This is a genomic window from Neorhizobium tunisiense (genome assembly GCF_039631515.1).
Lineage (GTDB): Bacteria > Pseudomonadota > Alphaproteobacteria > Rhizobiales > Rhizobiaceae > Neorhizobium.
Genome location: NZ_JBDIUU010000008.1, coordinates 1 through 55,633, shown reverse-complemented (window position 1 = coordinate 55,633; position 55,633 = coordinate 1). Strand labels below are relative to the sequence as shown.

General features: G+C 60.0%; 58 protein-coding genes (1 of these 58 cut by a window edge). 24 read left to right on the top strand and 34 right to left on the bottom strand.

All coding sequences use genetic code 11. The features are described from left to right. Nucleotides 1-283: the end of a glycoside hydrolase family 16 protein gene (locus ABCW43_RS21740; protein ID WP_345928299.1), read on the top strand. The gene continues 647 nt to the left of window position 1, outside the view; only the last 283 of its 930 coding nucleotides appear in the window; the start codon falls outside the window, past its left edge; its stop codon occupies nt 281-283. On the opposite strand, the gene ABCW43_RS21735 is transcribed toward ABCW43_RS21740, so the two are convergent. Both ABCW43_RS21735 and ABCW43_RS21730 read right to left on the bottom strand, forming a co-directional pair. Continuing rightward, nucleotides 274-1,710: a hypothetical protein gene (locus tag ABCW43_RS21735; RefSeq protein WP_345928756.1), complete on the bottom strand. Its 1,437-nt coding sequence runs from the start codon at nt 1,708-1,710 to the stop codon at nt 274-276. The two genes, ABCW43_RS21740 and ABCW43_RS21735, sit on opposite strands and share 10 nt — an antisense overlap. A 28-nt stretch (nt 1,711-1,738) precedes the next feature. Then, nucleotides 1,739-2,836 (bottom strand): sterol desaturase family protein, encoded by a 1,098-nt coding sequence (locus ABCW43_RS21730; RefSeq protein WP_345928297.1) that lies wholly within the window; start codon nt 2,834-2,836, stop codon nt 1,739-1,741. Nucleotides 2,837-3,094: 258 nt separating this feature from the next. Between ABCW43_RS21730 and ABCW43_RS21725 the strand changes: the two genes are divergently transcribed. Further along, nucleotides 3,095-3,346 carry a hypothetical protein gene (locus ABCW43_RS21725; RefSeq protein WP_345928296.1) on the top strand — a complete coding sequence of 84 codons (252 nt, stop codon included), beginning with the start codon at nt 3,095-3,097 and terminating at the stop codon, nt 3,344-3,346. 139 nt (nt 3,347-3,485) lie between these two features. Here the strand turns inward: ABCW43_RS21725 and ABCW43_RS21720 are convergent, their stop codons facing one another. The 3 genes from ABCW43_RS21720 to ABCW43_RS21715 all read right to left on the bottom strand — a co-directional run bounded on the left by ABCW43_RS21720 (nt 3,486) and on the right by ABCW43_RS21715 (nt 5,510). Then, nucleotides 3,486-3,953, bottom strand: coding sequence for a hypothetical protein (locus ABCW43_RS21720; protein ID WP_345928295.1), 468 nt, complete (start codon nt 3,951-3,953; stop codon nt 3,486-3,488). Nucleotides 3,954-4,915: 962 nt separating this feature from the next. Next, a complete protein-coding gene (locus ABCW43_RS28865; protein WP_445738987.1) occupies nt 4,916-5,275 on the bottom strand; it encodes a DUF982 domain-containing protein in 360 nt (119 codons plus the stop codon). A gap of 34 nt (nt 5,276-5,309) precedes the next feature. Further along, nucleotides 5,310-5,510 carry a DUF982 domain-containing protein gene (locus ABCW43_RS21715; RefSeq protein WP_345928755.1) on the bottom strand — a complete coding sequence of 67 codons (201 nt, stop codon included), beginning with the start codon at nt 5,508-5,510 and terminating at the stop codon, nt 5,310-5,312. Nucleotides 5,511-6,077: 567 nt separating this feature from the next. Here ABCW43_RS21715 and ABCW43_RS21710 point away from each other — a divergent pair. The 4 genes from ABCW43_RS21710 (at nt 6,078) to ABCW43_RS21695 (ending at nt 8,874) form a co-directional block, all read left to right on the top strand. Next, nucleotides 6,078-6,494, top strand: a complete 417-nt coding sequence (locus ABCW43_RS21710; protein WP_345928293.1) for a hypothetical protein — start codon at nt 6,078-6,080, stop codon at nt 6,492-6,494. 352 nt (nt 6,495-6,846) lie between these two features. Further along, nucleotides 6,847-7,359 carry an invasion associated locus B family protein gene (locus ABCW43_RS21705; protein ID WP_345928291.1) on the top strand — a complete coding sequence of 171 codons (513 nt, stop codon included), beginning with the start codon at nt 6,847-6,849 and terminating at the stop codon, nt 7,357-7,359. Between the two features lie 251 nt (nt 7,360-7,610). Beyond that, nucleotides 7,611-7,913 (top strand): hypothetical protein, encoded by a 303-nt coding sequence (locus tag ABCW43_RS21700; protein WP_345928289.1) that lies wholly within the window; start codon nt 7,611-7,613, stop codon nt 7,911-7,913. 718 nt (nt 7,914-8,631) lie between these two features. Beyond that, nucleotides 8,632-8,874, top strand: a complete 243-nt coding sequence (locus ABCW43_RS21695) for a hypothetical protein (protein ID WP_345928287.1) — start codon at nt 8,632-8,634, stop codon at nt 8,872-8,874. A gap of 52 nt (nt 8,875-8,926) precedes the next feature. Here the strand turns inward: ABCW43_RS21695 and ABCW43_RS21690 are convergent, their stop codons facing one another. Then, nucleotides 8,927-9,268, bottom strand: a complete 342-nt coding sequence (locus ABCW43_RS21690) for a hypothetical protein (protein ID WP_345928285.1) — start codon at nt 9,266-9,268, stop codon at nt 8,927-8,929. Between the two features lie 116 nt (nt 9,269-9,384). Next, the gene (locus tag ABCW43_RS21685; protein ID WP_345928283.1) at nt 9,385-9,693 is read right to left on the bottom strand and encodes a hypothetical protein; all 309 of its coding nucleotides are present in this window, start codon (nt 9,691-9,693) and stop codon (nt 9,385-9,387) included. Between the two features lie 173 nt (nt 9,694-9,866). On the opposite strand from ABCW43_RS21685, the gene ABCW43_RS21680 reads away from it, so the two are divergent. After that, nucleotides 9,867-10,313: a MarR family winged helix-turn-helix transcriptional regulator gene (locus ABCW43_RS21680; RefSeq protein WP_345928281.1), complete on the top strand. Its 447-nt coding sequence runs from the start codon at nt 9,867-9,869 to the stop codon at nt 10,311-10,313. Between the two features lie 30 nt (nt 10,314-10,343). Here the strand turns inward: ABCW43_RS21680 and ABCW43_RS21675 are convergent, their stop codons facing one another. From ABCW43_RS21675 to ABCW43_RS21665, 3 genes are all read right to left on the bottom strand, one after another. Then, nucleotides 10,344-10,652 carry a hypothetical protein gene (locus ABCW43_RS21675; protein WP_345928279.1) on the bottom strand — a complete coding sequence of 103 codons (309 nt, stop codon included), beginning with the start codon at nt 10,650-10,652 and terminating at the stop codon, nt 10,344-10,346. A 317-nt stretch (nt 10,653-10,969) separates the two neighbouring features. Next, complete coding sequence (locus tag ABCW43_RS21670) at nt 10,970-13,018, bottom strand: TRAP transporter permease (protein ID WP_345928277.1); 2,049 nt, start codon at nt 13,016-13,018, stop codon at nt 10,970-10,972. A gap of 91 nt (nt 13,019-13,109) precedes the next feature. Continuing rightward, nucleotides 13,110-14,093: a TAXI family TRAP transporter solute-binding subunit gene (locus ABCW43_RS21665; RefSeq protein ID WP_345928275.1), complete on the bottom strand. Its 984-nt coding sequence runs from the start codon at nt 14,091-14,093 to the stop codon at nt 13,110-13,112. A gap of 552 nt (nt 14,094-14,645) precedes the next feature. Between ABCW43_RS21665 and mctS the strand changes: the two genes are divergently transcribed. The 5 genes from mctS (at nt 14,646) to ABCW43_RS21640 (ending at nt 20,155) form a co-directional block, all read left to right on the top strand. Then, nucleotides 14,646-16,028, top strand: a complete 1,383-nt coding sequence (mctS, locus tag ABCW43_RS21660; protein ID WP_345928273.1) for a two-component system sensor histidine kinase MctS — start codon at nt 14,646-14,648, stop codon at nt 16,026-16,028. Next, nucleotides 16,028-16,693, top strand: coding sequence for a two-component system response regulator MctR (mctR, locus tag ABCW43_RS21655; RefSeq protein ID WP_345928270.1), 666 nt, complete (start codon nt 16,028-16,030; stop codon nt 16,691-16,693). Before mctS ends, mctR begins: the two co-directional genes overlap by 1 nt. A 100-nt stretch (nt 16,694-16,793) precedes the next feature. Then, nucleotides 16,794-17,342, top strand: coding sequence for a TRAP transporter small permease subunit (locus tag ABCW43_RS21650; RefSeq protein WP_345928268.1), 549 nt, complete (start codon nt 16,794-16,796; stop codon nt 17,340-17,342). 14 nt (nt 17,343-17,356) lie between these two features. Continuing rightward, the gene (locus tag ABCW43_RS21645; RefSeq protein ID WP_345928266.1) at nt 17,357-18,961 is read left to right on the top strand and encodes a TRAP transporter large permease; all 1,605 of its coding nucleotides are present in this window, start codon (nt 17,357-17,359) and stop codon (nt 18,959-18,961) included. A gap of 78 nt (nt 18,962-19,039) precedes the next feature. Next, nucleotides 19,040-20,155, top strand: a complete 1,116-nt coding sequence (locus tag ABCW43_RS21640; RefSeq protein WP_345928264.1) for a TRAP transporter substrate-binding protein — start codon at nt 19,040-19,042, stop codon at nt 20,153-20,155. A 445-nt stretch (nt 20,156-20,600) separates the two neighbouring features. On the opposite strand, the gene tnpC is transcribed toward ABCW43_RS21640, so the two are convergent. The 10 genes from tnpC to ABCW43_RS21590 form a co-directional block, all read right to left on the bottom strand. Further along, on the bottom strand, nt 20,601-22,181 hold the full coding sequence (tnpC, locus tag ABCW43_RS21635; RefSeq protein ID WP_345928262.1) for an IS66 family transposase: 1,581 nt from the start codon (nt 22,179-22,181) through the stop codon (nt 20,601-20,603). 66 nt (nt 22,182-22,247) lie between these two features. Beyond that, nucleotides 22,248-22,595: an IS66 family insertion sequence element accessory protein TnpB gene (tnpB, locus tag ABCW43_RS21630; protein ID WP_113131355.1), complete on the bottom strand. Its 348-nt coding sequence runs from the start codon at nt 22,593-22,595 to the stop codon at nt 22,248-22,250. After that, entirely contained in the window at nt 22,592-22,990 is a 399-nt protein-coding gene (gene tnpA, locus ABCW43_RS21625) for an IS66-like element accessory protein TnpA (protein ID WP_345928260.1), read from the bottom strand. Before tnpA ends, tnpB begins: the two co-directional genes overlap by 4 nt. A gap of 479 nt (nt 22,991-23,469) precedes the next feature. Beyond that, the gene (locus ABCW43_RS21620; protein ID WP_345928258.1) at nt 23,470-24,702 is read right to left on the bottom strand and encodes a glycosyltransferase; all 1,233 of its coding nucleotides are present in this window, start codon (nt 24,700-24,702) and stop codon (nt 23,470-23,472) included. Further along, nucleotides 24,702-24,854: a hypothetical protein gene (locus ABCW43_RS21615; RefSeq protein WP_345928256.1), complete on the bottom strand. Its 153-nt coding sequence runs from the start codon at nt 24,852-24,854 to the stop codon at nt 24,702-24,704. The genes ABCW43_RS21620 and ABCW43_RS21615 overlap by 1 nt, the downstream gene beginning before the upstream one ends. Before the next feature lie 94 nt (nt 24,855-24,948). After that, a complete protein-coding gene (locus tag ABCW43_RS21610; protein WP_345928254.1) occupies nt 24,949-26,313 on the bottom strand; it encodes a chloride channel protein in 1,365 nt (454 codons plus the stop codon). A gap of 462 nt (nt 26,314-26,775) precedes the next feature. Beyond that, nucleotides 26,776-27,270, bottom strand: a complete 495-nt coding sequence (locus ABCW43_RS21605) for a DoxX family protein (protein ID WP_345928253.1) — start codon at nt 27,268-27,270, stop codon at nt 26,776-26,778. Continuing rightward, nucleotides 27,267-28,049, bottom strand: coding sequence for an HvfC/BufC N-terminal domain-containing protein (locus ABCW43_RS21600; protein ID WP_445738986.1), 783 nt, complete (start codon nt 28,047-28,049; stop codon nt 27,267-27,269). Before ABCW43_RS21600 ends, ABCW43_RS21605 begins: the two co-directional genes overlap by 4 nt. After that, on the bottom strand, nt 28,046-28,927 hold the full coding sequence (gene bufB / locus ABCW43_RS21595; RefSeq protein WP_345928251.1) for an MNIO family bufferin maturase: 882 nt from the start codon (nt 28,925-28,927) through the stop codon (nt 28,046-28,048). The genes ABCW43_RS21600 and bufB overlap by 4 nt, the downstream gene beginning before the upstream one ends. Nucleotides 28,928-28,993: 66 nt before the next feature. After that, nucleotides 28,994-29,281, bottom strand: coding sequence for a BufA1 family periplasmic bufferin-type metallophore (locus tag ABCW43_RS21590; protein ID WP_345928249.1), 288 nt, complete (start codon nt 29,279-29,281; stop codon nt 28,994-28,996). A gap of 154 nt (nt 29,282-29,435) precedes the next feature. Here ABCW43_RS21590 and ABCW43_RS21585 point away from each other — a divergent pair, with 154 nt between their 5' ends. Together ABCW43_RS21585 and ABCW43_RS21580 are read left to right on the top strand one after the other, a co-directional pair. Then, nucleotides 29,436-30,005, top strand: coding sequence for a sigma-70 family RNA polymerase sigma factor (locus tag ABCW43_RS21585; RefSeq protein WP_445738985.1), 570 nt, complete (start codon nt 29,436-29,438; stop codon nt 30,003-30,005). Further along, nucleotides 30,005-30,643 carry an NrsF family protein gene (locus ABCW43_RS21580; protein WP_345928245.1) on the top strand — a complete coding sequence of 213 codons (639 nt, stop codon included), beginning with the start codon at nt 30,005-30,007 and terminating at the stop codon, nt 30,641-30,643. The genes ABCW43_RS21585 and ABCW43_RS21580 overlap by 1 nt, the downstream gene beginning before the upstream one ends. A gap of 50 nt (nt 30,644-30,693) precedes the next feature. On the opposite strand, the gene ABCW43_RS21575 is transcribed toward ABCW43_RS21580, so the two are convergent. Continuing rightward, nucleotides 30,694-30,915 (bottom strand): GDCCVxC domain-containing (seleno)protein, encoded by a 222-nt coding sequence (locus ABCW43_RS21575; RefSeq protein ID WP_345928751.1) that lies wholly within the window; start codon nt 30,913-30,915, stop codon nt 30,694-30,696. 405 nt (nt 30,916-31,320) lie between these two features. Further along, complete coding sequence (locus tag ABCW43_RS21570) at nt 31,321-32,106, bottom strand: helix-turn-helix transcriptional regulator (RefSeq protein WP_345928243.1); 786 nt, start codon at nt 32,104-32,106, stop codon at nt 31,321-31,323. A gap of 95 nt (nt 32,107-32,201) precedes the next feature. Here ABCW43_RS21570 and ABCW43_RS21565 point away from each other — a divergent pair, with 95 nt between their 5' ends. Together ABCW43_RS21565 and ABCW43_RS21560 are read left to right on the top strand one after the other, a co-directional pair. After that, nucleotides 32,202-32,738 carry a peroxiredoxin-like family protein gene (locus ABCW43_RS21565; protein ID WP_345928241.1) on the top strand — a complete coding sequence of 179 codons (537 nt, stop codon included), beginning with the start codon at nt 32,202-32,204 and terminating at the stop codon, nt 32,736-32,738. 396 nt (nt 32,739-33,134) lie between these two features. Further along, a complete protein-coding gene (locus ABCW43_RS21560) occupies nt 33,135-34,115 on the top strand; it encodes a substrate-binding domain-containing protein (protein WP_345928239.1) in 981 nt (326 codons plus the stop codon). 78 nt (nt 34,116-34,193) lie between these two features. Here the strand turns inward: ABCW43_RS21560 and ABCW43_RS21555 are convergent, their stop codons facing one another. From ABCW43_RS21555 to ABCW43_RS21535, 5 genes are read right to left on the bottom strand one after another with little or no spacing between them, the layout of a single operon-like run. Then, nucleotides 34,194-35,459 (bottom strand): ABC transporter substrate-binding protein, encoded by a 1,266-nt coding sequence (locus tag ABCW43_RS21555; protein ID WP_345928237.1) that lies wholly within the window; start codon nt 35,457-35,459, stop codon nt 34,194-34,196. A gap of 24 nt (nt 35,460-35,483) precedes the next feature. Then, nucleotides 35,484-36,320: a carbohydrate ABC transporter permease gene (locus tag ABCW43_RS21550; RefSeq protein WP_345928235.1), complete on the bottom strand. Its 837-nt coding sequence runs from the start codon at nt 36,318-36,320 to the stop codon at nt 35,484-35,486. Continuing rightward, on the bottom strand, nt 36,317-37,249 hold the full coding sequence (locus tag ABCW43_RS21545; protein WP_345928233.1) for a carbohydrate ABC transporter permease: 933 nt from the start codon (nt 37,247-37,249) through the stop codon (nt 36,317-36,319). The genes ABCW43_RS21550 and ABCW43_RS21545 overlap by 4 nt, the downstream gene beginning before the upstream one ends. Continuing rightward, nucleotides 37,242-38,411: an ABC transporter ATP-binding protein gene (locus ABCW43_RS21540; RefSeq protein ID WP_345928231.1), complete on the bottom strand. Its 1,170-nt coding sequence runs from the start codon at nt 38,409-38,411 to the stop codon at nt 37,242-37,244. The genes ABCW43_RS21545 and ABCW43_RS21540 overlap by 8 nt, the downstream gene beginning before the upstream one ends. After that, the gene (locus ABCW43_RS21535) at nt 38,408-39,238 is read right to left on the bottom strand and encodes a metallophosphoesterase family protein (protein WP_345928229.1); all 831 of its coding nucleotides are present in this window, start codon (nt 39,236-39,238) and stop codon (nt 38,408-38,410) included. The genes ABCW43_RS21540 and ABCW43_RS21535 overlap by 4 nt, the downstream gene beginning before the upstream one ends. Before the next feature lie 328 nt (nt 39,239-39,566). Between ABCW43_RS21535 and ABCW43_RS21530 the strand changes: the two genes are divergently transcribed. Beyond that, nucleotides 39,567-39,860, top strand: a complete 294-nt coding sequence (locus ABCW43_RS21530) for a DUF982 domain-containing protein (protein ID WP_345928227.1) — start codon at nt 39,567-39,569, stop codon at nt 39,858-39,860. A 337-nt stretch (nt 39,861-40,197) separates the two neighbouring features. Here ABCW43_RS21530 and ABCW43_RS21525 read toward each other — a convergent pair whose 3' ends face one another. Beyond that, complete coding sequence (locus tag ABCW43_RS21525) at nt 40,198-41,271, bottom strand: ABC transporter ATP-binding protein (RefSeq protein WP_345928225.1); 1,074 nt, start codon at nt 41,269-41,271, stop codon at nt 40,198-40,200. 101 nt (nt 41,272-41,372) lie between these two features. Here ABCW43_RS21525 and ABCW43_RS21520 point away from each other — a divergent pair, with 101 nt between their 5' ends. The 7 genes from ABCW43_RS21520 to ABCW43_RS21490 all read left to right on the top strand — a co-directional run bounded on the left by ABCW43_RS21520 (nt 41,373) and on the right by ABCW43_RS21490 (nt 48,069). Next, nucleotides 41,373-42,050 (top strand): GntR family transcriptional regulator, encoded by a 678-nt coding sequence (locus ABCW43_RS21520; protein ID WP_345928224.1) that lies wholly within the window; start codon nt 41,373-41,375, stop codon nt 42,048-42,050. Then, entirely contained in the window at nt 42,047-43,030 is a 984-nt protein-coding gene (locus ABCW43_RS21515; protein ID WP_345928223.1) for an alpha/beta hydrolase, read from the top strand. Before ABCW43_RS21520 ends, ABCW43_RS21515 begins: the two co-directional genes overlap by 4 nt. Nucleotides 43,031-43,055: 25 nt before the next feature. Then, nucleotides 43,056-44,255, top strand: a complete 1,200-nt coding sequence (locus ABCW43_RS21510) for an ABC transporter substrate-binding protein (protein WP_345928222.1) — start codon at nt 43,056-43,058, stop codon at nt 44,253-44,255. Between the two features lie 66 nt (nt 44,256-44,321). After that, nucleotides 44,322-45,248, top strand: a complete 927-nt coding sequence (locus tag ABCW43_RS21505) for a carbohydrate ABC transporter permease (RefSeq protein WP_345928221.1) — start codon at nt 44,322-44,324, stop codon at nt 45,246-45,248. After that, complete coding sequence (locus ABCW43_RS21500) at nt 45,245-46,075, top strand: carbohydrate ABC transporter permease (protein WP_345928219.1); 831 nt, start codon at nt 45,245-45,247, stop codon at nt 46,073-46,075. Before ABCW43_RS21505 ends, ABCW43_RS21500 begins: the two co-directional genes overlap by 4 nt. Nucleotides 46,076-46,195: 120 nt before the next feature. Continuing rightward, complete coding sequence (locus tag ABCW43_RS21495; protein WP_345928217.1) at nt 46,196-47,077, top strand: sugar phosphate isomerase/epimerase family protein; 882 nt, start codon at nt 46,196-46,198, stop codon at nt 47,075-47,077. Further along, complete coding sequence (locus ABCW43_RS21490; protein ID WP_345928215.1) at nt 47,074-48,069, top strand: Gfo/Idh/MocA family protein; 996 nt, start codon at nt 47,074-47,076, stop codon at nt 48,067-48,069. Before ABCW43_RS21495 ends, ABCW43_RS21490 begins: the two co-directional genes overlap by 4 nt. Nucleotides 48,070-48,179: 110 nt before the next feature. Here ABCW43_RS21490 and ABCW43_RS21485 read toward each other — a convergent pair whose 3' ends face one another. From ABCW43_RS21485 to ABCW43_RS21460, 6 genes are all read right to left on the bottom strand, one after another. Further along, nucleotides 48,180-48,968 (bottom strand): aldose epimerase family protein, encoded by a 789-nt coding sequence (locus ABCW43_RS21485; RefSeq protein WP_345928214.1) that lies wholly within the window; start codon nt 48,966-48,968, stop codon nt 48,180-48,182. Nucleotides 48,969-49,044: 76 nt separating this feature from the next. Further along, the gene (locus ABCW43_RS21480) at nt 49,045-50,232 is read right to left on the bottom strand and encodes a galactarate dehydratase (protein WP_345928212.1); all 1,188 of its coding nucleotides are present in this window, start codon (nt 50,230-50,232) and stop codon (nt 49,045-49,047) included. 108 nt (nt 50,233-50,340) lie between these two features. After that, entirely contained in the window at nt 50,341-51,558 is a 1,218-nt protein-coding gene (locus ABCW43_RS21475) for a mandelate racemase/muconate lactonizing enzyme family protein (protein WP_345928211.1), read from the bottom strand. Then, complete coding sequence (locus ABCW43_RS21470) at nt 51,555-53,315, bottom strand: ABC transporter ATP-binding protein (RefSeq protein WP_345928209.1); 1,761 nt, start codon at nt 53,313-53,315, stop codon at nt 51,555-51,557. Before ABCW43_RS21470 ends, ABCW43_RS21475 begins: the two co-directional genes overlap by 4 nt. Before the next feature lie 7 nt (nt 53,316-53,322). Beyond that, complete coding sequence (locus ABCW43_RS21465) at nt 53,323-54,444, bottom strand: ABC transporter permease (protein WP_345926909.1); 1,122 nt, start codon at nt 54,442-54,444, stop codon at nt 53,323-53,325. A gap of 10 nt (nt 54,445-54,454) precedes the next feature. After that, complete coding sequence (locus tag ABCW43_RS21460) at nt 54,455-55,441, bottom strand: ABC transporter permease (RefSeq protein ID WP_345926907.1); 987 nt, start codon at nt 55,439-55,441, stop codon at nt 54,455-54,457. Between the last annotated feature and the right edge of the window lie 192 nt (nt 55,442-55,633).

Genomic DNA, 55,633 nt, shown 5'->3' with positions numbered 1-55,633 from the left:
GCCGACCCCGATCGATATGACAGCCGGTTACTGCCGATACGGGGTGCTCGTCACCGATACGGAATGCACGATCTATTTCGAACGACAGCCTATCATCGATACCAAGACTGGAATGCCGGCGATCTGGACGATCACCCGCTCCGCTGAACTCGACACCAATCAGGACGTGTTCTGGCCAGTCCTCACGCTTGCCCTGCGTTCGGATGTCCCCTATCCGCAACCGCTCTTACCCGCCGACACGATCACCCATATGCGGGTCGATTATTTCCGGGTTTACGCCTGACGGAAAGGCTTTGGGCGTGTCGTGAATTCATCTTCACCGGTATGTAACGGGGGCGAGGGAACCGCCATGGCTTCGTGCTCCGGTTCAGCGCTCGAAAGGCCAGCCAAGATGAAGAACACAAGGCCGAGATCGACTGTCGGCCCTGCAATCATGGCGCCGATCATCAGGCAGGCGCAGCCGTTGCGCGCGGCAAGGCGGACATCCGAGGTGACGGTACGGGGCGTCCCGCGCCGTTTGGAAAATGCCGAAATCGCAAAGAGCGTAAACATGATCGTTCCCGGTATCCCGACGTTCGAAAGCAGGGCGAACAGAAAGCTTGATGTGCGGGAGGTGCCGAGGCCAACGCCGAGACCATAGGAATCGAGAAAATTCTGGTACCCGTAGGTATTCCAGGAGCCGCGTTCGACCGCGGAAGGGGAGGTGGATTTGCTGAAGATAAGCAGGTCGAAATAGTTGTAGAGCTGTCGGAAGAGCTCGTCGTTGAGGGCTATCGCCAACGCGACGAGGCAAATCAGGGGCGGCGCGAACAGAACGATCGCCGAGCTGTTCCGGGTTCCAGACCGTCCGCCGCAGCGGAAGAAAGCTGTGATATACAGGATCAGGAAGCACAGCGGCAAAGCCAACAGTCCTGCCGAAGACGTGGACCGTATTACCAGCAGTGTCGTGACGAGAAAAAGTGCCCCGCTCCACCTCAGGTCGCGTCCGCAGAGCCACAGCGTGCCCGTAAATCCGACGGAGGCGAGACTGATGCCGGCGAATGCCGACGCCTCCGGCCATGAGCCGACGATACGTTTGACACCGGCTACGACGTCATCGTCGTGAAATGTGTATTGGGCGTTGCGGATATAAAGAAAGAGATCCTGCGCTCCCGTGCCATAGGTCACGAGGTCGAGGAGAGCAAAGAAGGCATTCGCTCCGGCGAACACCAGAACGCCGACGGTGATCGCCCGGAAGCCGGCAAGAGTGGATCCGATTGCCAGGATGAGTACATAGGCAAGAAGATCTGCGGAAACATAGACCGCCTGGGTAAAATTGCTGGAGACCGGCCCCAAAGGGACGGTGCCCCCGGTGGACGGATATTCGGTGACGCCGAGTGGAATGATGTCTGTCATGCGGGCGAGCAGGCGCGGCGCAAAAAAACCCAGCACCGTTCCGTAGATCAGCAGACAGGCCAACCAGAACCCTGGCCTCGGAAAGGACAGCGCCTTGACCGCGATGCCAAACTTGTTTCGGTAGGTCAGGACGCTAAGGGCAAGGAATGCGAGGAAGAGGTGCGCCGGCTGGATGTTTGCAGATCCCATCAGGATCGCGGCAGCAGCGCCGAAAACGGATAGGCCGATGAAAACGACGATGCTGGCATGGTAGCCCGCAAACAGACAGTAGATACCCAGAACGAACGTAAATATCCCGATCGGTTCCAAACTCATCCGCGATACCTGTTGCTGCCGGCACCCATCAGCCAATCGGCCCGGTATTTGATGCCACCGAAGGAGATGCCGTGCCGAGGGAAGTCGCAGTCGAGTTTCCCGCCTGGGCGCCTTGCTCGGTCCTTCTCTGCTTTTCGACGAAAGTCGGCGGATCTCGCTCGGCGCTTGGCTTGGCACCAACACCAGGGCGCACCAGCGTGACGATCGCCTTCCAGCTCCTCAGCATCGGGTCCAGATAGGCGCCCTTGATCGTATTGAATTTCTGCAACGAGGCATCGCTGTAGCCGGAGATACCGAATATCGCCTTCTCTCCTTTTTCGGGCTTGTAGCCGGTTCCAAACATCCAGTCGAAGATCGAAAGATTGGTTCCGAAATTCTTGTCCCAATGACGCTCGACCTTGCTGTGGTGAATCTGGTGCATGTGGGGGCTGATCAGGAAGTGGTCGAACCATCCGAGACTGATTGGAAGATGCGAATGCTTGAGGGGGTCGAGCGTCCAGAGGGTGAATATCTTGCTTGCAACGGCCCGTAGCGCAACGGCCTCTATCAGGCTGATGCCGAACAGGAACATGAATATCCCGGCAACCATGCCGGTGATCACGCCCGCTACCATGCCGCCATATACCAGCGGGAGGGAGTGGCCGCGCCTGGATGTCAGCGGATTGAGGAAATCGGCGGAATGGTGGACCTTGTGCAGTTCCCATAAGGCGGGCACCTTGTGTTCGAGGTAGTGCACCAGATAATCGGCGAACTCGGCGGCGATCAGCATCAGGATCGTGCATGAGACCGTGACCAGGTAATTTATGCCGAGCGGCGAAAAATCGGAAAAGACGGATCGCAGGCCAAAGTCGATCGCGCTGGAAATCAACGCGGTGGCCGCGAGGCCTGGAGCGACGAAGAGGAAGTCTGTCAACTTTCTCCAGACATAGATGATGACATCCATATGGAAACTTTTCGATGTGAGTACATTGAAAGGAACGCAGTGCTCGAACATCTCCCTGAGTGAAAAGTCCGAACTGTTACGCCATAGCGAGAAGAAGAAGGTCACCAAGCCCGCTCCAAAGAAGATTCCCCATGTAATGGCGAACTGCGGAAAATTGAGAAAATATGGCTGCAGATTTTCCATCTCGATCCCTTTCACTCGCTCCGTGGAGCCGAACTTGCTTCACGTCTGACGCATGGGGGACTGTGTATGGTCGATATGTATGACAACGCATGGAATGCAGCGACGGATGTGCTCGTCGCAAACTATCGTTAGGGCAAAACGTAAGGCCCGGTCGTCTTGTTGGACCGAGCCCCCGTATTCAAAGTATCGCAGTTAGATTTTACGGTTTTGAAACACCCTGGCAACCGGATCAAAAGGTTTAAGCCTTGCGACCTCCCGATGGCGTTTCGTCGGGAAAACGACCCGTCCGAGAACCCGCTGACGGCCGCTTGCGTCAAGCAGAAGGATAGGGCCTTCCGCAAGGCGGTACAACACGCGTTGCCCATCTCGCCGGGTCTCGACGAAGCCGCCTTGGCGAAAGTGCTTCAGATGGGCGGCGGTGAGGGGCATCGAAAGGCTCATCAGGCCCGCCAGACGCTCGACGAATCTGCCACGGGCTCCGGAGCGCAGCGGAAATCTTCCCAAGACTAAGCGCGCGCATTTTTTTCTGACCCATGGCCATGCGACATGTTCCGGCTAGCCGCAGGCCGATCGGCTCAGCGACTTCGTGGCCGCACAGGCAAGTTGCGCCGCGGCTGCGACATGCTCAACTGTCGCAGTATCAATCCGCTCAGTGCGGCTTAGGACTCGCAAACCGGGTGAGGGAAGTTTCGCCTGCCCAATTCAATTCTCGCGGGTCATAGCGGACAGTGCGGATCGCAAAGGAAAGAGGGTTTAGTCCGTAGCACGTCGAGAAGAAATCTCCCGGTGCGATGACTTCGTCACTCGTATGGGACGCCCTGTAGATGATCGAATTGCGTTGCCTGGCAACTAGGCTGAATGAGACAGCCTGAAGGGTCTTGTCCGCACGGTTGGTGATCCGGACCGAAACCGGCATCTCTGGATTCGGACACAACCTCGGGTCGGAGTTCGCTGAGATGGAGACAGACTGGTTCGAGGGCTCCTGCTCGCTTTTGCGATCCGTAGCGAGCCAAAATCCCACCCAGGCAACGGCGAGCAAAGCGACCACAACCGCGCCAGCTCTGCGCGAAAACAAGAAGGTTATCAAAACTATCGCGCCGCCGATCAGCCAACCCATCGCGGCCTCGGCACATTGTGGCTGATGATTGTCTTCATCGCTCCTACGTAGGTTTGGATCAGATGCAACGCAATGGAAGGAAGTGACGCATCTGAAGAAGGTTGTCGCGAAAGCGTGTTCAGTGGGCGACAAACACCTTCTGCGGGGAAATGCCCTCGTAACGTCATGAGAAGGTCGTGCGCCAGTTGGTTCCGATTGAGGAGATCTGCGCCGCAAGATCGTTTTGGTTCGCTACGGACGGGAGCTAATCTCGGGTAACAGCTCACGTACGCGGGACGTGTTGTTCAGCCGTTGGATGTGCGGAACGAGGACCAAGGTCCCAGAATGTCCGAGGGGCGTACCCTTAACCCTGGCTCTTCGTTCCACTTTGGCCCATCTCAAAATTGCCCGCTTCGGCGGATGTTTTCTTTTGGCGTGTTCACTTAGGCGCGATGGTTGAGGGCTCCTTCTTGGAATTAGGCCGACCTGATCGAGTGCAGGGTCGTCGGGCAGCTCAGCGAAAGTCACACCCTGTGCTGGGACAGTAAAGAACTGGGCCATAGAAGTCGTGAGATCTCAAGGGACTGTAGGCCATTGCAATAGAATGCTTTTAACCAGTGAACGTGGGTGGCTGGCGCCGGATGCGTACGGTTCCCCAAGGCGCTTTCCTCTTCCCTGTGCTTCCGTTCATCTCGAGGCGATATATGTTGCTTGCGCAGGTACGTCGCCATCTGCCTTCGTGGTAACCGGAACGGTTAACTAGGGAAATGTCTTGGTGCCCGACAACATCATGAGCAACTGACGCTCCCCTCTTATTCCATGTTGAAACAGATCGATCAGATCCCGTGCAATCCGGGTGGCTCCCGCGCTTCCCTTCTCCAAGCGCCGTCGCTCGCACAGTTGATCGAATACCTTTTGGAGCATTTCCAAATCCTCGGGATCGAGAATGGACGCTGACTGAGAATGATTCTGAAGCATCGTCTCTAGTCACTTGCAAAATCGAGAGCGGTTGAAAGGGGGGCCTCGATAGAAACGGTCGCCGCGGGTGCCTTTCCGAGTAGCTCGGAAACGCCAAGCTGATCGGCAGACCGTTCAGGTCGGTGATCGATTAACGCGCCCGCTTCGATCGCTGCAGCGACAAATGCCAACCGAGCCGCCTCGGGTTTTTCTCGGCCAGCTAGCACGGCATAGCAGGCGTCCATTGCTATAAGGCGGAAATTTCCGGTTCTCACTGGCCACCGATCGAAAAGCGCGACCAGCGCTTCGTCAACGCCTCCCACAGAGTGCACGACATTCTCATCGGTCCGATAGTAGACACACGGGCCCCACAGCGCGGTCTCCATTTTTTACCCCCTTGTCTTCAGATTTTGCTCCAGTTTATTGCGTGAGTTGCGCCTCCTTCAGTGCCAGACCGAAGCACGCTCTGGCGTCTTCGATCGACACGCGGCCATCCATGGCGGCGAGCATAGCCGTCTGGGCCTTGGCGAACTGCGAGCCCTTTACCTTGGGCCACCGCACGTCGTGACCAGTTCGCGAAGCCATGAAATCATATGCCTCGAACGGCCCGTGAATAGCCATCCCGCAGACGAAAACTGGAGGTTCCCAGATTATTGTTCTCATGAAGTGCCCCTTCCCGGAATGGAAAGGTAGTCAGATTTTTCGCGCGTGACAAAGCGGAAATGCGAAATCCACTCGGTCATTGGTTTAACGAGGGGCCTGACAAGCGATGTGAGCCGTCCGGAAGCCCATGAAAATTAGGCGAAAAGAAGCATCTCTCGCCACCCAATCACAATGACGTGTTCAAGCTCTGGCGTCGCCGAACAAAGATTTCTCAACTGATCAAGAGGAAAAAGCATCCATCGGACATTCCTCGGTAACAGATCCGGAGCATCTGGCAAGTTGATCTTTCACAAGGTGACCGTCATCCGCGTAGTCGCAAGCTGTATGACTGGCAGAAAATGGGCGAGAATCTTCATAATCCTACCTCATATACCGGATCGAGCTCTGGATTCACTTTTGGCTGCTTCAGGGCGGAGGAAGAGGTTGAAGTCGATGACGCGCGATCAAGACTTTGTGATCTCTGCCAAGGTTGCTCTGAAAGGTCATTTTTATATCATGTCATGATAAAGAAGTGAGGAGAAAGCTATGCAAGGTATCGGAGGTGGTGGTCGGTCTTCGTTTCGTCCGTCCAAAACCCTATGGCTTTGGTCGCTGGTCGGCGCATCGGTATTAACGATGATCGTTGGCTTCACATGGGGAGGCTGGACGACATCGGCGCGCGTGCGAGAGATGAACATGGTCGCAGCGCGGGATGCGCGGGCCGATCTGGTTGCCGGCATGTGCGTCCACGACTTCATAAGCGCGAGCGATGCCGAGCAAAACTTGCAGGCCCTCAAAGCCATCTCGTCTTGGGAACGTGAGAATTTCATCAAGGAGGGCGGGTGGACAAAAGTCCCCGGGATCGATGGCCCCGTCATCAATGCGGCAAATAGCTGCGCGGAACAGCTGATAGAACTGAAAGAGCTTCCGCAAACAGTCCCCTCGGGTGTGACGGACAGCTAGCCTTCGTCTGGATGTGATGAGATGTCCAGTCGAGCGAGGCCCGCCTGAAATGATTTCGGGCGGGCCAACAGGGATCTTCCTGGCCGCATTGTGCCCCGCAGACATATTTTGTTTGGTACGTGTATCAGTTCACAACTTTTCGAATGCTCGGACGTTCGCATGATTTTTGGCGAGCCCCGCCGGGGACTCCAAAGTGCTTCCACTTCATTCCAATGCCACAAGGTACGCTACGCGTCACGCCGTTTTTGGTTTGGTCCCGCGACAGTCCCACTGCGGCGCCCGACTATAAAGGAGCGGCTTGCGCGGCCAACTTGGCCCTAGCCTCCGTATTCAATCTAGCCATGGAGACGAGATGTCCCGCAAATCGTTCGCCCTCGCCGCTATTGCCCTTGCTGCAATGGGTCCGGCATTGGCTAATGCGCGGCCCGGTTCGGCGCCGACGATGGTCAAAACGTTTGGGGCTTGGGGTCTCTATTCGTATTCAACAGATGGTGCGAAACACTGCTATGCACTCTCCGCGCCACTGCGGGCTCAGCCGGCGAATGTTGACCACGGCAACAACTATATCCTGGTGGCCCCAGACCCGCGGGCCGGGAGCTACTATCCGCAAGCCGTCATGGGTTATGACATTCTCGGCGGCTCAGAGATAACGGTGTCTGTCGATGGCAGGAATTTTTCGCTGACGCCGAAAGGGAATTCCGCTTGGACGAAGAACGCGAGCGATGACGCTGCACTGGTTGAGGCGATGAAAGCTGGCAGCTCGATGACGGTGAGCGCGACCTCGAAACGAGGTACGCGGACGAATTATAGGTATGCACTTGCGGGCCTAACAGCTGCGCTTACGGCAGCGGCAAAATGCAGCTGAACTCAAGCGCGCCTGATTTCTGGTTTAGGGTCTGGTCTTTTTCTGGCGGCTCCCGATCACGCGGTAACGTCTCAGGGTGATCACTCGAAATGCTGGAAATCGAGCTCGCATGCCTCCCTCACGGTGCGATAACACTCCTGTGTCCGCCTCTGTCTTTTAATGTTTATCACGTCATGATATATTAAAGTGAGCGGTCAATAAAGAATCGCGGGTGGGCAGTTAACAATCAAAATAAGCCGGGGAGGGTGCAGATGAAGGATATTGCTGAAGTTGCAAAGTTGACGCTGCTGCTTGAGCGAATACTGAGGGAACGCGGGCTTCTGGATCAGGAACAGCTCAATGCCTCGGGGTTGCCGGTTGATCTGCAAAAGAGGATGGGCCGCCTCATCGAGAACGCATCCGAGTTGCAGGGCCTGTTGAGGATTGGCCACGCTGCTCGTCTTGGTGAAGCTCTTTCTCCGCCCGTCATCGAGGCCACCCGCGTCATGGTCCAGGAAGTATGCGAGGCATTGCTGGACCACGATAAGATTCAGATTGAAGGCACGGTGCATTAGTGGGGCGTATTTATGTCAACATCATCCCCCGCACGCACCTTCGTGCAGGCTAGTTTCCTTGCCGCTGTGTTTTCGACCGTAACTCTCTCATTTGCCGTTGGGGGAGAAACCTCGAACTGTGCCGACACCGCCAAGAGCGTGTTGGATCAGACCCCCGGCCAGGTTTTGTCGGTCACATCGGGGAAGGGTCGGTGCGTGGTTATTTTTCTCATGCACCGTGAAGGGCAACGGCCGAAGAGGGTGGTGCTAGATCTCACGAACGAGATGAGGGTCTACCCTGGCGTCAAGGCTAAGCACCCGGCCCTCGATCAGATCCGAGCAGTGAACGAATGAGGCATTTGCATCTTCATCAGGAGTGACGAAGCTTGTTGAACGCGGCCTTACAGTTTTACATTTCAAACAGTGTTGGTATGTGGACCGGGCGGATAGGCGGTGCGCCCCGGCCGGTTCTTGCCTTGATGCTGATATGGGCGGGCAGCGCGGAGGCTGCAGCGCCAAACCACCTGCAGATACCGCCTGCGCTGAAGGCCAAAGAGGCCACGTATATTACCGACGTGACAGGCAAACGCGTTCGAATTGTTGGTCCGCGCTTTTATCCAAACCCCGCGAAAAGCCTAACGTTTCCCGGTCGCGGCGCGAGGTTGCCGGACCGGCCACGCTAGCGAAAGTAGGTGCAGCCTGTTGAGGGGCAGGGCGAAAGGACAAGGAGGTGTAACTGATGAATCGACGCGAAGAAACCAGAGCGGCGGTCATAAACTATCTCCGATCTGTCCACGCGACGCCCGTCGCACCTGTCAACCTGCACCAGGTGACAGTCGCCCTAGCTAAGGCGAACTTCACGCAGGAGGAGATCGTAAGAGCGTTGTTTTGGCTGGAAACTGATCACGTCCTGGAGCTGATGCAAGGCAATCTTGTCCGTGTCATGCATTTCATGACAGTCGATGAAGATGCCTCGCTTTGACGAGATGGTGATTTAACGTCCTCCGGCCTCGCCTGACACGGTAGATCAGTTCCTAAATCTGTTCAATGACCATGACCTGCTCGATTTGCGCCAACCATCGCTTCCCTTTCTGGGTAATAAAGAAGAAGGTCGCAGGCTTGGTCCTTCGTATCCAGCGAAAAAGGCGGGTTGGCTGCCTTACGCTGTCAACAACACCGGCCGCGACAAGAGCTGCGACGGCATCGGCAATTGCGTCATCGGCACCTCTGACGTGAGCAGACAGCTCGGCCCAGGTAAACGGAGCGGTGCGGTAGATCTCTCCGCGGTGGAAAACTTGTAATCGGCGATCTCGATGTCCGCGGCCGATCACTCCAAGCAGTTGCCTCTCGACCTCGTTGAGTTCCGGAATTGCCACCGCAACCTCCTCTCTTGCCGGTCTCACATCGGGGTTTAACCCATCCGTTCTCATGGTTGAGGCAGGTCGGACATCATCGGGCAAAGTTAGCCGACTTGTCCCCGTCTCCGCCGGCGTTACCTGCAAGAAAGTGCAACAGAGTTTTTCCCACGCAGGTAACGCATCGTGTATCCAGTGGGTTGGTTCTCATGAAGCGCCACGGTCAAGGCCTTATTGCCAAATTGGACAGTGAACGATGCCGCTATTTCACCTGAGGCCAAATCGTTGATGGGCGCGATTGTTATAAGTCCGATGTTGACGTAGCGGTCGAATTCAGTGTCGGAGAGCCCGAACAGCGGGGCGATACAACTCACCTCAAGCCTGCCCGCCTTGAGTTCAGGCAGTGGTTCCACCCCGTATCCAGCTGAAACTCTTGCCACTTTCAAAAGCCCCCCCTTACTCTTGCCGTTAAGACGACCTATGATTCGCGCGCGCAACGGCGGACTTCGTGCCCGAGGCGGACCATGCCGAGTACATCCGCCGCGCGCACGCGAACCGTCCTCCCAACGCGGACACCCAAACAATATATCATGGCGTGATTCAATAAAAGGTTTTTTGGATGCCGGCTACAGAAGAAGTGGACTTCAAAAAGGAACTGCCCCCGGGGCTCTACGGCGCGCTCGCCGGGTTCCGGCTCGCAATGCGCCGTTTCCTGGCGCTCAGCGAAGCAGCACTCGCGGAGGCCGAGGTCACGTCTCAGCAATACCAGGCAATGCTGGTGATCAAGACGGCGGCGGGCGGGCGCATTATGATGAGAGAGCTGTCAGAGCAGATGTTGATGCACCCTCACGGTGCAGTACAGCTTGTCGACCGCCTCTCGTTGGCTGGTCTCGCAAACCGAATACCCTCCGAAAATGACAGGCGGAGTGTCTTGATCGGGTTAACGCCTAGGGGGGAGGGCCTCCTTGAGGAGCTCGCAAGAATCCATGTCGAAGGCTTGTTGGCCAATCAGCCGTTGCTGGTCGAGTCGCTGTCGAAACTGCGCGGTCTGGGTGAGATAGAATAGCGTCGGGCGCGAACTCGGAGATGGGTTTGGTCAGAAGGGCAGCATCTGATCCCTGACAACCGGGATATGGGCAGTGGCCAGCGTGAGGGGAGCAAGCCACAAGCCGGTGATGATACTCCCAAGCAGCCAGAAGATCGTGTCGAAGTTCACGCTCGAGCGTTGTTTCGGCCATCGATGGGCACCGGGACCTTGTGAGAGCTTCCAGGTCACCCCTGCAAAGAAGATGGCGCTGAGGAGGCTCCCGAAGATAGCCACAAAGTAGAAAATGATCGTCACGAGCCCTGCAGCAAACCTGACGCCAAAGGTCTCGCCGCTTTGGCTGAAGACAGCGACACTCATCGCCCCGACGAGTAGGCAGACAGTACCAAGGGCCACCACAGAACAAGCCAGCCAAAAGCATCCTCGATGCCTCGCGCGGCCGCTTTCAATGCGATCGCAACACGACCAGCCATATCCGTATCCTTTCCATGGTGGCGGTCACCGGCTCAGGCTTCCAGATCGGTCTACCGTACTCCATCTTATATCATAGAATGATGCATTTTAAGGAGGCGCGAGTTCAACTTTATGCGATGTTGATCGCAAACCCAGACCACCGGCAATTGCGATCACGTTGATGGTGACGCCGGCCCCGGAAGGTCATAGGATTCGGGCCGTGGCTAAGCGTGCGCACGGCTGACCACAGTGAGTTGCCGAACCAAGACAGGCACGACCAAAAACAGCCCCACCAGGGACGACACAAGTTCGGGGACCACCAACAGGATCGCGGCTAAAATCAGGAGTGTTCTTTCCCACCAGACGGTTCTGACAAGCAAGAAGCCGGAAAGGGCGGAGCCGAGGCATGTAATGCCCAAGACGCACCCGACGAAGGCGATCGTGAAGTTGCTCCAGGAGAAGTTGGCGGTCACGAGCAGAAGGGATGGCGAGAACACAAACACGAACGGTACGAGCACCTTTCCCAAACCCAGGCGAAATGCGGTGTTGCCTGTCTTGAAGGGATCGGCGCCGGCCATGCCGGCCGCAGCATAGGCCGCGAGCGCTACGGGAGGTGTGATGTCGGCAAGCACCCCGTAATAGAAGACGAAGAAATGCGCGACGATCGGCTCGACACCCAGCATGCCAAGTGTCGGGGCGGCAATCGTTGCCATGATAATGTAATTGGCAGTCGTTGGAATGCCGCAGCCCATCAGAATGCAGACCACACCGGTCATGATGAGGGTGAATAATAATGTCAGTGTCTGCGGCCCGAACCAGGCTTCTGGAACCATCGTACCGACCCAGGTGGCCATTTCCGCCGCCGTCGTGGTGACGATGTAGGAAATCTTGAAGCCGACGCCGGTCAATGTCACGACCCCCACGATAATGCCAACCGTTGCTGCGGCCGCGCCCACCGCGAGCGCATATTTTGCACCGTCCCGAAGGCCCTCGAGCACGTCCGTCACAGACATGCGCCGGCGCGGATTGATGAGGCCAACGGCGATGCAAAGCGTGATGCCCCAGAATGCAGCGAGGTAAGGCGTGTAGCCGGAGAGCAGGATGCCGATCAGCACGACGAGCGGGATCACCGTCGGCCAGTCGCGCTTCAAGGCTTCCTTCAGATCCGGCATTTCGTCGTCGGTCATGCCGCGAAGACCCTCCCGCTTCGCCTCGAAGTGAACCTGAACCAGAACACCGAAGAAATGCATGAAGGCCGGCACGATCGCCGCCAGGATGATCGTCGTGTAGGGGAGATTGAGGAACTCGATCATCAGGAATGCCGCGGCGCCCATGATCGGCGGGGTGATCTGGCCACCGGTGGACGATGCGGATTCGACGGCCGCTGCAAATGTACGCTTGTAGCCGAGCCGGATCATCGCCGGGATCGTCAGTGAACCGACAGTCACAGTATTGGCGACGGACGAGCCGGATATCATGCCGAACAGTGCCGATCCGAAAATCGATATCTTGGCCGGGCCGCCGGCGTAGCGACCAGCAACCCATGCCGCACAATCGAGAAAAAGCTGGCCGAGCCCGATACGTGTCGCAAACACCCCGAACAGTACGAAATGGAAGACGTAGGTCGCGACGACGCCGAGCGCGATGCCGTAGATGCCCTGGCTGGTCAGGTAGAGGTGATTGATCAACTGCGAGAAGGTCGCGCCGGGATGAACCAGAATTCCTGGCATGGACGGCCCGTACAGAGAGTAGACCATGAACAGGACAGCGATGATCGGCAAAGGCCAGCCCACCGAGCGGCGTGTTGCTTCGAGAAGGACCAGCACCAGCATGCCACCCAGCACGACATCCGTCGTAGTCGGGTTGCCAACACGAAAGGCGAGGTCATCGAGCGGAATGAACGGCACGTGCATGACAGCGATGACCGCACCGATCGTCAGCGCCCAATCGAAGAGCGAAATGCCGAGCGGCCGCAACACAGTCGACGGCACCGGCTCGCCATAACCGCGCTTTGAGAAAGGAAATACAAGAAATATCAAGCCAAGGACGAACGACAGGTGGATACCGCGATGCAGCACCTCCGACAGAAGGCCGAACCCGGCGGTGTAATAGTGAAAGAGGGACAACGCGATCAGCAGCGCCCCGACCAACCGCGCAGCAAGCGGTGCCAGCGGACGGAAGCGAATTTCGGCGTCGAACTGCTCTTCGAGCTCGCGCGCCCTTGCTTCGTCAAGCTCCATCGGAGAGGTCTTGCCGGCAGTGTCGTCGCTCATGTGGGAAATCCTTGGCATCGCTTCTAAACAGTTGATGCGGCGGCCTGCCTCAGCCTGCCACCGCATCACCAATCACACGCTCAGCGCCTGTCTATTTCAGGACGCCGGCTTCCTTGTAAAATTTCTCCGCGCCCGGATGGAGTGGAATGCCCAGGCTGGTCGTTGCATTTTGAAGAGTGATCATCTTTCCCTTCGCATGTCCAGCATCGAGCGCAGCGCGCGTTGCACCGTTCCACATGACTTTTGTGATCTTGTAGACCAGCTCGTCCGACTGCTTCGCGCTGGTGACCCATTGTGCCGCAACCGAGATCGTAGGCGTTTCGGCAACATCCTTGTAGGTGTTGGCCGGGACAGTATCCTTCGAAAAGAAGGTGTAGTCCTTGATCAGCTTGTCAACTTCCGGACCATTGATCGGGATGAGCGAGATGCCGCTGGAGGTGGCCAGTTCGGAGATGGCCCCGGTCGGATAACCACCAACAAAGAAGTAGGCATCCAGTCCCCCGTCACGCAGGCGGTCGCCGGCCGGGCCAGGCTTGAGGTGCTCGGCTTTGATATCGCTTTCCTTTAACCCGTAGGCACCGAGCACGATACGAGCGTCGACGATCGTCCCCGAGCCTGGTTCATCGATGGAAACGCGCTTGCCCTTAAGGTCTGCAACTGATTTGATGCCCGCATCCTTGCGCGCAACAAGATGGATCGTTTCCGGATACAGCGTGGCGATCAGGCGAAGGTCCTCGACTTTGCCCTTTCCTTCATAGAGGCCTGTACCACTGTGCGCCCAGTAAGCGACATCCGATTGGGTGAACCCGGATTCCATTGATCCGCCCTGGATCGCGTTGATGTTCGCCACGGATCCGTTCGACGCAACAGCTGTGGAAACGAGGCCGGCAACACCCTTGTCGCCGGCGCCTGAAATTGCGTTGGCGATCAATCCCCCGATTGGGTAGTAGGTTCCAGCAGTCCCGCCCGTACCGATCCTAAAAAAGGCCGGTACCTGCGCGCTTGCGAAGCTGGCACCGAGAGCGAGCACCCCCACAATGGCGCCGACCGACATGAAACGTTTGCTGATGTTCATCAATGTTCCCTTTCGCGTGTTTCGGTGAACATGATAAATGTGCCCAGCGGTTGTCAACCGAAAGTGACGCTGTCAGCAGGCGGCCAGGCTCGATCAACCTGGAGTTAGATTTCAAATGCCCGTCTCGCCTCAGGTCTGGTCGAGGAGCCAGACGCATCGACCACACCACGTCCACCACGGGTCGCCGTTGGTAGCGCCATGCATCAACGTTTCTGACGTTTGGTGGCGGCCGGAGCATCCACACGTCCCCGGCCGCGAAGGCGAAATGGCCGTAATCGGCAGTTGCAGTCGCTATGAACTATGGGGCAGGGAAAGACGGATGACTGGATCGATGGCGACAATGAGGGATTTCACTTGCGCGCAAGACAGTTACCGGAGCCCCGCAAGCTGTTGGTCTGGCGTCATGGAGAGGATGTGAGGCCGATGTCGCCGTTTTGCGTTGGTGCAAGCGGATGACCCTGATAATGCTTGGGAGCAAGCGTCGACGGCCAAATAATCTCCAATCGCCCGGCGTCCTGCATTCGACATCAATGCTTCGCCGGGGGGCCAACCTTGCACCTGCGTCATCAAATCGTGGCTTTGGCAATCGTACCACTCATCGTCGCGATCCTCACCGTCACGGCGTTTATCACCTGGCAATCCACAAGGCTTGCCCAGAGCAGTATCGACACGTTCGAGCGCAACATGCTGAAGGCGAAAGAAACCGAGCTTCTTAACCTTACGAATCTGGCGATTTCTGCAATTCAGGGAATTTATGCGGATGCCGGACAACAGGACGAGGCCGCCAAGGAAAGGGTCAGATCGATCCTGACCGCGCTGGACTACGGAACCGACGGTTATTTCTTCGTCTACGATTATGACGGCAACAATGTTGTCCATCCGCGCCAGACCTTCCGTCCAGGGCACAATTGGCTCGATCTCACCGATCCTGACGGAGACAAGGTGATCGCCAATCTCATTGCCAAGGCAAAGGAAGGCGGGGGATTGCATCAGTACAAGTGGCAAAAACCGTCAAGCGGCGAAATGGCCGATAAACTCTCGTTCGCTGTCGGTCTCGAGAAGTGGAAGTGGATGGTCGGCACGGGCGTATATCTTGATGATGTTTATGCGCAGACCGCCGCCGCGAATGCCGACACGCGGAGGAACATCAGGGGGACATTCACGATTGTCGCTCTGATTGCGGTACCGGCCGTCCTCCTGGTCTTCGCAACCTGCCTGTGGATCACCCTTCATGAGCGCCGCCTCGCCGATGACAAGCTCACCGCCCTTACCCAGCGGGTCATCGATGCTCAGGAAGAAGAGCGGGCAAGGCTTGCGCGGGAGCTGCATGACGGCATTTCACAGAGCCTTGTCGGCGTTCGATACGCAATCGACCTCGCCAGCCGAAAAGCGAAAGGTAACGCAGATGATGCGTCTGCCGCGATTGATCGTGGAGCCGAGGCTCTGACCCAGGCGATCAAGGAGGTAAGACGCCTTTCGCATGAATTGCGGCCAAGGGTGCTGGACGATCTGGGACTGACGCCGGCGCTGAAATCTCTGGCGCAGAATTTCGGCGAGAGGACCGGTATCGAGGTTAGCGTGGAGGCGGAAGGGCCCGACGCTTTGAAGGCCGGAGCAAATACCGCGCTTTACAGAATAGCACAGGAAGCTTTGACCAATATCGAAAGACACGCGGGCGCCACTCGGGTGACCGTTCGGCTTTGGCGGGAACGCCAACGCGTACGGATGAGCATTTCCGACAATGGGGGCGGTTTCGACGGGAGTTCAGCCGGCGTTCAGCCCAAGAGTGGCGGCTTGGGCCTGAGGAATATGCAGGAGCGCATGTCCCATTTTGGAGGCATATTACTGGTCAGATCCTCGGCGGATGGGACAACTTTGACCGCTATGCTTCCGAAATCCGCCAATCGACCGGAAGATAAACGGGTGGCGGCTTGATGATATCGGATCGGATCAGGGTCCTTCTCGTGGACAACCACCCGCTCGTACTCGAGGGGCTAAAGGCGCTGCTCGAAACCTACGGCCACATCGAAGTGGTGGCAACGGCCATTCAGGCCAGCACAGGCCTGGACGAGGCCCGGCGGACCTTGCCGCACGTCGTCCTGATGGATATCAACATGCCGCAATTGAACGGCATCGAGGCCATCGACCTATTCAAGGCGGCGGTTCCCGAGACCCGGATTCTGATGCTCTCCATGCATGAAAACCGGGAGTATATATCAGCATCGGTCTTGAGGGGGGCCGCAGGATATATCCTGAAGGATGTTCCGACGGAGGAGATCGTCGCTGCGATTGAAGCCGTCGCAGCCGGTGGCAGATATTTCTCGTCAGGGGTTTCCGAAGCGCTTCTTTCACGCAAGGGCACCGAGGGTTCCGACGGTCTGACAGCGCGGGAGCGGGACGTGCTGATCAAGATCGCCGCCGGAAGCAGCAATCGTGATATCGCGGATGTCCTGGCCATTTCAGCCGCGACTGTTGAAACTCACCGCAAGAACATAAAGAAAAAGCTCGGGATCGCGACGACGGCCGGACTGATCCGATATGTAATGGAAAATGGCTTGTCGCCGACTGACGTTTCCTCGGCTCTACCCACTTCTGGGTAGCCTCGTTCATTTCACCTCACCACGCTCTTGTTCGCTCCTCGCCGGCGACGTAGCACTGCCTCTTAGTTCCCGCGAAATCGGGACTATGGGAGGAAATTTCATGTCCATCTTGCTGTCGCTGTCGCGTTTCATAGACGCGGCGAACACGGTCATCGGTAAGGCGGTTTCGTGGCTCATACTGCTCGCCATAGTGATCAGTGCGGCGAACGCCACAACGCGAAAACTGTTCAATCTCAGCTCCAACGCATGGCTTGAGGCTCAGTGGTACCTGTTCTCGGCGGGGTTCCTGATTGCGGCCGGCTACACGCTTCTCAACAACGAACATGTTAAAGTCGACCTCGTCTACGGGCGTCTGTCGCGCAGATCTCAATTGTGGATCGAGATCCTCGGCACGCTGTTCTTTCTGTTCCCGTTCTGCCTCATCACGATCTACCTGTCATGGCCAAGGGTGACGTCAAAGTTCCTCAGTGGCGAGATTTCCAACAATACCGGAGGGCTGCTCCTCTGGCCTGTGTGGGCGATGGTTCCGCTCGGATTCGGCCTGCTGGCTCTGCAGGGGCTGTCCGAACTCATCAAGCGGATCGCAATTCTTCGCGGCGACATACCGGACGCGATCGCGTTGGCTGACGCTGAAGCACATACCCTCTAAGGCCGAGGCTCCAAATGTTTGCATTTTTCGCGGAAAACCTCGCGCCGATCATGTTTCTTTCACTGATCGTCGTGCTGTTGATAGGCTATCCGGTCGCCTTCGCACTGGCCTTTGTCGGTTTCGTTTTCGGCTTCATCGGTATCGAGATGGGGCTTCTACCCGTCAATCTGTTCGGCGCCATTCCCGACCGCATCTTCGGCCAGATGTCGAACGAGACGCTGCTGGCGATCCCGTTCTTCACCTTCATGGGTCTGATCCTGGAGCGAAGCGGCATGGCCGAGGAGTTGCTGGACACCATCGGTCAGCTATTCGGACCTGTCAGGGGTGGGCTTGCTTTTGCCGTCATCTTCGTCGGCGCGATCCTTGCCGCGACGACAGGGGTCGTTGCCGCCTCGGTCATTTCCATGGGACTGATCTCACTGCCGATCATGATGCGTTACGGGTACGACCGACGGGTTGCGGCCGGAACCATCGCGGCTTCCGGAACGCTGGCCCAGATTATTCCGCCAAGCCTCGTGCTGATCATCCTCGCGGACCAGCTTGGCCGCTCAGTCGGCGACATGTACAAAGGTGCGCTTATTCCGGGCCTGCTGCTTGTCGCAGCCTATGCGGGCTACATCATCCTGATGTCGTTCATTCGGCCACAGAGTGTCCCGGCTTTGCCGATCGAAGCACGCTCGCTGCGTGGTTGGAAGCTGCTGCAGAAGGTGATCATCTCGCTGGTTCCGCCGCTTGTCCTGATCTTCCTGGTGCTTGGCACGATCTTTATCGGTCTGGCGACGCCGACTGAAGGCGGCGCCATGGGAGCAGTAGGCTCCTTGGCGCTTGCTGCTATCAATCGCCGTCTCAATCTGGCGATGATCAAGTCCGCACTTTATGCGACGGTGAAGCTATCGTCGTTTGTGATTTTCATCCTGCTCGGGGCGCGCGTATTCTCGCTGACCTTCTATGGTGTTAACGGCCACATCTGGGTCGAGCACCTGATGACGTCGGTGCCAGGTGGCGAGATCGGCTTCCTGATTGTCGCCAATCTCCTGGTCTTCTTCCTGGCGTTTTTCCTCGACTACTTCGAGCTTGCCTTCATCATCATTCCCCTGTTGGCGCCGGTGGCCGACAGCCTCGGGATAGATTTGATCTGGTTCGGGGTCATGCTGGCGATCAACATGCAGACCTCGTTCATGCATCCGCCATTCGGGTTTTCCCTCTTCTACCTTCGCTCCGTTGCGCCCAGCCGCGCCTACAAAGACCGGGTCACCGGGGCAACGATCCAGCCCATAACGTCCGGCCAGATCTACATGGGCGCGCTGCCCTATCTCGCAATCCAGCTGGTGATGGTCATTGTCGTGATCGTCTTCCCGGGCTTGGTGACGCATTACAAATCGGGAGCGGTGGCCGTCGACCCGAACACAATTCAGATCAACGTTCCGATGCCTGGCGAGGGCGGAAACAGTCCGTTTGGAACGCCGACCCAGCCATTCGGGGCGCCGGAACCATCTAGCGGAGGTGCAGCCCCGCCAAGCTTTGGAGCTCCGGCACCGGGTGCCGAGCCTGCGCCGCCAAGCTTCGGTTCGCCTACACCCAGCTTCGGCGCTCCGCCCGCGAGCGGAACCAATCCCTGACGACGACCCGATTGACGTCGGCTTCTACGACCCTGGCCTTATGCTTGGCCAGGGAAACAACAACCGAGGAGGACTGATATGCCAAATGACGTAAGCCGCCGTGGCTTTTTGACCAAGGGGGCGATCGCCGGAGCTGCCACGGCAGCCGGTGCGACGCTTGCAGCGCCTGCCATTGCACAGGAAATGCCATCGATCCGTTGGCGCTTGACGTCGGGTTTCCCAAACAACCTCGACACCATCTATGGCGGCGCAGTCGTCATGTCCGAGGCGCTTTCGAAGATCACCAACGGAAAATTCCAGATCCAGGTGTTCCAGGCCGGCGAGATCGTACCCGGTGCTCAGGCGATCGATGCCGTCAAGGAAAACACTGTCGAACTCGCCCACACCTGCGGCTATTATTTTACCGGCAAGGATCCGACTTTCGCAATCGGCTCGACCATTCCGTTCGGCCTCAATGGACGCCAGCAGAACGCGTGGCTTTACCGCGGAGGCGGCAACCAGGCGTATAATGAATTCCTGTCGAACTACGGCGTGGTCGGTATTCCCGGCGGCGCAACGGGCGCTCAGATGGGCGGTTGGTTCCGCAAGGAGGTCAAGAGCGTCGCTGACCTCAAGGGTATCAAGATGCGGATCGCCGGGGTTGCTGGCGAAGTCATGTCCCGTCTTGGCGTCGTTCCACAACAGCTTCCAGGAGGCGACATCTATCCGGCTCTTGAGCGTGGCACGATTGACGCCGCCGAATGGATCGGCCCCTATGACGACGAAAAGCTCGGGTTCTATCAAATTGCCAAGAACTATTACTATCCTGCGTACTGGGAAGGCGGCCTGACGATCCACTTCTTCATCAACCAGGCACAGTATTCCGGCCTCCCGGACGCCTACAAGGCGGCGCTCGACACGGCGTGCAAGGCCGCCAATGTCAATATGCAGGCGCTCTACGACGTCAAGAATACCGCTGCGATCCGTTCCCTGGTGGGCAAGGGTGTACAGCTGCGTCCTCTGCCACGCGACGTCATGGATGCAGCTTACAAAGCGTCCTTTGAACTATATGCCGAATATTCGCAGAAACACCCGGCATGGGCAAAGATCTACCCTGGCTGGAAAAAGTTCCGTGACGAGAGCTTCGAGTGGTTCCGCGTCGCTGAGTATAGCTACGACAGCTACATGTATGCGGCTCAGGCAGCAGGCAAATGACCGAAGGGCGTGCCATGGTTATCCCAGTTCGGTAACCGCTGCGACGAAAGCCTGCGTCTGAGCTCCGCTGGGGCTTTTCGTGACCCCGGGATCGGAAGACCAACCAAAAAGGCCGCGTCAGTCTGGACGCGGCTTCTTTTGGATCCATGTCGCGGTCAGCCGTCGCGCACCATGTCGGGATATGACCTGGATCTAGGAACTCTTTGTTTGGTAGCCGACTTTGCTTCATTTGGCGTGACGCCACCAACTCAAGTCTGCTCGTGTAGCGGCTCTCATGCCTCACAGAGGTCATCGACTGACGCCGTTTGCTCTCGTGGAGAGTTGGCATCGGACTTGTGATCATATAAAACCGATCCGCTTGGCGTGCGCTGCGTGAGCCAGGAGTTTTCCCAAAATTACGGAGACTTGAACAACCTGAGCAGGATGGCGTAGCGTAAGCGTCCGGTCAGGCCATTTCTGACGGAGCTTGCAGGTTCCACGGCAGGAGTTCGTCGATCCGGTTGATGGGATGATCGGCGATGCGGGTGAGGACCTCCCGCATGTAGGCTTCCGGATCGAGGCCGTTGAGCTTTGCGGTCTCGATCAGCGACAGGATTGCAGCGGCGCGTTCGCCGCCCTTGTCTGATCCCGCAAACAGCCAGTTCTTGCGGCCGAGCGCAATCGGCCGGATGGCCCGTTCAGCCGCATTGTTGTCGATCTCGATGGTGCCGTCTTCAAGAAAGCGGCAAAGCGATTTCCAGCGGGAAAGTGCGTATCGGATCGCTTCCGCTGTCCCGGATTTTTGCGGCAGGCGTTTGAGGTTTTCATCCAGCCATAGCCGCAAGGCTTCGGCCTTGGGAGTGCTGCTATGTAGCCGCGCAGCTCTTCGCACGTCTGGTGGTTCACCACGAATGGCCTTTTCGATGTCGTAAAGTTCGCCAATCCGGCGCAGCGCTTCCTCCGCAATCGGCGCTCTTCCTGAAGTCGTCAGATCGAAGAACTTGCGTCTTGCATGCGCCCAGCAGGCGGCTTCCAGGATGGTCGGCGGGCCGCCTGGCTTGTGTGGCTCGTAGAGATCACGGAAGCCTGCATAACCGTCGGCATGCAGCACGCCGGAGAAAGTGGCCAGATGCTGCCTGGGATGCAGTCCCTTACGATCCGGACTGAAGAAGTAGCAGACTGCAGGTGGGATCGTGTCACCCCAGGGACGGCCGTCGCGAACATAAGTCCACAACCGCCCGGTCCTGGTCTTGCCCTTGCCTGGCACCAGAACCGGAACGGGCGTGTCGTCACCATGAAGTCGATGGCCAGCGAACACATGGTCCCGAAGCTTCGCCAGCAGCGGCTCCAGCAATGTGCTGGCCTTGCCGATCCAGTCGGCCATGGTCGAGCGGGAAAGATCGACGCCTTCCCGTGCATAAATCTCGGTTTGGCGATAAAGAGGCAGGTGATCGCAATATTTGGCGATCAGCACATGGGCGACCAGACCCGGTCCCGGCTTGCCGCGTTCGATGGGCAAAGACGGCATCTCCGCCTTGACCTGCGTATCGCAGCCCTTGCAGGTGAAGCGGGGCTGAACATGGCGCACGACACGGAACGAGGCCGGGACATAGTCGAGAACCTCGCTGACGCTTTCGCCTGCACGGATGAAGTCGGAGCCGCCACAGACCGGGCATGCGCAAGTTGCCTGGTGCGTTACGTCATGGCGTGGCAGATGATCGGGCAATGGCTGGCGGCCCGGCTTGGCCTTTGCCGGATCGGCAGTCGACGACGATGCCAGGACCCCAGAGACTGCCATGGCTTCCGCCTCGGCCGCCTCGATATCTTCCAGCGCCAGTTCGAGCTGTTCGATGGCGCGGTCCATCTTCTCGGAGGACGAGCCGAACCGCGCCCGCTTGAGAACCGCAAGCTGCGCCTTCAACTTGTCGGTCAGTGTGTCGCGGGATTGAAGCTTTCGAGCCTGTTCAGCCAGTTGATCTGCCTGCGCAGCGATAATGGCTCGCAATGCATAGATGTCATCCGGCAGGTTCGAATGGCCTTCTTCCATGCCAAAATCTATACCTGATTTGGCGTCAGAATACCACCTATCTGTCTGTAAAGATTGGCGTCTACTCTACGCAACCCGTGTCGGCGCAGATGTCCAGGCGGGTCGCCGCCAGTCGATGCCTTCCCACAACATCGACAACTGCGCTGCCGTCAGCCGGGCAGTGCCATCGGTCGCGGAAGGCCAGGGAAAACGGCCCTTCTCCAGGACCTTGTAGTAGAGGCAAAATCCCTGCCCATCCCAAAACAGCAGCTTGATGCGATCTCCACGACGGCCTCGAAACGCAAACACCGAGCCGGACGCGGGCTTCTGGCGGAGCGACGATTGCACCAGCGACATCAGGCCGTCGATCCCCTTGCGCATGTCCGTCACACCGCAGGCGAGATAGACGCGCACATTTGCGCCTGGCGCAATCATGCGTCTTCAACCGAGCGGATCAGCGCCTTCAGGACATCAGGCTCAATGTTGGCTTCCACTTTCAACACACGGCCGCCCTTGCAGCCGATCTCGATCCGTATGGGCCGTGCCGAGCGCTTTGAGGTAGGCTTGTCCACTGGTGCCGGACGCTCAGCCTCGTCGCTCGATGGCGTCGCGATCAATGCGACCGGCAGGAAAGAAACCACTGGCTCAGCCTGCTCCGCTGCAAACTTCCGTCGCCAGGTGTAAATCTGCTGGGGCTTGATATCGTGCCGCCGAGCGACGTCGGCGATCCTCGCATCCGGCTCCGCTGCCTCTTGCAGTATCGAAAGCTTCTCGTCGTCGGACCAATCACGCCGACGCTCGACGCCTGTCAAAATCTCAATGCGGCCCATGGTTCATCCCTGATGACGTCTCTAATGACGGAATTAGTGACGTAACTTCAGGTGTTCGTGGGAAATCTCAAAGGCAGCTTCACCGGACGCTTACGGCGTAGCTATGTCTTCGAACAAAAAAACAACGGTCTTCACTACGGGAAGAATAGACTCCGCACTTCGCGAATTCCTCCATAGTGAAGCATCCTTGCAGGATCGATCATTGCAGGTATCGCTGGATATTTCATACTGAAGTTTGCGCCCCGCCGGCAGGGGCGCCAGGATGCCGATGTGATTGAATAGCCAGAAACCTAAGGTGGGTTCAAGGCACTTGTCGGAGAGGGGAGATGAATGCTCCAAGCTACCGGTCGGCGTTCTGTTTCGCCCCAATGTTCGGCCTCTACCTGTCTCTCACCATTTTCATCACCTACTTGATGTCATGGGTGGTTGGAAGCGCGGCACTCAGAGCCGGCTTATCAAGATCGGGATCTGCTCGGGCGCTAACCTAAACGCTCGAGTAAACGAACTGCCGTCTCGGTTCCTGTTTCCTGCGCAACGAGGTTCCCTAGTGCCGTCGCTCGTGCCCGCATCTTTGGCTCATCCATGGCGGTGATCGCCTGAGCGAGGCGACCGGAAGTCAAATGCTTTCGTGAGAGCTTTGCCGGAGCAACGCCGATGTTATGCATTCGCAGAGCCCAAAATGGCTGGTCACCCATGAATGGGCAAATAGCCGCTGGGATACCCGCCCGTGCGCATGCCATGGTCGTCCCAGCGCCGCCATGGTGGAGCGCCATCGCCATGAGAGGCAGTACCTGATCATGAGGGACCTCATCCACTTGTAGAATAGTCGATGTTGGACGCCATGCGGAGAGCGCGCCCCCGCCGACTGCAAGTAGTCCCCGGCGGCCGGCTAGAGCCAGTCCTTTGACAACGATCTCCGTCAGTTGTTCTGGGTCTAGCCCGGGCATGCTACCGAAGCCCACATATACAGGGGCCTCACCACCCGCAATAAAAGCTTCCAAGGTATTTGGCATTTCCCACTCAGGGGTATCCAAAAACCAGGCCCCGGTAACGTGAACATCGCGCGGCCAGTCGGATGGCGCAGGAACGATATGCCTGCTGAACGCGTAGAGCGTCGTGGACGGGCGCAGTCGGCGGGCTGGCCGGCCAGGTAGCCTCAGGCAGCTCTCTCTCCAACTGGCTATAGTTCCGGCAAAGAGAAAGTCAGCGCCATTTATCACCAGGCTGTGGCTCAGCCGGTTGAGCGGTCCCAGGGTTGTCATCGGAAAGACGGGACTAGGAAAAGCGGAGGTCGGTGTCGAGATCGGCAAAGGGGAGCCAAGAACGGCTCTACATCCTATCCGTTCCGCGATGTGGAGCGACGCAAGTGACTTGGGGTGATAGATAATCAAGTCGGGCGCAAAATCTCGTGCGGCTTCCCATTCAGATCTTAACAACTCCTCCATGAGAGGCCTTACGTGCTTGAGCAATTTGAGCCCGGCAAGAAAGCCGCTGCCCTCGGCGATGACCTTTTTGCCCTCGCGCGTTTCGATCAAGTTCAACATCTCCGACGGGAGGCAGTGAAAGGGAACGGATCTGGCGACAGCAAGTGGGGCATATTGTGCCGGCCCCGCGACCTGGACGTCGTGACCCGCGGCCAGGAGCGCAAGTGAGAGAGCAATGAAAGGCTGTACGTCTCCTCTCGTGCCATATGTATGGATTGCAATCCTCATCACGCTCGTCCTTCATCCCTGATGGAGCCGAAGACTTCCACCCCGCCGCGAACTTTGCCGGCACGGCTGCGTTTCTCACCGGCCCCCTTGATCGGAATAATCGGAAGCGTTGTCCCTTGCATTGGTGTCCGCCCGAAACTGATAACGGTCACGAATATCTCCCTTGTGCCCTGATCTGTTTCGGGGCCGGTCTATCGAATAGGTGTGCGGCGCCTTGGCATCCGTGTGCGGTCATATGACAGACCATTACGGGCTAAGCGCGTCTGCCTCGCTCGAAACCTTTACCTCTGCCCGCCGCGCCCGTATGGCTGCCGCGATGAAGACGCGGGAAAGTCCGTGATACAGGGGTTCTCGGGAGAGAAGGCGTGATGTTACGTAGCCGATCATTGAAACGGCCATGATTGGGATTACGGCCTGGTGGGCGCCGGTCATCTCCAGAATGATCACGAAAGCAGTCATCGGTGCCTGCACGACACCAGAGAAATAGCCCGCCATTCCAAGAATTGCCGCAAGCGCGATGCTAGTTCCGAGGAGCGCACCAACGGTGCTGCCGAAACCGGCGCCGACCGCAAGCGATGGCGCAAAAATGCCGCCCGGAATGCCGGAGATCATCGACAGCAAGCTGGCTGCGAGTTTTTCGACAAAGAACGACAGGGGAAGTGCATGGCCTTCCACTGCGCTCTTGGCCTGTTCGTAGCCCGTGCCGAAGGTCGCGCCGCCCGAGACGATACCGATTGCCGCGACGGCAAGCCCGCAGATGCCAGCAAGCGCCAGCATGCGCTTCAGCGGCTGCGGCTGGGCCCAGCGGCGAATGCGCTGGCCAAAATGCAGGGCCAAGCCGCTGAAGGTGGCTCCCAGCGCGCCCCCGCCAAAGCCGCAGAGGAGAACGAGCCCCCAATCGCGCGGTTCTGTCGGGGCAGCGGACGCCATGCCAAAATAATTGTAGCTGCCGGAAAGCCCGAGTGCTGCAAGCCCTGAAAGGATAACGGCTGTCAGCACCAGGCCGTTCGCGCGCGATTCATAGGTGCGGCTCATTTCCTCGATGGCGAAGACGATACCGGCGAGCGGTGTATTGAACGCAGCGGCGATCCCGGCTGCCGAGCCAGCGAGGATCAGGCCGCGAGCCTGCGCCATGCCGCCGAAGCGCGCAACTGCAAGCATGATTGACGCACCCACCTGCACCGTCGGCCCTTCGCGGCCGATCGAGGCGCCGCAGAAAAGCCCCAGCGCGGTTAGCACGATCTTGCCGAAAGCAATCTTCAGCGAAAGCAGCCGCGTCCTGTCCTCTTCGTTCCTGAGATGTCGGGCGGCGATCGCTTGCGGTATGCCGCTTCCCTGGGAATTCGGAAACAGCGTCGTCGCTACATAGACCGACACCATGAAGCCCAGCGGCGTCAGTGCAAGCGGCAGCAGAAACATCCATTCGCCGGATGAGGTGAGGCCGTCAAAAGCTTTTTGTGACAGGTCGGCAAGCTTGGCAAATCCAACGCTGATCACTCCGATCGCCAATGCTCCACACCAGAAGACGAGCCGGGGCCGCCAGAGTGAAAACGAGCCCCGGAAAACACGGGATCGGCGCAGAAGCTTGGACTTGCGATACGAAATGGGCATGAGACACACGACGCAGGAGGCATAGTTACCACGAGGATATCTTCCAATCGCGGCTCCGCAAACGATTCTCAGTTGGTCCCAGCGGTGGCGTGAACTTCCGAAACCTCCGAAAGAGACGAGGCAGGAAGCGATGCCAAGGCAAACATGGCAACGACTTAGCCGATGGAAACCGCCGCGACAAAACCTGTCCCGAGGATCACAGCTCCATATATCATGCGATGACATCGTTTAACTTATCCGGCATGATGTCACGGCGCATCGCAAGCCGGACTCCGGCGAGGCCCTCATAGAGGCCTTGCACCAACCCAGATTGAGCCTCGTATCCTTATGGACGGAAATCTATGCGGGTCATGGCCGAACAGGAACGACACCGCGTTCGATTTGTTCGGTCGACATACGTACCGATAGCGCGATTAGCGAGGTCCCTTTGCAGGTTGGCCTAGAACACATTGGCCGCGTACGTCAATTGCGGGGCATGACCAGCCGATCAATCGCGATCCTGCCCCCGCCGAACACGACCAGTGCCAGCGCCATCGCCGCCCACGGGAGATGGAAATTCGCCCAACCATCCGGAATGGTGAGTTGAATGATCGCGGTCATCAGCAGCAAGCCGAGGGCGGCAAAGCGTGTCGCCAAGCCAAGGATCAACAAAATCGGCAGGACCAGCTCCCCGATCCCGGCTGCCGTCGCCATCGCCAGTGGAAACGGGTAGGGAATTTCGCTGCCGAAGATATGGAGTTTGAACTCCTGCTCGAACAGAAATCTCGCACCTTGCGAAAGCGTCAGGAATCCGTCCCATTTCGTCAATCCCGACTTGAAGAAGGGTATCGCGAGCGCGAAGCGCAGTGCCAGCAGCGGCAGTGATTGGGGAACGGAGGCGAGTAGGCCTTCTGCACGTGTAACGAGGGCGGCAAGGGCGGCGCTAGAGCCATGTGTGGAGGCTGCTTCGGTCTTCATGGGACGTTTCCTTCATCCTGTTTGAGGGCGCTGAATGCGCCGAGACTGACAAGGCCGATCAGCGCCGTTCCGAAGTCGAATTCGGGGGCGGCGGCAAACGCCGCTTCTGCCGCATCGCCAAGCGTGGCGTCGTTGAACAACGCGGCTGCAAAAACCGCGTCCTGCGGCGGGAGGATACGGACATGGACGGTCATCTCTGGCCGCAAGACAAGCACGGTTTCCGGTTGCCAACTGGCGACCGGCGTTACCATCTCCTGCTGATGTGCGCTCCAGATGGAGCCGATGGGGTAGCCCGAACGGATCAAGCCCGCTGAAGGGTGAATAACGAGCCGCATGTCGGCAAGCATCTCGGGCGCCGCAGTTGTGAGTGCCGCAAGGTCGAGCGGCACGGCATCTGCCGCGTGGTAGGCTCGCATCCAGGCGGCCTCGATCCGCGCGACATCCGGCAGATAGGCAAGCTCTTTCGCCTGCTGGAAGCTCGCTATGAAATCAGGGAAGTCGCTGCCGTACTCGATCATCAGCGGCGAGGCCGGCTTGTGATCCTGGGCATAGGTGCGCGCCATGGCCACGAAGAATTCTTTGCCAACAAGGCGCTCCGTCACCGGAAACTGCTGCGCCAGCGCCTTGGTCAACCCGACGAAAACATTGTTGCGATAGACGGCGAACCGCGCTGCGTCAGGCACGCCGCGAGGGCTGGTGATGCCCTCCGGCACAGGCCGGTCGGCACGCAGCAATGCGGCCGCGAAGGCGTTCTGGCTGGCAGCGAAACCCATCATCATGCCGCCCGAATCTGGCTACGGTGTAACGTTTCGGCGGCAAGCATCGCATCCGCGCGTGCCGCCTCCGCATGCAGGGTGGCGAAATCCGGGACGTCATTGTCCCATTCGATCAGCGTCGGGAGCGGCCCGCTACGCGTGAGCGTGTGCTTATAGAGCGCCACCACGTCACTTTTAACCGCCGTACCATGCGCATCGATCAGCAAACGGTCGCCGGCGTCGTCGACGGTCTCGTCGTAGCCGGCAAGGTGGATTTCGCCGACCAACTCGACCGGGAAGCGATCTATATAGATGGCGGCGTCGAGCCGGTGGTTCACCGCAGAGACCATCACATTGTTGACGTCGAGCAGCAGGCCGCAGCCCGTCCGCTGTGCAATCGACGCCAGAAAGTCGATTTCGTCGATCGTACTGTCGGTAAACAGCACATATGTCGACGGGTTCTCGAGCAGCAACCGCCGCCCGAGCGCCTGCTGCGTCTCATCGACGTGGTCGATGACGCGAGCCAATGTTTCTTGCGTGTAGGGCAGCGGCAACAGGTCGTTGAGGAAACCCGTCTCGTGTGTCGACCAAGCCAAGTGTTCGGAAAAACTCTGCGGCCGGTAGCGATCGATCAAGTTGCGCAGCCGCTTCAGATGCGCCTTGTCGAGCGCGTGCGCCGCGCCGATCGACAGGCCGACGCCGTGCAGCGAAAGCGGATAGAGTTCCGTGATGGCTTCAAGATAGCGATGCGGCGGCCCACCCGCGCCCATGTAGTTCTCGGCGTGCACCTCAAAGAAACCGACATCCGGTCGACTGGCCAGAATAATCTCGTAGTGCTCAGGCTTGAGGCCCATGCCGGCGCGCGCAGGCAAGGTGGTTGCGTGGGTTGTTGAAGCAGTCATCGCGGTTCTCCCCGGAATTGTCAGACAAGAATGGAGGCCCGGGCAGCCGGGCCTCCGCTTTGGGGATCAGCCCTTTTGGGGCTCCAGCATGCCCTTGTGGCCACCGACGTTCATGGACGTGCATGTGCCAATCGGCACAGCCTTCCAGGCGTTACCCTGGTAGTCCACCGTCGAGGTGCCCGCGCAGGTCGTACCGGCACCGGCGGCGCAGTCATTCTGACCCTTAAGCGCGATGCCATAGCATTTCTCGTTGCCGACCATTTTCTCAGCCGGCAACGGCGCGGCGAAGGCAACCGATGCAATCGCGGTAGCGAGCGAGCCGGCGAGCGTGAGGGTCAGGGTGGAACGGTTCATGGAAATCTCCTCTTGGAACTGCCGCGTGCCGGTCATCGGCCGCGTAATCTTCCCTTCGATCCGGCGAAGCCCTCTGTTACGTGCGGTAGCAAACACGAATTGGTGATCGACAGTGCGGCTTGGTTGGACAATATTTCGGCTGCCTCGTAACAAGATGGCCACTGCGCGCGAATGGGAGGTACAAGGATTGAATGGCCAGGGCGAAAATGAGCTTGCCATGCTGCTGCGCGCCGCAATCGCAGGAGACGAGAAAGCCTATGCGGCGTTTCTGGAGCGAACCGCTACTATGGTGCGTAGCTTTGCGCGCCGAAAGATCGTACAGGGAGGGGTCGATCCCGAAGACATCGTGCAGGAAACGCTTTTGGCAATTCACATGAAGCGTCATACCTGGATCAGCGACGGGCCTGTGTTGCCCTGGGTTTATGCGATTGCACGCTTCAAGCTGATCGACGCCTTTCGCAGGCGTGGTCGCCGCGTCGAAATCGAGATCGGCGACATCGCCGAGACGTTCGCCCAGCCGGAAGCCGAGACGGTGAGCGACCGCGAAATCAGTCGCGTGCTTGATGGTCTGGCGCCTGGCCAGCGTTCCGTCGTTGCCGCGATTTCGGTCGAGGGGCGCTCGATCGGGGAGACGGCCGAGAAGTTCGGCATGACGGAGACAGCGGTGCGGGTGGCGCTGCATAGGGGTTTGCAATCGATCGCGAAAAAGTTTGGACGGAGCTGATGCAGACCAACGACCTCATCAATGCACTGAAGGCAGATGCCGCAAAGTCCACAATGCCGCTTGGTTATGTGTGGTGGGTGGCTATGCTCGCTGCATCGATCGTGGCGGCGGTCGCCTTCTTCGTCCTGATCGGTCCGCGCCCGGACTTCGCGGTGGCCGCGCAAACGCTCCGCTTCCTCTTCAAGTTCGTCGTTACACTCATCCTCGCGGTCGTCGCCTTTGCGCTCCTGCGAGTGCTGTCGCGGCCGGGTTCAAATGTCAGAAGTGCAGCGCTTTGGCTCCTACTTCCACCTGTTCTCATTGGCGCTGCGGTAGCGGCGGAACTGTTCGCCGTGCCCTCTGGTCAGTTGGTTACGGTCTGGTGGGGCAAGAACGTCTACGTCTGCCTAACTTTCATTCCGCTGATCGGTCTCGGTCCGCTGGCGGTTTTTCTGGCGGCTCTCCGCCACGGCGCGCCGACGCGTCCCGGTCTAGCTGGCGGTGTTGCTGGCCTGCTTGCTGGCAGCATCGCCGCAACCTTCTACGCGGCCCACTGCACCGACGATTCGCCACTGTTCGTCGCTACCTGGTACTCGATCGCGATTGCAGGGCTCGTGGGGGTCGGCATGATTGTCGGCCGTCGCGTTGCGCGCTGGTGAATCGGAGGGACCTCTGTGCGGGTCAAAGCGCATGGTCGGGATCGAGCATGCTATGGCGCAGTCCCTGCGGCGCGTCCAGAGGATCGAACTTCCTGAACCGGCGGACAGGGGACATCGCCATAGGAACAAAAGACGCAGCAATCGCCTGATTTTGGCTTTAATACTGTGCCGCAGTTCTCGCATGTGTAGAAGAATTGGCAGGCATCGGTCGCCATGGTTTTGGAAGCTTTGTACCCGCAAGTCGGACAGGTGATGCACGAAACTGTTTTGATTGGGGCGGTCAAAGGGGTCACTCGATCGGCGTTGCTGGATACCCGGTATTGGTTGAGGCGGCGGTGATCGTCAGAACCAGGATCAATGAACACATGCGAGATGAAGCGCATGTTCCTCAGTTCCGAGGGCCGAGGCTCAGGGCTGGGCCGCCGTCTCGCCGAGAGCATCGTGCGCGTGGCTGCTGAGCGGGGAAACGGCATCAGGCACATGAGCATAACGATCTTGGCTCCGGACCGCAACTCGCGTTGCCGCCGGGAAGGCTCATTGGCGGCCTTTCGACCTGATACTCTGAGCGCCGAACTTCAGCTCGTACCTGGCCGCAATTGCCAACGGCTGCGTCGGGGGCAAGTCGAGATTCCAGTGTATCGATACATTCGGCCAACGGGCAATGAGCGGACGCCTCTTCATGGCCCCGGCGCGGAATCAGCGCTCATCTGCACTTGGAGTGACGGCCACTCTCCGAATTGGCGGACGTATGCGCGCGAGAATGCCGCGGCGCTGCCAAACCCGACTTGCCGCGCCACCACCTTTATCCGGGCTCCCTTGGAGAGCCTCCGCCGCGCAATGGTCAGGCGCCAGCCCGTCAGATAAGCCTGTGGCGTCGTGCCGACCACATGGCGGAAGAGAGCCATGAAATGGCTTCGCGACATGCCCGCCACCGAAGCAAGATCTTCGGTGTTCCAGGCGCGCGCGGGCGCGTCGTGCATCGCAACCAGAACCCGGTGCAAAGCGGGGTGAGACAAGCCGGCCAGCAACCCGGGTCGGGTAGCCCCTCGATCGATAGCTGATCGCAACACGAGAAGAACGATCACTTCGCACAGCCGATCGAGGGCTGCGCTCCGACCGCATCGGGATTCCAGGGCCTCTGTCACGAACGCGGCTGTTGTGTCGCGCAGAGTGGGTGCGTCAGCGGTCTCGACCGAGACCTGGTCCGGAAGGGCGTTCATGAGCGGGTTATGCGCCCCGCCAAAATCGACTGTTGCGGTGACCAGGACGGACGGGTCGGGTGTCGGTTCGCCACGCAGGCAGAGGACGATCTTTTCCGCAGGGCCGGCCGGCGGGCCGACGACGAGCAGCCTGGCATGACGATCGGCTGTGGGTATCGGCTCTAATGACGCCGACAATTCGAACGCATCGAAGAACGCCGAGAGGCGGTCTACCTTTTGGAGGGCTATCGGATTTTCGATCATGCTTTACGGATCCTAGATCACCGTAAGTATGAGAGGGTGAAACTCTGGCGTCAACAGAACGGCGTCGGAAGATATCACGAGATTGGAGTCTATCAATGTTAGTCCCGAGAATGCCGGCCCCGGATCTGGCGGTCATGACCCTGGATCACGGAGAGTTCGACCTGGCCCGCGAAGCACCTGCGCTCATGACCCTCGTCTGCTTCTATCGCGGTCTCCACTGCCCCGTTTGCGGAGGCTATCTGAAGGAACTTGAACGAATGACGCCGTCCTTTGCGGAACGCGGCGTCAACACAATTGCGATAAGCTCCGACGGCGAGGAACGCGCGCGGCAGATGGCGGATAAGATAGGCGCCAGGCAACTCCGCATCGGCTATGGACTGCCTTTGAGCGAGGCAAAGCAATGGGGCCTCTATATTTCGACGTCGCGTGGGAAAACGTCGATCGGGATCGAGGAGCCCGAGTTGTTTTCCGAGCCGGGCGTCTTTCTGATCAGGCCGGATCAATCGGTTTATTGGCTCTCGGTGCAGTCCATGCCGTTTGTACGGCCGAATTTCAACGAGATGGTGCAAGCCTTGGATTTCGTTATCAAGACCGACTACCCGGCCCGGGGCGAATATAGCGGTGCGGTATGAGGCCCGCCGTCACGCGGCAGGACCGAAGCGTCAAAAAGGCCTCCTACTGGCAGCGCGAGGGGAAGTCCCACTCCCCAGAAGGTCGACTAGCGGCGAAGGTTATCTCATGGCCGGCGCAGCCGCTCGACTACGCCGCCCTGATGAACGCGGCCTCGATCGCGATGACGGATACGAATGCCATAGTCATGGCAGCCGTGTCGGGACGTGTGCACCTTGAATTCCTTTGCCGAGTCCGCGACGCCGCAGATTTGATTTCCGAAACAGTCCCGCTGAACGATCTGCACCACGCCCCAGCGGCACGAAATTCTTCATTGCTGACATAAAACTCTTACATGTCGGGAGGAAATCCGCTGCCGGCAGGCCCTGAGGTCTGGAAAACAGAAGAGGGCATTTCTGATGACGACATTGCAGCAGGTGGCGATAAGAGCCGGATGCTCTCTGGCGACCGCGAGCCGGGCGCTCAATCGCAACGGCAATGTCAGCGACCGTATGGCCCGCAGGGTTCGCCGTGCGGCGGCGGAACTCGGCTATCGGCCGCTAACTTCCGCGGCCGGCAGACTAGGGCAACGGCCAGTGATCGGCGTGTTGATCCCCAGCATTACCAATCCCGTCTTCGCCTCGTCGCTTTCCAGTATCCAGAACCGCATGCTGGTTGCGGGCCATGGCGTGCTGATCGCCCAGTCGAACTACGATCCTGCACGCGAGGCGGACGCGGTTGCCTCGCTTCTCAACGACCGGCCGACCGGCCTGATCCTGACCGTCTGCGATCCCGGCACGAGTGTTGCCCTCGCGTCCTCGCTGCCGCCAACCGTGCTTCTCAACAACCTGCCGACCCCGCTGTTTCCTGCTGCCGTCACGGTCGACAATCGCGGTGCCGGTCGTGACCTGACGCAGATGCTGATCGGTCTCGGCCATCGACGCATCCTGTTCGTCTCCGGAAATTTCGCGGCCTCCGACCGCGCGCGTCGCCGGCATGAGGGTTATCGCGATGCGATGATCAAGAACGGCATTGCACCGTTGGAAGCGGTCGAGATTTCCTTCCTCGACGGCTACGACCAGCTTGATCTCAGCGCGGCGCTCGCGACCGTATCGCCGACGGCGATCATCGCCTCCAACGATCTTCTTGCACTCGGCGTCATCAGCGCGCTGCGGCGCGAAGGACTTTCTGTACCAAGCGATGTCTCCGTGGCCGGTTTCGACGGGATCGCCATCGGACGGCTGATGGACCCGCCGCTGACGACGGTGGAGATGCCGGATGCGAGCATGGGGGCGGCGGCAGCCTCGCTGCTGCTAGACATGGCCGAGAATGCGGCGCCTGCCCGGCATCTCGACGTCGCTTATATGCTGCGCCGGGGCGGCACGGTGCGGGCAATCTGATGACGCTTCGTGTAAAAGGAAAACCGCCGCTTCCGTTCGGAAGCGACGGCTCGTGGTGCGGTTGAACCGGATCGGAGCTCAGCTGCGCGGCAGCAGGCCCTTCACCTCGGAAGCAGCATCTTCCAGTGCTTCCTTCGGGGTGGCCTGCTGTTCGACGATGCGCGACAGGTTCTCGACGATCGCCTGGGTGACCTTGACGCCGTTGGTGCCCGGGAAGGCGTACCAGGGAACCATGCGGTCCATCTGGCTCAGGCCGGCGACGAAGAGCGGGTTCTCCTTGTAGAAATTGCCGAGATAGTCCGGCGACTTGGCGGCGAGCTCGTTGTTCGGAACATAGCCGGTGCCGGGGACGACGACCGAGGCACCGTAAGGGCCGGCCGCGAACTTGGCGAACTTCCAGGCGGCCTGCTGTTTTTCGGCATTGCGGGCAAGGATGACGACGGCATTGCCGCCGGTCGGCAGCTTGCCCTTGACCGGGTCGATCAGCGGGATTTGCGCGGTGCGCAGGTCGAACTTGTCGCCGACGCTCTTGATCGTGTTGCGCAGTGCGCCTGTCGTCTTGAACTCGATGCCGACCTTGCCTGCGAAGAAGGCCTGTTCACCGGCCTGGGCGGTAAAGACCGGCATGCCGCCCTTCTTGACCAACTGGTCGAGAACGTTGACGGCCTTTTCGCCTTCCGGACCGGCGAAAGCGACCGACTTTTCGTCAGCGCTCAGCATCTGGCCGCCGGCGCCGAACAGGAGCGCCGAGAACATCCAGTCGTCACCCTGCCAGCGGAAGTCGATGCCTTCGACGCCGTTGCCGAGCGCCTTGATCTTGGCGCCGAGCGCGACGACCTCGTCCCAGGTCTTCGGGGGAACGTCCGGATTGCCGCCGGCGGCCTTAACGAGGTCGGCATTGTAGTACATGATTGGATTCGACGTCGCGAAGGCGAGGCCGACCTGCTTGCCCTTGACCTGTGCGAGCTTCAGGATGTTGTCGGAAAAGCCGAGCTTGCCCATATCGCCTTCCTTGGCGATGAACGGAGCGAGATCGACGGGCAGGTCGCGTTCCTGAACCATGCGCAACCGGTTGAGGCCGATGAAGGTCAGGTCCGGCATTTCCGCCGTGCCGGCCTGGCGCATGATCAGCTGGATGCCCTCTTCATAGGTCGCGGACGGGTTGGCGAACTGGATCTTGATGTCCGGGTTCTCTTCCATGAACTTCTTAGAGATCGTATCCATCACGTCCTTGAAGAAACCCGGCATCGGATAATGCACGGTCAATGTCGTTTCGGCATGGGCCGGAAGCGACACCGTCATGGCAATCGCCGCGGCGGCGAAAAACTTGGTGATATGCTTCATTGCATGGTCTCCTGGTTGTGCCGGTCAGCCTTTGAGACCGGTCATGGTGATGCCCTCGACGAAGCGCTTCTGTGCCAGAAGGAAAGCCGCAACGAGGGGAGTGGTGATGATCAATGTGGCGGCCATCAGCGCGCCGTAGTCGTCGCCGGCCTCGGCGGCGCGGAAATAGAGGAGGCCGAGCGGCGGCGTCGCATAGGTCTGGTTGGAAACGACGATCAACGGCCAATAGAGGTCGTTCCAGTGGGCGACGACCGAGAAGATCGCGAACGCGGTGACCGCCGGCCAGGCGTTGGGCACGATGACACGGCCGATAATGCCAAGCTCCGACATGCCGTCGAGCCGGGCGGCATGGATCAGGTCGTCCGGTATCGCGCGGAAGAACTGCAGGAACAGGAAGATGCCGAAGACGGAGATGGTGAAGGGGGCAACCAGTGCAAAATAGCTGTTCAGCACCGCCAAGCGGTCGAAGGCGACATAGAGGGGCAGGGCGGTCGCATGGATGGGCACCAACAGGCCGAGCATGACCAGCACCATCATCGGCCTTGCGGCGCGGAACTTCAGTTTCGCCATGGCATAGGCGCAGGGAATGGCGATCATCACCTGGAAAACGAAGATCAGCGCACAGACGGCGACGCCGTTGAAAAGCAGCCGCGTCATCGAGACGCGTGTCAGCGCCTTGGTGAAGTTCTGGACGTAGGACCAGTGTTGCGGGATGAGCGACAGCGAGGAGGAGAAGATGTCGCTCTGCGCCTTGCCGGCGGTCGAAATCATGAAGACGTAGGGGGCGAGAAAGATCGCCGTCCCGAAGATCAGGATCGACAGGCGCACGGCGCGCCCCAGGGTGAAGGTTTGGGCGTTCATGAGTAATGCACCTGCTTGTCCTGGACGCGGTATTGCAGGAACATCAGCACCACCAGGATCGCCAGGAACACGACCGTCATCGCCGATGCGTAACCGACCTTCAGGTAGACGAAACCTTCCTGGTAGATGGTGAAGAGCAGCACTTCGGACGCCTTGTTCGGGCCACCCTCGGTCAAGGTCTTCACGGTTTCGAAGACCTTGACCGCGTTGATGATGCTGATCGTGGTGACGAACAGCGTCGTCGGCCCGAGCATCGGCCAGGTGACCAGCCGGAACCGATCGAAGGCCGAGCGGGCGCCATCGACATGCGCCGCCTGATAGAGTTCGCGGGGGATCGCCGTGAGGCCGGCGAGGAACAGCACCAGATTGAAGCCGACCGATTGCCAGATGCCGATGATCGACAGGCTGTAGAGAACGGACGTGGAAGCGCCGAGCCAATTGGGACGCGGCAGGCCCCCGAGCGCCAGAAGCGCGTTGATCGGGCCGATGGTCGGGTGGAACAGATATTGCCAGACCGTCGCCATCGCGACGAGCAGCGAGGCGACCGGCAGGAAATAGGCGGTTCGAAAGAAGGAACGGCCGATATTCTCGCTTTCGATCAGCATCGCAAGGCCGAGCGCCATGAAGATCGAGATCGGCGCGACGATCGCGGTATAGACCGCCGTGTTCCACAGCGACCGGCGGAAGGTGCGGTCGGTGAAGAGCTCGGTGTAGTTGTCGAAGCCGACGAACCGGAAACCCGCATAACCGAGTTCGTAATCGGTAAATCCGAACAGGATCACCACCGCGACCGGCAGCAGGATAAAGACGAACAGGAGAACCATAGCCGGCAGCGACAGGACGAGTGCAGCGCGCGCCTCCTGCCGCTCGGCGGCCGAGCGGGCAGGTTTTCTGACCAGTGGGAGTGCAGCAGCGACCGCCTTAGCCATGAGCCGTCTCCAACCTGGCGGCTGCATCGACCGGTGTCGAAGGCACGCGGTGGCCGTCCTCCGCAAAGACGAAGAGACGGTCGGCGGAGAATTCGACGCGCACCGGCATGCCGGCGGCAAGTCCGGCGCCTTCGGCGGGCGAAAGCTTGGCGACCACCGGTTCGCCGATCGCATCCAGGCGGCAATAGAGGATGATCTCGGAGCCCAGGAATTCGATGCGGTCGATGCGTGCCGGCAGGCCATGTTGGCCGCTGCGGGATACGCGGATGAATTCCGGCCGAATGCCGACCGTCACGGATGCCCCCGCAGCAACCGTCTCACGGTGTAATCCGACCCGGATATCGCCGAACGTTATCGTGCCATCGGCCCCGACCTGTGACGGAAAAAGGTTGATGCGCGGCTGGCCGATGAAGCGGGCCACTTCGATATGCGCCGGATCGTCGTAGATCACCTGCGGCGAGGCGAGCTGAAGCAGTGAGCCGCCGATCATCACCGCGACGCGGTCGGCCATGGAAAGCGCTTCGGCCTGATCATGGGTGACGTAGAGCGTCGGCACGCCGGCGCGGCGGTGCAGTTCGACGATCTCGCCGCGGGCGTGGACGCGCAGGTTGGCGTCGAGGTTGGAAAGCGGTTCGTCCATCAGGAAGACGGAGGGTCGCCGCACCATGGCGCGGCCGAGCGCAACGCGCTGGCGCTGGCCGCCGGACATCTGGCCGGGTTTGCGATCGAGCAGGTGGTCGATCTTCAGCGACACGGCCATCTCGCGCACGTCGCGCTTGATCGCCGCAACCGCCTTGCGCTGGCCGGGCATCAGCGGGCCGATTAGCGGCAGGCGCTGCACCCGTGTCAGCTTGCGCATGACCAGCGGCACGGCGATGTTCTGCGCCGCCGTCAGGTGCGGATAAAGCGCGTAGGATTGGAACACCATGGCGATGTTGCGGTCGGCCGCCGGCATCGGTGACAGGTTGCGGTCGCCCAGCATGATTTCGCCGGCGTCGGCGCTTTCGAGGCCGGCGAGGATGCGCAGCAACGTGCTCTTGCCGCAGCCGGAAGGACCGACGAGGGCGATGAACTCGCCCGCACCGGCATCGAGGCTGACGCCCTTGAGGATCGGATTGCCGGAGAAGGATTTTTCGATGCCGCGAAGCGAAAGGGCGGTCATTCGGCGCTCTCCGTTTGCTTGGCGCTAGTCGGGTAGACTTCCTCGATGACGTCGTCGAGGACATAGGCCGTCATGCCGGGGGCGGCGACGATATCGCTTTGAACGTCGTCGCCGAATTCATGCACGACTGCGCCGACCAGCCGTTCGCCCGGCATTTCGCGGACGAGTTGGCCGAGGATGAAGGCAGCCGACGGACCCCAGGTGAGGGCGGTGTTCTCGAAACGACCCTGCCAGGCCCAGTGCAGATGGCCGCTTGCGAAAAGCGCCACGTCGTGGGCGGCGATCAGGTCGTAGAGACGCTTGCGTTGTGCCGGGCGGACGCTCCAATAGCCCGTGTCGCCCTCATGCGGTTCGTCGACGAACAGTGGCTTGTGGGCAAACAGTGCGATGCGGCGGCTGCGACGATCTTCGAGGGTTTCGCGCAGCCATTCGAACTGGGCTTCTTCTTCATCGTTTTCATGGCCGAGCAGGAGTGAGTTGAGGCCGATGAAACGCCAGCCGTCGGTGTCTTCGAACCAGCGGTCCTCTCCGACGAGGTCCCGCCAGCGGGCAAGGCGCTCCGCATTGACCGGCTGTTCGGACCCCGGCAGGTGGCCGACATCGTGATTGCCCGGCAGGATCTGCATCGGGATCGAAGTCTGCCGCATCAGGTCCATGCAGAAAGTGATGTCGCCCGGCTTATCAGCGCCATCGACGGTCAGATCCCCGGTATGGATGATGAGATCGGCCCGGGTATCTTCGATCCAGGTCAACAGCGGCGCCCAGTTGCCGTTGAAATGCGACTTCTCCGGGCTGAAATGGGTATCGGTAATCTGGATGATCTTCACGGCAGCTCTCCGGTCCCGCAAGTGCCTTCCGCAGGTGCGAAGGCGTTCACGGTTCCTTAGAGCGCTATCGTGTCAGGCCGGTTACAGAGTTTTCCAGCTTTCTTTCATTTCTGTCACAGGACTGTAAAAGGGGGTCGTTTCCGCCGGCTGTAACGAGATTCAGGAGGCTCTGTCTCAGCTTCGCGCCTCGGTACGACATCGGGCTTGGCAGCCTGCGAAGGGTGGGTCAGGCGGGCGTCATCGCCTTCCCGAACCTCGGTGTCTTGAACCCACGGCGCCATTTCCTAAATCAATCTCCGTCCATGGCGATTGAGGAAAGGAGGTAGCGATGGCCAATACTTTGTTCGACAAACCGCTGTTTGTGAAAACATCTCGCTATGTTCAGGAGCTTGCCAGCCTGGAAGACGTCTTTGACTTTCTCGACGAGTGGCCGATCGAAAGAAGAAGCGACACGTACGAGGTATTATCGAAGGCCTGTCGAATGGCCGCTCAAGGCATCTTCCCCTTGCCGGCAATCCGGGAGAATGTCCGTCGATTCCTGCTGAAGGAGCGCGTGTTGGCGAATATCGAGGAGGTACCTCTGTTCGCACGGCGCACGAACGACCGCAATCTCGGCTCGTGAGGCGCTTTTGCGCCTTACGTCGTGTGTCTCGCACCGGGGCTGATTTCGTGTAAGGTTCCCCACGCTGAAATCGTGAAAGTGTCTGCAATTGGTCAGGCCCACCATGCTTGGCCTCCGCTTGGCAAAACGATGGCGACGACAAATTCCTGAAACGCGTCGGTGCCCTCTTCGTCCTTTGACCCGGATTGGCGAACCGAAATGAGCGCAGGTAGAGCTTCGCATCCTCTCGACGGGGAGCGGTCGGCACTCGCCCAGGTGCTGGTAGGTGCATCAGCAAGCGAAGGCGCGACCGTCATTCCTGTTGTGCGGTCACCAACTGCTTTGACTGGTTCCAGGCTCAGTTCAGCCTTTTGCCGGTCTCGGTGTCGAACAGATGCAACTTCTCGGGATTGCCCTTCACATGTATCGTTTCGCCGACCGCTATATCGCGGTCCCGGGGGAACTCGACGGTCAGCATTTTGGAATGGCCGACTTCGACATAGCCGTAGGTCTGGCTGCCGAGTCGTTCGGCCACCATCAGTTCGCCGCTGAACCAGGCCTGTTCGGGGGAGCAGGGGGTCAGTTCTTCAGGCCGAATTCCGAGCGTGATGTCCTGGCCGGCAAGCGCCCTTGCACCGGGAATGCCGCCCGTTGCAGTCTTTCCCAAGAGCTTCAGGCTCGTGCCATCGGAGGCGATCTTCGCCGGCAGGGTGTTCATGGTCGGGCTGCCGATGAAGCGGGCGACGAACAGGCTCGACGGGTTGTGGTAGAGATCGAGCGGCTTGCCGATCTGCTCCACCACACCGCTGTTCATCACCACAATGCGGTCGGCCAGCGTCATGGCCTCCACCTGATCGTGGGTGACATAAACCGTGGTCGCCTTCATGCGGTTATGCAGCTTGGCAATTTCCAGGCGCATTTCGACACGCAGCGCAGCGTCGAGGTTGGAAAGCGGCTCGTCGAACAGGAAGGCCGCCGGCTCGCGGACAATGGCACGGCCCATGGCGACGCGCTGGCGCTGGCCACCCGACAATTGTGCAGGCCGGCGATCGAGATAATCCCCGATCTTGAGGACATCGGCGGCCTGACCGACGCGGCTTTCGATTTCCCGGTCGTTGCCCCCGCGCATCTTGAGGCCGAACGACATATTCTCCCGCACGCTCATATGCGGGTAGAGAGCGTAGTCCTGAAAGACCATGGCGATGTTGCGTTCGGCCGGCGGAAGCAGGTTGACCGTGCGGCCTTCGATATCCAGCTCGCCGCCGGAAATCTCCTCCAGCCCGGCGATCATGCGCAGAAGCGTCGATTTCCCGCACCCGGAAGGGCCTACGAGAACCAGGAACTCGCCGCTTCGAATCTCGATATTGATGTCGTGGATGACCCGCAGGGCGCCATACGACTTCTGGATTTTCTTCAACGCAATGCCGGCCACGAAGGTTTCCTCCCGGATATTATTTCAAGCTTGACGCCAGATATCGATATCAATATCGATAATGATAACTTTTAGAATGCGCAACCGGCTGGATGAGTGAGATGGCCTATTTTTCCGCTAGATCGACATCGATCAGATCGCCCAAGGCAGGCGCGGCCTTCAATGCGTTGAAGCGCGACATCATGCTCGGAACGCTGGCGCCGGGAACCGGCCTCACGGAATTGGAGCTGGCGGCCCACTTCCAGTGCAGTCAGGGCACAGTCCGCGAGGCGCTCCTGCAGCTTCAGGAAGAAGGGTTGGTTCGTCGCCGGGGGCATCGGGGCACGCAGGTTTCCGAATGCACCGAGGACGAAGCGATCGAGATGTTCCGGCTGCGCCAGCAGATAGAGGGCAACGGCATGGCGCGCGTCATGCGCGCTCGCAGCCGTACGCTGGTCAAGGAGCTCGATAGCCTCCTCGACAAGATGCTGGTTGCGGCCGCGGCAGGTGACGAATTGGAGCTTGCGGCCTTCGACCGCGATTTCCATCGGCGCATTTTCGAAGATGCCAACCTGCCGGCACTCGATCCGATCCTTCATCGCTGCCTCGTGCACAATCACCGGTTCAAGATTTCCCGAAGCCCGATGGCGCGGGATCTCGAGGCGACGGCGTTGCGGCATCGCAGCATCATCGACGCGATCGAGAGTGGCGATGCAGGGAGGGCTACGGCTGCCATGCGCCATCATATCGCGACCATCGTCGATCTCGGGCCTGAAGTTTTCCCGGAGGCGACACAGTGAGCGACCTCCCCGAACTGTCGGATACGCTTTCGGACGAAATGCTGGCGCTGACGCAGCGGGTTGCGACGGAACTCGGACCTCTGCCGGATCCGACGACCCTTCTGCCGGCGGAAGGTCGTGCACAGACGCTTGCCGCCAATGTGCGATGGAATGTCAATCTGCCAGCCATGGCAAATGTCGGGGAGGTCTGGGTAGCGGAAGATGAGCGCCTCGGTTCGGCCCGCTGTCGCCTTAGAGTGTTCGTGCCGCCGGATGCCGCGGATGGTGCCATACTGTTCGTGCATGGCGGCGGCTTTGCCTTCTGCTCGCCGGAAACCCATGAGCGTTGCGCCCGGGTTCTGGCGCTGGAAAGCGGCATGCCGGTCGTGATGCCCGATTACCGGCTCGCCCCGGAAGCGCCCTATCCGGCCGGGCTCATGGATGTCGTTGCAACGCTCCGAGGCCTTTTCGAGGCGACTACCGGCGAGGGCGTCCGCCCTAGCCCCCTGGTCATTTCCGGCGACTCGGCGGGAGCCAACATTGCTCTGGCAGCGATACTGCATGAACAGGCCGAGGGCCGACGGCTGCCGGATGCCGCGCTGCTCTTTTACGGCACTTATGCGCGCTCTTTCGAAACGGCATCTTACGTCCGTTTCGCCGAAGGCCCGGCCCTTACGCGCGGAAAGATGCAGCGCTACTGGTCGTTTTATGCCGGTGAGCACGCAATAGAGGACGATCCGCTTGCCTGTCCCCTCATGGCGTCCGATGCGGCCTTGGTCGCGCTGCCGCCGCTTTATCTGATGGCTGCGGCGGTGGACCCGCTGCTTTCCGACACGGTGAGCCTGAGCCAGCGTCTCAAGGCTCTCGGCCGGGACGACGAACTGCACGTCGTGCCGGGCGTCATCCACGGTTTCCTGCAGAACACGAATGAACTTTCGGCCGCACGGGAGGCGTTGGCGGCCGCAGGCAGTGCAGCAAGGCGACTGACACAACGTCGATGACGTGAACGATCAAGAGGAGGAGACTATGAAATTTCTGAAGACACTCGCGCTTGGCGCCGCTCTTGCGGCTTCGGCGGCATTCGGTCAGGCGAAGGCGGAAACCGTCCGCTTCTGGTACCATTTCGACAACCCGGCGAACCCGATGTCGGACCTGGTCAAGAAGTTCGAGACAGCCAATCCCGGCATCAAGATCGAAGCCGAGAACGTGCCGTGGAACAGCTATTACGACAATCTTTATACCGCGCTGGTCGGCGGCAATGCGCCGGATGCGGCGATGGTGAAGCTCTTCGCCCAGCCCCGGCTTGCCGAAATGGGTGCGCTGGAGCCGATCGGCAAGCAACTCGACGCATGGAAGGGCAAGGCCGACCTGCTGGACAATCTGCTCGACCTGAACAAGGGGCCGGACGGAAAGCAGTATTACCTGCCTATCCAGTACGTGGTCCTTTATCTCTATTACCGGACCGATCTCTTCCAGGCGGCCGGTCTGCAGCCGCCCAAGACCTGCGAAGATTTCCGCAATGCCGCGATCAAGCTCACCAATGCGCCGCAGACCTACGGTTTCGGCCTGCGCGGCGGCAAGGGCGGCTGGGACCAGTGGGGCGCTTTCGTCCTGTCCCAGGGAGCCGAGTTGAAGCCGGGTGGCCTGACCAAGCCCGAGGCGATCGCTGCCAACCAATGGCTGGTCGATCTTTTCCAGAAGGACAAGGTCATTCCGCCGTCCGCGCCGAATGACGGGTTCCAGGAAATCGTCGCCGCGTTCAAATCCGGCAAGACAGCCATGACCATCCACCATATCGGTTCGTCCAAGGATCTCGTTGCTGCTCTCGGCGACAAGGTCTCCGCCGTGCCGGTTCCGAAATGCGGCAATGGCCAATGGACGTCGTATGGCGACGAGTCGCTTGCGATCTTCTCATCGTCTTCGGTCAAGGACGCTGCCTGGAAGTGGATTTCTTTCCTTGCCGAAGGGCAGAACAACGTCGCCTTCAACGGCGCGACAGGCCAGCTGACCGTCACGAAGAGCGGCTCTGCCGACTGGAAACTCCATGAGCGCCGTTTCGTCGAGGCGACCGTACAATCCTTGCCGTTCGCCAGGGTGCTGCCGCAGACCTCGGCGGTCTCGGAATTCGTCAACACGGCCTGGCAGACCAACATGCAGCAGGCGCTGACCGGCCAGATCACGCCCAAGCAGATGATGGAACAGTTGCAGACGCTGTTTGCCCAATAAGAGTCGCCTCCGGTCCCGGCACGTCCTGTGTCGGGACTTCTTTCCCCGCCTCGAGGCTGGATCCGCATGTCCCGATCGAACCATTCTCCCGTGGAGCGCCGCACGCAGTTCCGCTGGCATTATTCAGAGCGGCTCCTGCCGTACTGGCTGCTTGCACCGGCTGTCGTGGTGACCGTCGTCATCGTCTTCATGCCGATGGTGCAGGCCGTCTTCACGAGCTTCTATGACTTGATCCTGTTTCGCCCCAATGCCAGCAAGTTCGTGGGCTTCGGCAACTACGTCAAGCTGTTCAACGATCCGGTCTTCTGGACGGCGTTGTGGAACACCATCATCTGGATCGGATTGACCGTGCCATTGCAGATGGGACTCGGGCTTGTCGCGGCCCTGCTCCTTAATCGCGAGTTTCCCTGGCGTGGGCTGGCACGGGCGCTTATCATCATTCCCTGGGCGCTGCCGAGCGTTGTGATCGCGCTGATGTGGCGCTGGATCTACGATCCGAATACGGGCGTGCTCAACGATATCCTCATCTACCTGTCGATTGTCCAGTCCGCAGTTCCGTGGCTCGCCGATCCCGAAGTGGCGATCTACGCGATTATCGCCACCCTGACCTGGCAGGGGTTCCCCTTCTTCGCGGTGATGATCCTTGCCGGTCTTCAGGGTATTCCGCGCAGTCAATATGAAGCGGCGTCGATCGATGGCGCTTCCACCTGGCGGCAATTCGTCCATGTCACGCTGCCGGGTATCGCGCCGGTGCTGGCGACGGCAGGTTTGCTGCGGGTAATCTGGGTCGCCAATTCCATGGACGTCATCTTCGTCATGACCGGCGGCGGTCCGGGTTACGCCACGCACACCCTGCCGCTCTATGCCTTCATCAAGGCGCGCCAGAACCTCGATTTCGGATACGGCACCGCGATCGCCGTCACCTTCACGATCCTGCTCGGCGCCTTCGTGGTTCTTTATCTCTCCCGTACGATGCGCGAGGTGGAACGATGAAACAAAGTGCACTTCGCCGGATCATCACCACCGACCTTCCGGTCCTGCTGATCGTCCTCTTCGCCATGGCGCCCTTCGCCTGGATGATCCTGACATCGCTGACGCCGACCGCGGTGTTGAATGCCACGGGCGTGTCGCTCTCGCCGCTCGGCTGGAGCCTCGACAACTACGTGCGGCTCATCGAGCAGACATCCTTCCTCAAGAACATGCTGGACAGCCTGATCATCGCCGCCGGCACGGTTGTCGTCGGCCTGATCGTCTCGGTCACGGCGGCCTATGCCTTTTCGCGCTTCCGTTTTCCGGGCCGCAAGCTGTTGATGCTGCAGTTCCTCCTGATCAACATGTTCCCGATCGTGCTGCTCATCCTGCCCCTCTTCGTGCTGATGCGCCGCTTCAACATCCTCGACACCCATTTCGGCCTGATTCTTGCCAATGCGACGGTGGCGATCCCGTTCGCGGTATGGATGCTGACAAGCTATATCGGCGCCATCCCGAAAAGCCTCGACGAAGCGGCCATGACCGACGGATGTTCGCGCCTGACGGCGCTGCGCAAGATAGTCCTGCCGCTGACCATGCCGGGCATCATCTCGACCGGCATCTACATCTTCATCACCGCCTGGAACGAATATCTCTATGCGCTGACGCTCGGCGGGCGGAACGTGCGGCCGGTCACGGTCGCGATCCAGACGCTGATCGGCGAATACCAGATCGAATGGGGCCTGCTGGCGGCCGGCGCAGTGGTCGGCGCAATGCCCGCGACCATTCTTTTCCTTCTCGTGCAGCGACGCCTGATCGGCGGGCTGACCCAGGGCGCGGTCAAGGGATGAGGGCCAAGAATGATCGGCCTGGCCGATGAAGCGATCCAGTGAATCGTTTCGGATAACAAACGCCTGAGCAGAAGCGAAGGGCTGGAGTGACGGAACGGAATGAAAAAAGAGGAAATGACAATGAACCCCATAGGGTTGATTTCCATGCAGTATGCCAGGCCCTTCACGGCCGAGCATTTTCCGCTGTTTGCAAAGATGCGTCAGCACGGTTTTGACTTCGTGGAGCTTCTGGTCCCGGAAGCCGGCGAACTCGACATCAGGGAGACGAAGAAAGCGCTCGACGATGCCGGTCTCGGCGTCGTGCTCGCAGCCCGCGTCAACCTCCAGCGCAACCTTGCGTCGGCCGATGGCGAAGCCCATCGCGCCGGTGTCGAATACCTGAAATATACGGCCGATTGCGCGGCCGGCCTCGGTTCGAAGATCGTCGGCGGGCCGCTGACAGGCAATCCTCTTGTGTTCGCCGGTCGTGCCCCGCAGCCGGTCGACGAGGCCGAACGGCTGGCCCGCAAGGAGCGTTGCGTCAAAGGCCTGAGGCAAGCCGGAGACCACGCTGCCAAAATGGATGTTGTGCTGGCCGTCGAGCCGCTCAATCGCTTCGAAAGCGACGTTCTCTGCACCACACAGCAGGCGATGGAACTGCTGGATGCCGTCGATCACCCAGCCGTCAAGCTGATGCTCGACACCTTCCACATGCACATGGAGGAAAGCTCGATCGCCGAGGCCATCCGGCTCGCCGGTGACCGGCTGGTGCATTTCCAGGCCAATGAAAACCACCGCGGCTTCCCAGGCACGGGTTCTACCGATTGGGTCGACGTCTGCAGGGCACTTCACGAGATCGGCTATGAAGGACCGGTTTCGCTTGAACCGTTCCGGCGCAATGACGACCGCTTCGGGGTGCCGTTTGCCCAATGGCGCCCGCCGCACGAGGACGAGAGCGATCGCCTCGAGGCTTCGAGTGCATTCATGAAATCCCATCTCCTGCTTACGGAATATCGTCGATGACTTTGAAAATCGGTTGGATCGGTTGCGGCGTTCACGCAACCCAGATGCTGCTTCCCCAACTCGTGCGCCATGACGTCGAAATCGTCGCGCTGTGCGATATCGATGGCAAACGCCTCAAGGACGCCGGCCGCCAGTTCGGCGTCACCAACCTGACGACGGACGCACAGACCTTGCTTTCGACCCGGGGCATTGATGCGGTCGGGATGGCTGTCGGTCCGGATCAGCACCTCGCCTTCGGCAAGGCGGCGCTCGAACGGGGCTTGCCTGTCTTCATGGAAAAGCCGCCATCGGGTTCCGCCGCCGGGGCGCGGGAGCTTCTGGCGGCTTCGGAAAAGGCGAAGAAGCCGCTGCTGCTCGGCTTCATGAAGCGCTATTCGATCGGCAACCGCATGGCGGCGAATATCGTGAAGTCCGGCCGCTTCGGGGAGGTGCTGGGCCTGACCGGCTATTACATGACGGCGCCGGGGTATTTCGTTGGCAATGTCGATTACACCGGCTTTTTCCTGCATCACTGCGTTCATTACATGGACCTGGCGTCCTTTTTGGTGTCGCCGGTTCGTTCGATCTCGACGCGGAAGGTGGAGAAAGCTCCGGGCCGGCTGCTGTTCCATGTTGCTTTTGAGTTCGAATGCGGAGCGATCGGCAACATCGCCATGGGTACGATCCAGTCGCGCGGCACACCCGTCGAGCGGATAGAGCTGATGGGTGACCACCAGCGTATCGAGGTGGAGGACGTGATCGAAATCCGCTGGCATCGCAATCCGCCCTTCAAGATCGACGACCTTGGCGCCACGCTGAAGGAGGACTGCGACACGCTGACGTGGAAACCGAATTTCACCGCGGCGGCCAACGAGGATCCGAAGGGTTACCATTCGCTGCTGGCCGATGTGGTTCCCGCGCTCGGGGGCGCGACAACACCCGCGCCGACGATCGCCGACGGCGTCATTGCCATGGAGCGCCTGGAAACGGTTCGACGCGAGCTCGCGCTTTGAGGAGGATCCGGCCCTTGGCCAACGCCTACGAAGGAAGTTTAGCTGGCCAGATGAAAACCTCTAACGAGGACTATCGCGCCGCTCCGGTGGCCCGATCTCGTGCGGCATTCTCAAAAGACCTTGAAAGAAAAGGCAAAGCTTGCCGAGCGCTGTTCCCCCGCTCGCAGCACGAAAAGCCCTGAATCACTGCCAAGGGGAAAACCGAAGGCGCCGGCAACGTGCGATACGGGTTCGAGGCAGACATAGTCCGCGGTGCGATGAGCGACGAGGTGTTTCAGTTCCGGCCCAGCGGTCAAAGTGGCCTCGATGCCTCCATCGGTGACAACCGTGGCCCGCTGCCAGTCCGAAAGAAAAAGGGTATGGGCTTCGCTCGGCAGCATTTTCGCACTCCGCGCTTCAGATCGGGTTCCGTCTGGAACGCCCGCGTCACCTGGCGGCCAAATCTTGCCGGCATCACAAGATGCCGGCCTGCCGAGATCAGCTGCGAAATACGGATGCCAGCCAAATCCACCGGGCATGGAGGCCTGTCCCGTATTGGTCATTGAAAGCTCTATGTCGAGCCGGTTGTCGCCGAGCACCAAGCGCTGTTGAGCGCGGAAGTCGAAGGGCCAGTCCGGATCGGCGCGGTAGTCCAGCACCAGTTCGATCCGATCGGCGCCGAGCGAGGCCACCTGCCAGGCGCGGCGATGGGCCGGGCCATGCTGGGCATCTGTTCGAAGCGCCGGGTGCGGCAGAACTTCATAACGTTTGCCGCCATGCATGAAAGCCGCCCCGAGGAGCTTGTTGTGATAGGGAAACAGCGGATAGGCGCCGGCCTTCGGCCAGTTCAGCGGCTCGAACTCCGGGCCGGCGGTCGGCACAAGGATGTCACCCAGCCGCTCATGGACGAGATGGGTCATCCGGCCGCCGTTTTGAGGGAGGAAGCGAGCCTCAAGCGGCCCGCTTCGAATGCTTAGCCAACCCTTTCCTGTCATTTCAGGCGAAAGCATAGGATCCGTCCGGCCGCTTCGGGACCCGACGCTGCCAATGGACGTAACCGTCCTCATGCATCGCCTTTTCATCCATCTCGACGCCCCAGCCGGGACGGTCCGGGCGAAGTTCGAGATAACCGTCCTTCGGCAGATAGGGATCGGCGACGTAACGCGCCGACGCTTCCCGTGTCTCGACTTCGGTCCCGCCATAGACGTAGGCCTGGCCTGTCGGCAGGCGGTATTCGAGGATCTTGAAATTCTGTTGGGCGGCCGAGAAATGCACGTTTACCGCCGTTGCCAAAGGTCCCATAGGGTTGTGTGGCGCCACGCCGACATAAAAGGCCTCGGCAAGCGTCGCGATGCGGCGCATTTCGGAAAGTCCGCCGACGACGCAGATGTCCGGCTGGATCAGATCCGCGCCCTTCACCTGCAGCAGACGCAGGAATTCGTAGCGGCTGTAGAGACTTTCGCCAGTCGCCAGCGTGCATTCGAGGCCCTGCTTGAGTTCGCCCCAGGCCTCAATGTTTTCCGGCCGGAGCGGCTCCTCGTAAAACAGCGGGTCGTAAGGTGCAAGCGCGTTGCCGAGCTGCCGGGCGGCGGCGGGCTCATAGATCTTGGCATGCGCGTCGAAGGCGATCTCGTAATCGTCGCGGACCGTTTCGCGGAGTTGGCGGAAGTAGTCCGCGGACGCCTTCACCACATTGCCCCAGCGGTTGGTATGCATATCGATCCGCCAGGGGCTGAGCTTGAACGCGGTGAATCCCCAGCCTTCGTTCAACCGGTCGAATTCGTCGCGCGCTGCCGGGGCGTCCGGCGCGGTGTAGACGCCGGCATAAACCTTGATCTTGTCGCGCACCTCGCCGCCGAGCAGCTTGTAGACCGGCAGGCCCGCGGCTTTCGCGGCCAGATCCCAGAGGCAATGGTCGAGGCCGGCGATTGCCGCAAGCCCCATCGCACCGGGAGGAAACCGGCTCTGCTGGATCATCAGATTGACGAGGTAGTCCACCCGCGTCGGGTCCTGGCCGGCGATAAAGCCGTAAAGATAGTCCAGGAGCGGCGGCAGCGCCTTGTCCGGCCCGTGGTTGTAGCATTCGCCCCAGCCGGTCAGGCCGTCGTCGGTATCGAGCGCGACGATGACACGCGGGCGGTCCTTGTCGCGGGTCATGAACACCCGCATGCGATCTATTTTCATATCTGCAGTTACCTCTTGCGGCCTTGGTACGAAAACCGGAACCGATGTTCGGACCAAGGTATTTGTGGTTTGGAGCGTTCCTTGGGCGCTCGGAGGAACGCGCCGCGGCTAGGTGTTGAAGTAATGCCGCCGCGACAAGCGCATCTGCACGTAAAGGCGTTCGCCATAGGTACCCGGAGCATAGGAGCCATTGCTTTCCTGCACCGGCACCGAGACGTTGCCGTCACTCGGGAAGCGGGCGACGAATTCCTCGTCGATATCGCAGCCGAGGCCCGGTGCGTCCGGCACGGCAATCGAACCGCCCTCCTGGACGGGGTGCGGCACGATGACGTGCGAGCGGCCTTCCCAGTCGTCGTCGATGCGCTCGAGCATAAGCGCGTTCGGAATGGCGGCCATGAGGTGGAGCGCGGCATATTCGGCGACCGGCCCGAGCGAGCCGGAATGCGGCGCCACCTGAATGTGATGGGCCTCCGCCATCGCGGCAATCTTCTTCATCTGGGTGATGCCGCCGGCGCGACCCGTGTCGGGCTGGATGACGTCAACCAGTTCCTCTTCGATAAGCTGCCGCTCGCCGAAGATCGTCGCGCTGCGTTCGCCGGCTGCAAGCGGCACATGTGCAGCATCCCGGATGCGGCGGTAGCCCTCGAGATTGTCCGGGGCAATCGGGTCTTCGACCCAGATAAGTTCATAGGGCTCGAGCTTGCGCACCAGGCGGCAGGCATCGGCCGGCGTCATCCACGGGGGGCCGTGCAGGTCGATCGCGATATCCATCTCGTCGCCCACGGCTTCGCGCAGCATGTCGACCTTGCGGAGCGGATCGGCGACGCCGCCGCATTTCAGCATCTTGATGCCGCGGTTCTTCACCGATAGCGCCTGTTCCACGGTGTTGGCATGCGAATAGATCTGGATGCGGTCGCGCACCTTGCCGCCGAGCAGATTCCAGACCGGGACGCCGAGCGCCTTGCCCTTGATGTCCCAGAGCGCCATGTCGATGCCGGTCATGGCGCCGCCGCCAACCGTTCCGATCATGCCGTGGCCCATCATGGCGATCGCCATCTTCTGCCACAGCTTTTCGATATGCGTCGGGTCTTCGCCGATCAGGAGTGGTGCGAGATCCCTGATCGCCGTCTCGATGACGCGCGGCCAGCCGGAGCATTCGCCGATGCCGGTAATGCCCTCATCGGTGTCGATCTTCAGGAAAAGCCAGTTGCGCGTGCCTTCAAGCTTGTGCCCGGTGACATGGTCCGCATGTCCGTCGGACGCCCATTTGGAACGGTGCGGCTGGCCGGCATGCATGAGGAAGGTGCGGATTCCTGTGATCTTCATCGCGCAGAACTTCTATTCTTGACGTTGCTGGGATCGATGTGGGGGCTGGGTTCGATGTACCGGAACCGCTTCGAGCGATCGCGATCGCGAGGATCCGGCCGGGGAATGGCCGAAATCAGTGCCTGCGTGTAGGGGTGATCAGGGTTGTTGCAGACCTTCTCCGCCTCGCCCACCTCGACGAGCTTGCCGCGATACATGACGCCGACCCGGTCGCACATGTAGCGAATGACGCCGATGTCATGGCTGATGAAGATGTAGGCGAGCTTCAACTCGTCCTGCAGCCGCATCAGGAGATCCAGCACCTGGAAGCGCACCGAGACGTCGAGCGCCGAGGTCGCCTCGTCGGCGACGATGATGCGCGGATTGAGGGTGATCGCCCGGGCGATGCCGATGCGCTGGCGCTGGCCGCCGGAAAAGGCGTGCGGGTAACGTTCCCGCCCGGCCGGGTCGAGGCCGACCTGATCCATCAGGTGGCAGACCCGCTCGTCGAGTTCCTTGCCCTTCGACAGCCCGTTGACCAGCAGCGGCTCGCCGATCACCTGCGCGACGGTCATGCGCGGGTTGAGCGAACCGAACGGGTCCTGGAAGACCATGCGCAGCTCGCGACGGGCTGCTTTCAGTTCGCGCCCCTCAAGCTTGGCGAGATCGACCACCTTGCCATCGGCGCGGCGGTAGTGCATTTCGCCGGATGCCGGATCGTAGAGCCGCATGATCGAGCGGCCCAGGGTCGTCTTGCCGGAACCGCTTTCGCCGACGATGCCGAGCGTCTCGCCGGGCAGCAGAGCGATCGAGACGTCGTTCAGCGCCTTCATCTCCCCGAAATGCATGGAGAGGTTGCGGATGTCGAGGATCGGTTCGGCGGTCGTGTCGAGCGGCGGTCGCGCCAGACGGATTTCCGCCTTCTGCTCCAGCTTCAGCACGGAGCCGATGAGCATCTTCGTATAGGCATCCTTCGGCGTATGAAAGATCTGGTCGACCGGCCCGTATTCCTTGATGACGCCGTGATGCATGACCAGCACGTCGTCGGCGATCTGTGCCACCACGCCCATGTCGTGGGTAATGAACAGAACCGCCATTCCGGTCGTCTGCTGCAGGCGCTTGATCAGGTCGAGGATTTCCGCCTGGGTCGTCACGTCGAGCGCGGTGGTCGGCTCGTCGGCGATCAGCAGCTGCGGCTTGCACGCAAGCGCCATGGCGATCATGGCGCGCTGGCGCATGCCGCCGGAATACTGGAAGGCGTAGCGGTCGAGCGCCTGTTCCGGATTGGGGATTTCCACCTGCCGGAGCAGTTCTGCGGCTTCCTTGCGGGCCTGCGCCTTGCTCATGTTCAAATGCAGCCGCAGAACTTCGGTGATCTGGTCGCCGACGGTGTGCACCGGCGAAAGCGACGACATCGGTTCCTGGAAGATCATCGCGATGTCGCGGCCACGGACCGCGCGGATCGCCTTGCTGCGCGGATCAAGCCTGGCGAGGTCGATCGAGGTGCCGTCCTGGCGGTTGAGGATGATCGAGCCGGAGGCGATGCGGCCGGGCGAATCGATGATCTGCAGGATCGAGCGGGCGGTGACGGATTTGCCGGAACCGCTTTCGCCGACCACGCACAGGGTTTTGCCGGGCTCAATCGAAAAGGAGATGTCGTTGACCGCCTTGAAGATGCCGGTGCGAAGCGGAAACTCCGTCACTAGGTTCTTTACTTCGAGCAGCGTCTTGCCCGCCGCCATCGAAGGACGGGGCGTGATGGATAGGATATCAGTCATCCGCGCCTCACTTGTTGTACGGGTCGGCCGCATCACGCAGACCGTCGCCGAAAAGGTTGAGCGCCATGACGGCGACGACGACCGCGAGCCCCGGCATAAACAGCCATGGCGCGGTGGCGATGGAGCGGATGTTCTGCGCCTCGCGCAGAAGAACGCCCCAGGAGACTGTCGGCGGCTGCAGGCCGAGGCCGAGGAAAGAGAGCGATGTCTCCGCCAGGATCATCGCCGGCACGGCCAATGTCATCGAGGCGATGATATGGCTCGAGAAGCTCGGCAGCATATGGCGGAAGATGATGCGGCCTTCCGAGACGCCGTCGAGACGAGCGGCGGCGACGAATTCCTCGGTTCGCAGCGACAGGAAGCGGCCGCGCACGACGCGGGCAAGCTGTGCCCAGCCAGTGAAAGACAGGATGATGGTGATCATCATGTATTGCAGCGCTGCCGGCCAGCCCTGCGGCAAGGCTGCGGCGAGCGCCAGCCAGATCGGAATGGTTGGCAGCGACAGCACGAAGTCGATGACGCGCTGCATGACGAAGTCGATCCGGCCGCCGTAATATCCGGAAATGCCACCGAGCACGATGCCGAGCAGCAGCGACAGGAACACGCCGACAAGGCCGATCGACAGCGAGATCTGTGCACCCTGCACCGTGCGGCTGTAGACGTCGCGTCCGAGACGATCGGCGCCGAAGAGATAGAGCGGCTTGCTCTTGTCGGTGGTGGCGATGAGGTGGATGTCCGTCTCGAACAGGCCAAGCACCGAATAGGTGTAGCCACGCCCGAAGAACTGGATCGGGATCTTCGTATTGGTATCCTTGACGAAGATGGCGGCAAGCGTGTTCGGATCACGCGTCAGCTTCATCCCGTAATAATACGGGCCGAAACTGAACCCGTTGGCCGTATCGAGGAAATGAATGCTCTGCGGCGGGTGGAAGGTCGAACGGGCGTTCTGCATGATCGGATCGTTGATCGCGAAGAAGCCCGGGAAGATCGCGACAATGTACATCGCGACGGTGACGACAAGTGCGGCCATGGCGAGCTTGTGCCGCTTGAAAGCCCACCAGATGAGCTGCCATTGCGAGGCAACGGCGGCGCGGTCCGGCCTGACATTGGTGATGGAGACATCGACCATGGGTGTTCTCCTATTCGAGCCGAATGCGCGGATCGACCAGCGCAAGCAGGATGTCGCTGATCAGGGAGCCGATCAGGGTGAGCGCGCAGATCAAAAGCACGAAGGCGCCGGCCAGATACATGTCCTGTGCCATCAGTGACTGCAGAAGCAGCGGGGCGGCGGTCGGCAGGTTGAGGACGATCGCAACGACGACGGAGCCGGAAATCAGGTTCGGCAACAGCCAGGCGATCGTCGAGATGAACGGGTTGAGTGCGATGCGCAGCGGGTATTTGATCAGCAGTCGAAATTCGGAAAGACCCTTGGCACGCGCCGTCGTCACATAAGGTTTGGGCAGCTCGTCCAGCATGTTGGCGCGCATGACGCGGATCAGGCTTGCGGTGGAAGAAATCGCCAAAATCGCGACCGGCAGCCACAGATGTGTCAGCAGATCGTACATCTTGGCAAGGCTCCAGGAGGCCATCTCGTATTCCGGCGAGAACAGCCCGCCGACGTCCGCGCCGAATTCAACCGCCGCGACATACATCAGCACCAGCGCGAGCAGGAAGGACGGGATGGACAGGCCGAAGAAGGTGAAGGCCGTGAAGGCGTAGTCGCCGATCGAGTATTTCTTCACCGCGGAATAGACGCCGATCGGCAGCGCCAGCGCCCAGGTGGCGATCAGGCTCGCGAGCGCGAGTACCAGGGTCAGCGCCATGCGCTCCCAGATCAGACCCGAGACCGGCTGCTGCCATTCGAACGAGATACCGAAGTCGCCGCGGCTGATGATACCCCAGATCCATTTCAGATATTGCACCAGCATGGACTGGTCGAGGCCGAACCGCTCGCGCAGTGCAGCTGCGGTGTTCTGATCGACCACTTCGTTGGAAGAGGCAAGCGTCGCGATATAGGTGGTGACGAAGTCGCCCGGCGGAAGCTGGATCAGAACGAAGGCGAGGAAGCTCACCGCAAACAGCGACGGGATCATCCATAACAGACGTTTGATGATAAATTTCAGCATGCAAAGCTCGCAATTCGGATTGCACGGCATGCCAATACGAAAGCCTTAGACCATCGTTCGGGCAGTTGATGCAATGGGACCGGAAGGGTGCCGCCGCCGGTCGGGCGGCGGCACAGTTGGAGTAAATCAGCGCGTGCCCGCTCAGCTCGTGAACGTGAACTGCTGCGGCAGGGCAGGGCCGGGGTTCGGCCA

Bases quoted from the DNA above. Each gene is read 5' to 3' on its own strand.
- ABCW43_RS21735 (WP_345928756.1), bottom strand. From the start codon at position 1,710: ATGAGTTTGGAACCGATCGGGATATTTACGTTCGTTCTGGGTATCTAC.
- ABCW43_RS21730 (WP_345928297.1), bottom strand. From the start codon at position 2,836: ATGGAAAATCTGCAGCCATATTTTCTCAATTTTCCGCAGTTCGCCATT.
- ABCW43_RS21725 (WP_345928296.1), top strand. From the start codon at position 3,095: ATGGCGTTTCGTCGGGAAAACGACCCGTCCGAGAACCCGCTGACGGCC.
- ABCW43_RS21720 (WP_345928295.1), bottom strand. From the start codon at position 3,953: ATGGGTTGGCTGATCGGCGGCGCGATAGTTTTGATAACCTTCTTGTTT.
- ABCW43_RS28865 (WP_445738987.1), bottom strand. From the start codon at position 5,275: ATGGAGACCGCGCTGTGGGGCCCGTGTGTCTACTATCGGACCGATGAG.
- ABCW43_RS21715 (WP_345928755.1), bottom strand. From the start codon at position 5,510: ATGGCTATTCACGGGCCGTTCGAGGCATATGATTTCATGGCTTCGCGA.
- ABCW43_RS21710 (WP_345928293.1), top strand. From the start codon at position 6,078: ATGCAAGGTATCGGAGGTGGTGGTCGGTCTTCGTTTCGTCCGTCCAAA.
- ABCW43_RS21705 (WP_345928291.1), top strand. From the start codon at position 6,847: ATGTCCCGCAAATCGTTCGCCCTCGCCGCTATTGCCCTTGCTGCAATG.
- ABCW43_RS21700 (WP_345928289.1), top strand. From the start codon at position 7,611: ATGAAGGATATTGCTGAAGTTGCAAAGTTGACGCTGCTGCTTGAGCGA.
- ABCW43_RS21695 (WP_345928287.1), top strand. From the start codon at position 8,632: ATGAATCGACGCGAAGAAACCAGAGCGGCGGTCATAAACTATCTCCGA.
- ABCW43_RS21680 (WP_345928281.1), top strand. From the start codon at position 9,867: ATGCCGGCTACAGAAGAAGTGGACTTCAAAAAGGAACTGCCCCCGGGG.
- ABCW43_RS21675 (WP_345928279.1), bottom strand. From the start codon at position 10,652: ATGAGTGTCGCTGTCTTCAGCCAAAGCGGCGAGACCTTTGGCGTCAGG.
- ABCW43_RS21670 (WP_345928277.1), bottom strand. From the start codon at position 13,018: ATGAGCGACGACACTGCCGGCAAGACCTCTCCGATGGAGCTTGACGAA.
- ABCW43_RS21665 (WP_345928275.1), bottom strand. From the start codon at position 14,093: ATGAACATCAGCAAACGTTTCATGTCGGTCGGCGCCATTGTGGGGGTG.
- mctR (WP_345928270.1), top strand. From the start codon at position 16,028: ATGATATCGGATCGGATCAGGGTCCTTCTCGTGGACAACCACCCGCTC.
- ABCW43_RS21650 (WP_345928268.1), top strand. From the start codon at position 16,794: ATGTCCATCTTGCTGTCGCTGTCGCGTTTCATAGACGCGGCGAACACG.
- ABCW43_RS21645 (WP_345928266.1), top strand. From the start codon at position 17,357: ATGTTTGCATTTTTCGCGGAAAACCTCGCGCCGATCATGTTTCTTTCA.
- ABCW43_RS21640 (WP_345928264.1), top strand. From the start codon at position 19,040: ATGCCAAATGACGTAAGCCGCCGTGGCTTTTTGACCAAGGGGGCGATC.
- tnpC (WP_345928262.1), bottom strand. From the start codon at position 22,181: ATGGAAGAAGGCCATTCGAACCTGCCGGATGACATCTATGCATTGCGA.
- tnpB (WP_113131355.1), bottom strand. From the start codon at position 22,595: ATGATTGCGCCAGGCGCAAATGTGCGCGTCTATCTCGCCTGCGGTGTG.
- tnpA (WP_345928260.1), bottom strand. From the start codon at position 22,990: ATGGGCCGCATTGAGATTTTGACAGGCGTCGAGCGTCGGCGTGATTGG.
- ABCW43_RS21620 (WP_345928258.1), bottom strand. From the start codon at position 24,702: ATGAGGATTGCAATCCATACATATGGCACGAGAGGAGACGTACAGCCT.
- ABCW43_RS21610 (WP_345928254.1), bottom strand. From the start codon at position 26,313: ATGCCCATTTCGTATCGCAAGTCCAAGCTTCTGCGCCGATCCCGTGTT.
- ABCW43_RS21605 (WP_345928253.1), bottom strand. From the start codon at position 27,270: ATGAAGACCGAAGCAGCCTCCACACATGGCTCTAGCGCCGCCCTTGCC.
- ABCW43_RS21600 (WP_445738986.1), bottom strand. From the start codon at position 28,049: ATGATGATGGGTTTCGCTGCCAGCCAGAACGCCTTCGCGGCCGCATTG.
- bufB (WP_345928251.1), bottom strand. From the start codon at position 28,927: ATGACTGCTTCAACAACCCACGCAACCACCTTGCCTGCGCGCGCCGGC.
- ABCW43_RS21590 (WP_345928249.1), bottom strand. From the start codon at position 29,281: ATGAACCGTTCCACCCTGACCCTCACGCTCGCCGGCTCGCTCGCTACC.
- ABCW43_RS21585 (WP_445738985.1), top strand. From the start codon at position 29,436: ATGGCCACTGCGCGCGAATGGGAGGTACAAGGATTGAATGGCCAGGGC.
- ABCW43_RS21580 (WP_345928245.1), top strand. From the start codon at position 30,005: ATGCAGACCAACGACCTCATCAATGCACTGAAGGCAGATGCCGCAAAG.
- ABCW43_RS21570 (WP_345928243.1), bottom strand. From the start codon at position 32,106: ATGATCGAAAATCCGATAGCCCTCCAAAAGGTAGACCGCCTCTCGGCG.
- ABCW43_RS21565 (WP_345928241.1), top strand. From the start codon at position 32,202: ATGTTAGTCCCGAGAATGCCGGCCCCGGATCTGGCGGTCATGACCCTG.
- ABCW43_RS21560 (WP_345928239.1), top strand. From the start codon at position 33,135: ATGACGACATTGCAGCAGGTGGCGATAAGAGCCGGATGCTCTCTGGCG.
- ABCW43_RS21555 (WP_345928237.1), bottom strand. From the start codon at position 35,459: ATGAAGCATATCACCAAGTTTTTCGCCGCCGCGGCGATTGCCATGACG.
- ABCW43_RS21550 (WP_345928235.1), bottom strand. From the start codon at position 36,320: ATGAACGCCCAAACCTTCACCCTGGGGCGCGCCGTGCGCCTGTCGATC.
- ABCW43_RS21545 (WP_345928233.1), bottom strand. From the start codon at position 37,249: ATGGCTAAGGCGGTCGCTGCTGCACTCCCACTGGTCAGAAAACCTGCC.
- ABCW43_RS21540 (WP_345928231.1), bottom strand. From the start codon at position 38,411: ATGACCGCCCTTTCGCTTCGCGGCATCGAAAAATCCTTCTCCGGCAAT.
- ABCW43_RS21530 (WP_345928227.1), top strand. From the start codon at position 39,567: ATGGCCAATACTTTGTTCGACAAACCGCTGTTTGTGAAAACATCTCGC.
- ABCW43_RS21520 (WP_345928224.1), top strand. From the start codon at position 41,373: ATGGCCTATTTTTCCGCTAGATCGACATCGATCAGATCGCCCAAGGCA.
- ABCW43_RS21510 (WP_345928222.1), top strand. From the start codon at position 43,056: ATGAAATTTCTGAAGACACTCGCGCTTGGCGCCGCTCTTGCGGCTTCG.
- ABCW43_RS21505 (WP_345928221.1), top strand. From the start codon at position 44,322: ATGTCCCGATCGAACCATTCTCCCGTGGAGCGCCGCACGCAGTTCCGC.
- ABCW43_RS21500 (WP_345928219.1), top strand. From the start codon at position 45,245: ATGAAACAAAGTGCACTTCGCCGGATCATCACCACCGACCTTCCGGTC.
- ABCW43_RS21495 (WP_345928217.1), top strand. From the start codon at position 46,196: ATGAACCCCATAGGGTTGATTTCCATGCAGTATGCCAGGCCCTTCACG.
- ABCW43_RS21490 (WP_345928215.1), top strand. From the start codon at position 47,074: ATGACTTTGAAAATCGGTTGGATCGGTTGCGGCGTTCACGCAACCCAG.
- ABCW43_RS21485 (WP_345928214.1), bottom strand. From the start codon at position 48,968: ATGACCCATCTCGTCCATGAGCGGCTGGGTGACATCCTTGTGCCGACC.
- ABCW43_RS21480 (WP_345928212.1), bottom strand. From the start codon at position 50,232: ATGAAAATAGATCGCATGCGGGTGTTCATGACCCGCGACAAGGACCGC.
- ABCW43_RS21475 (WP_345928211.1), bottom strand. From the start codon at position 51,558: ATGAAGATCACAGGAATCCGCACCTTCCTCATGCATGCCGGCCAGCCG.
- ABCW43_RS21470 (WP_345928209.1), bottom strand. From the start codon at position 53,315: ATGACTGATATCCTATCCATCACGCCCCGTCCTTCGATGGCGGCGGGC.
- ABCW43_RS21465 (WP_345926909.1), bottom strand. From the start codon at position 54,444: ATGGTCGATGTCTCCATCACCAATGTCAGGCCGGACCGCGCCGCCGTT.
- ABCW43_RS21460 (WP_345926907.1), bottom strand. From the start codon at position 55,441: ATGCTGAAATTTATCATCAAACGTCTGTTATGGATGATCCCGTCGCTG.